Origin of the sequence: Caballeronia sp. INML3B (genome assembly GCF_023631305.1) — a bacterium.
Taxonomy (GTDB): Bacteria; Pseudomonadota; Gammaproteobacteria; order Burkholderiales; family Burkholderiaceae; genus Caballeronia; species Caballeronia turbans.
Window position 1 is genome coordinate 285,912 of sequence record NZ_JALQDI010000015.1, and the last position, 42,299, is coordinate 328,210.

Annotated in this window: 45 protein-coding genes; 21 read left to right on the forward strand and 24 right to left on the reverse strand. The window is 63.5% G+C overall.

Going from position 1 to position 42,299, the window contains the following annotated elements; genetic code table 11:
• The first annotated feature begins 198 nt into the window (after window positions 1-198).
• From NCS58_RS10470 to NCS58_RS10490, 5 genes are all read left to right on the forward strand, one after another.
• Window positions 199-675 carry a CreA family protein gene (locus tag NCS58_RS10470; protein WP_250476901.1) on the forward strand — a complete coding sequence of 159 codons (477 nt, stop codon included), beginning with the start codon at window positions 199-201 and terminating at the stop codon, window positions 673-675.
• Window positions 676-749: 74 nt separating this feature from the next.
• Complete coding sequence (locus tag NCS58_RS10475) at window positions 750-1,571, forward strand: AraC family transcriptional regulator (RefSeq protein WP_250538381.1); 822 nt, start codon at window positions 750-752, stop codon at window positions 1,569-1,571.
• A 171-nt stretch (window positions 1,572-1,742) separates the two neighbouring features.
• Window positions 1,743-2,432 carry an AzlC family ABC transporter permease gene (locus NCS58_RS10480; protein ID WP_250476925.1) on the forward strand — a complete coding sequence of 230 codons (690 nt, stop codon included), beginning with the start codon at window positions 1,743-1,745 and terminating at the stop codon, window positions 2,430-2,432.
• Window positions 2,429-2,752 (forward strand): AzlD domain-containing protein, encoded by a 324-nt coding sequence (locus NCS58_RS10485; RefSeq protein WP_250476903.1) that lies wholly within the window; start codon window positions 2,429-2,431, stop codon window positions 2,750-2,752. The genes NCS58_RS10480 and NCS58_RS10485 overlap by 4 nt, the downstream gene beginning before the upstream one ends.
• 177 nt (window positions 2,753-2,929) lie before the next feature.
• Window positions 2,930-3,694: a DUF4088 family protein gene (locus tag NCS58_RS10490; RefSeq protein WP_061120515.1), complete on the forward strand. Its 765-nt coding sequence runs from the start codon at window positions 2,930-2,932 to the stop codon at window positions 3,692-3,694.
• Between the two features lie 12 nt (window positions 3,695-3,706).
• On the opposite strand, the gene NCS58_RS10495 is transcribed toward NCS58_RS10490, so the two are convergent.
• From NCS58_RS10495 to NCS58_RS10505, 3 genes are all read right to left on the reverse strand, one after another.
• Window positions 3,707-5,830 carry an ATP-dependent helicase gene (locus NCS58_RS10495; RefSeq protein WP_409241819.1) on the reverse strand — a complete coding sequence of 708 codons (2,124 nt, stop codon included), beginning with the start codon at window positions 5,828-5,830 and terminating at the stop codon, window positions 3,707-3,709.
• Between the two features lie 150 nt (window positions 5,831-5,980).
• Complete coding sequence (locus NCS58_RS10500) at window positions 5,981-6,238, reverse strand: hypothetical protein (protein ID WP_061120513.1); 258 nt, start codon at window positions 6,236-6,238, stop codon at window positions 5,981-5,983.
• 60 nt (window positions 6,239-6,298) lie between these two features.
• On the reverse strand, window positions 6,299-6,757 hold the full coding sequence (locus NCS58_RS10505; protein WP_250476905.1) for a hypothetical protein: 459 nt from the start codon (window positions 6,755-6,757) through the stop codon (window positions 6,299-6,301).
• A 294-nt stretch (window positions 6,758-7,051) separates the two neighbouring features.
• Between NCS58_RS10505 and NCS58_RS10510 the strand changes: the two genes are divergently transcribed.
• The 4 genes from NCS58_RS10510 (at window position 7,052) to fumC (ending at window position 12,420) form a co-directional block, all read left to right on the forward strand.
• On the forward strand, window positions 7,052-7,273 hold the full coding sequence (locus NCS58_RS10510) for an RNA-binding S4 domain-containing protein (RefSeq protein WP_061120511.1): 222 nt from the start codon (window positions 7,052-7,054) through the stop codon (window positions 7,271-7,273).
• 251 nt (window positions 7,274-7,524) lie between these two features.
• Complete coding sequence (locus tag NCS58_RS10515) at window positions 7,525-8,973, forward strand: MATE family efflux transporter (RefSeq protein WP_250476906.1); 1,449 nt, start codon at window positions 7,525-7,527, stop codon at window positions 8,971-8,973.
• A 416-nt stretch (window positions 8,974-9,389) separates the two neighbouring features.
• Window positions 9,390-10,988 carry a phospholipase D family protein gene (locus NCS58_RS10520; protein ID WP_250538383.1) on the forward strand — a complete coding sequence of 533 codons (1,599 nt, stop codon included), beginning with the start codon at window positions 9,390-9,392 and terminating at the stop codon, window positions 10,986-10,988.
• A 25-nt stretch (window positions 10,989-11,013) separates the two neighbouring features.
• On the forward strand, window positions 11,014-12,420 hold the full coding sequence (gene fumC, locus NCS58_RS10525; protein WP_250476908.1) for a class II fumarate hydratase: 1,407 nt from the start codon (window positions 11,014-11,016) through the stop codon (window positions 12,418-12,420).
• Window positions 12,421-12,450: 30 nt separating this feature from the next.
• Here fumC and NCS58_RS10530 read toward each other — a convergent pair whose 3' ends face one another.
• Window positions 12,451-12,972 (reverse strand): acyl-CoA thioesterase, encoded by a 522-nt coding sequence (locus NCS58_RS10530; protein WP_061120508.1) that lies wholly within the window; start codon window positions 12,970-12,972, stop codon window positions 12,451-12,453.
• Between the two features lie 51 nt (window positions 12,973-13,023).
• Window positions 13,024-13,164, reverse strand: coding sequence for a hypothetical protein (locus NCS58_RS10535; RefSeq protein WP_250476909.1), 141 nt, complete (start codon window positions 13,162-13,164; stop codon window positions 13,024-13,026).
• A gap of 144 nt (window positions 13,165-13,308) precedes the next feature.
• Here NCS58_RS10535 and NCS58_RS10540 point away from each other — a divergent pair, with 144 nt between their 5' ends.
• The gene (locus NCS58_RS10540) at window positions 13,309-14,058 is read left to right on the forward strand and encodes a helix-turn-helix transcriptional regulator (RefSeq protein WP_250476910.1); all 750 of its coding nucleotides are present in this window, start codon (window positions 13,309-13,311) and stop codon (window positions 14,056-14,058) included.
• A 177-nt stretch (window positions 14,059-14,235) separates the two neighbouring features.
• Here the strand turns inward: NCS58_RS10540 and NCS58_RS10545 are convergent, their stop codons facing one another.
• Window positions 14,236-15,207, reverse strand: coding sequence for a thymidylate synthase (locus NCS58_RS10545; protein WP_061120505.1), 972 nt, complete (start codon window positions 15,205-15,207; stop codon window positions 14,236-14,238).
• 152 nt (window positions 15,208-15,359) lie between these two features.
• Window positions 15,360-16,739 (reverse strand): sigma-54 dependent transcriptional regulator, encoded by a 1,380-nt coding sequence (locus NCS58_RS10550; RefSeq protein ID WP_250476911.1) that lies wholly within the window; start codon window positions 16,737-16,739, stop codon window positions 15,360-15,362.
• A 638-nt stretch (window positions 16,740-17,377) separates the two neighbouring features.
• On the opposite strand from NCS58_RS10550, the gene NCS58_RS10555 reads away from it, so the two are divergent.
• Window positions 17,378-17,593: a hypothetical protein gene (locus NCS58_RS10555; RefSeq protein WP_250538384.1), complete on the forward strand. Its 216-nt coding sequence runs from the start codon at window positions 17,378-17,380 to the stop codon at window positions 17,591-17,593.
• A 99-nt stretch (window positions 17,594-17,692) separates the two neighbouring features.
• Window positions 17,693-18,190, forward strand: coding sequence for a dihydrofolate reductase (locus NCS58_RS10560; protein ID WP_061120504.1), 498 nt, complete (start codon window positions 17,693-17,695; stop codon window positions 18,188-18,190).
• A 50-nt stretch (window positions 18,191-18,240) separates the two neighbouring features.
• Here the strand turns inward: NCS58_RS10560 and pmbA are convergent, their stop codons facing one another.
• On the reverse strand, window positions 18,241-19,611 hold the full coding sequence (gene pmbA / locus NCS58_RS10565) for a metalloprotease PmbA (RefSeq protein ID WP_061120503.1): 1,371 nt from the start codon (window positions 19,609-19,611) through the stop codon (window positions 18,241-18,243).
• Between the two features lie 214 nt (window positions 19,612-19,825).
• Here pmbA and yjgA point away from each other — a divergent pair, with 214 nt between their 5' ends.
• Complete coding sequence (gene yjgA, locus NCS58_RS10570) at window positions 19,826-20,437, forward strand: ribosome biogenesis factor YjgA (protein ID WP_061120502.1); 612 nt, start codon at window positions 19,826-19,828, stop codon at window positions 20,435-20,437.
• Window positions 20,406-21,041 (forward strand): molybdopterin adenylyltransferase, encoded by a 636-nt coding sequence (gene mog, locus NCS58_RS10575; protein WP_250538385.1) that lies wholly within the window; start codon window positions 20,406-20,408, stop codon window positions 21,039-21,041. Before yjgA ends, mog begins: the two co-directional genes overlap by 32 nt.
• On the opposite strand, the gene orn is transcribed toward mog, so the two are convergent.
• Window positions 21,038-21,646, reverse strand: coding sequence for an oligoribonuclease (orn, locus tag NCS58_RS10580; RefSeq protein WP_250538386.1), 609 nt, complete (start codon window positions 21,644-21,646; stop codon window positions 21,038-21,040). The genes mog and orn overlap by 4 nt on opposite strands.
• Before the next feature lie 132 nt (window positions 21,647-21,778).
• Between orn and NCS58_RS10585 the strand changes: the two genes are divergently transcribed.
• From NCS58_RS10585 to NCS58_RS10595, 3 genes are read left to right on the forward strand one after another with little or no spacing between them, the layout of a single operon-like run.
• Entirely contained in the window at window positions 21,779-23,047 is a 1,269-nt protein-coding gene (locus NCS58_RS10585; RefSeq protein ID WP_250538387.1) for a M48 family metallopeptidase, read from the forward strand.
• Window positions 23,044-23,970 carry a ribosome small subunit-dependent GTPase A gene (gene rsgA / locus NCS58_RS10590; protein WP_250476913.1) on the forward strand — a complete coding sequence of 309 codons (927 nt, stop codon included), beginning with the start codon at window positions 23,044-23,046 and terminating at the stop codon, window positions 23,968-23,970. The genes NCS58_RS10585 and rsgA overlap by 4 nt, the downstream gene beginning before the upstream one ends.
• On the forward strand, window positions 23,967-24,290 hold the full coding sequence (locus NCS58_RS10595) for a DUF2007 domain-containing protein (protein WP_061120498.1): 324 nt from the start codon (window positions 23,967-23,969) through the stop codon (window positions 24,288-24,290). The genes rsgA and NCS58_RS10595 overlap by 4 nt, the downstream gene beginning before the upstream one ends.
• A 6-nt stretch (window positions 24,291-24,296) precedes the next feature.
• Here the strand turns inward: NCS58_RS10595 and NCS58_RS10600 are convergent, their stop codons facing one another.
• The 6 genes from NCS58_RS10600 to rpsP all read right to left on the reverse strand — a co-directional run bounded on the left by NCS58_RS10600 (window position 24,297) and on the right by rpsP (window position 28,509).
• The gene (locus tag NCS58_RS10600) at window positions 24,297-25,235 is read right to left on the reverse strand and encodes a CobD/CbiB family protein (RefSeq protein WP_061120497.1); all 939 of its coding nucleotides are present in this window, start codon (window positions 25,233-25,235) and stop codon (window positions 24,297-24,299) included.
• Window positions 25,236-25,355: 120 nt separating this feature from the next.
• On the reverse strand, window positions 25,356-26,015 hold the full coding sequence (locus tag NCS58_RS10605) for a CoA pyrophosphatase (protein ID WP_250476915.1): 660 nt from the start codon (window positions 26,013-26,015) through the stop codon (window positions 25,356-25,358).
• A gap of 145 nt (window positions 26,016-26,160) precedes the next feature.
• Complete coding sequence (gene rplS / locus NCS58_RS10610; RefSeq protein ID WP_061120495.1) at window positions 26,161-26,550, reverse strand: 50S ribosomal protein L19; 390 nt, start codon at window positions 26,548-26,550, stop codon at window positions 26,161-26,163.
• A gap of 131 nt (window positions 26,551-26,681) precedes the next feature.
• The gene (gene trmD, locus NCS58_RS10615; RefSeq protein WP_250490126.1) at window positions 26,682-27,452 is read right to left on the reverse strand and encodes a tRNA (guanosine(37)-N1)-methyltransferase TrmD; all 771 of its coding nucleotides are present in this window, start codon (window positions 27,450-27,452) and stop codon (window positions 26,682-26,684) included.
• 25 nt (window positions 27,453-27,477) lie between these two features.
• Complete coding sequence (rimM, locus tag NCS58_RS10620; protein WP_250538388.1) at window positions 27,478-28,200, reverse strand: ribosome maturation factor RimM; 723 nt, start codon at window positions 28,198-28,200, stop codon at window positions 27,478-27,480.
• 54 nt (window positions 28,201-28,254) lie between these two features.
• Window positions 28,255-28,509, reverse strand: a complete 255-nt coding sequence (gene rpsP, locus NCS58_RS10625) for a 30S ribosomal protein S16 (protein ID WP_008342343.1) — start codon at window positions 28,507-28,509, stop codon at window positions 28,255-28,257.
• 239 nt (window positions 28,510-28,748) lie between these two features.
• Here rpsP and NCS58_RS10630 point away from each other — a divergent pair, with 239 nt between their 5' ends.
• Complete coding sequence (locus NCS58_RS10630; RefSeq protein ID WP_250538389.1) at window positions 28,749-29,252, forward strand: hypothetical protein; 504 nt, start codon at window positions 28,749-28,751, stop codon at window positions 29,250-29,252.
• A gap of 4 nt (window positions 29,253-29,256) precedes the next feature.
• Here the strand turns inward: NCS58_RS10630 and NCS58_RS10635 are convergent, their stop codons facing one another.
• A complete protein-coding gene (locus tag NCS58_RS10635) occupies window positions 29,257-30,384 on the reverse strand; it encodes a PA0069 family radical SAM protein (RefSeq protein ID WP_061120556.1) in 1,128 nt (375 codons plus the stop codon).
• Between the two features lie 68 nt (window positions 30,385-30,452).
• Window positions 30,453-30,941, reverse strand: a complete 489-nt coding sequence (locus tag NCS58_RS10640; protein ID WP_061120555.1) for an Lrp/AsnC ligand binding domain-containing protein — start codon at window positions 30,939-30,941, stop codon at window positions 30,453-30,455.
• A gap of 151 nt (window positions 30,942-31,092) precedes the next feature.
• Between NCS58_RS10640 and NCS58_RS10645 the strand changes: the two genes are divergently transcribed.
• The gene (locus NCS58_RS10645) at window positions 31,093-32,385 is read left to right on the forward strand and encodes a D-amino acid dehydrogenase (protein WP_250476919.1); all 1,293 of its coding nucleotides are present in this window, start codon (window positions 31,093-31,095) and stop codon (window positions 32,383-32,385) included.
• A 60-nt stretch (window positions 32,386-32,445) separates the two neighbouring features.
• On the opposite strand, the gene NCS58_RS10650 is transcribed toward NCS58_RS10645, so the two are convergent.
• The 6 genes from NCS58_RS10650 to NCS58_RS10675 all read right to left on the reverse strand — a co-directional run bounded on the left by NCS58_RS10650 (window position 32,446) and on the right by NCS58_RS10675 (window position 38,719).
• Window positions 32,446-34,239: an acyl-CoA dehydrogenase gene (locus NCS58_RS10650; RefSeq protein ID WP_250538390.1), complete on the reverse strand. Its 1,794-nt coding sequence runs from the start codon at window positions 34,237-34,239 to the stop codon at window positions 32,446-32,448.
• A gap of 109 nt (window positions 34,240-34,348) precedes the next feature.
• The gene (locus NCS58_RS10655; RefSeq protein ID WP_061120489.1) at window positions 34,349-35,284 is read right to left on the reverse strand and encodes an electron transfer flavoprotein subunit alpha/FixB family protein; all 936 of its coding nucleotides are present in this window, start codon (window positions 35,282-35,284) and stop codon (window positions 34,349-34,351) included.
• A 22-nt stretch (window positions 35,285-35,306) separates the two neighbouring features.
• Entirely contained in the window at window positions 35,307-36,056 is a 750-nt protein-coding gene (locus NCS58_RS10660; RefSeq protein WP_061120488.1) for an electron transfer flavoprotein subunit beta/FixA family protein, read from the reverse strand.
• 175 nt (window positions 36,057-36,231) lie between these two features.
• The gene (locus NCS58_RS10665) at window positions 36,232-37,026 is read right to left on the reverse strand and encodes a MetQ/NlpA family ABC transporter substrate-binding protein (protein ID WP_250538391.1); all 795 of its coding nucleotides are present in this window, start codon (window positions 37,024-37,026) and stop codon (window positions 36,232-36,234) included.
• 15 nt (window positions 37,027-37,041) lie between these two features.
• A complete protein-coding gene (locus NCS58_RS10670) occupies window positions 37,042-37,695 on the reverse strand; it encodes a methionine ABC transporter permease (protein WP_061120486.1) in 654 nt (217 codons plus the stop codon).
• Complete coding sequence (locus tag NCS58_RS10675) at window positions 37,685-38,719, reverse strand: methionine ABC transporter ATP-binding protein (RefSeq protein WP_061120485.1); 1,035 nt, start codon at window positions 38,717-38,719, stop codon at window positions 37,685-37,687. The genes NCS58_RS10670 and NCS58_RS10675 overlap by 11 nt, the downstream gene beginning before the upstream one ends.
• A gap of 167 nt (window positions 38,720-38,886) precedes the next feature.
• Here NCS58_RS10675 and NCS58_RS10680 point away from each other — a divergent pair, with 167 nt between their 5' ends.
• Complete coding sequence (locus tag NCS58_RS10680; RefSeq protein ID WP_250538392.1) at window positions 38,887-39,771, forward strand: alpha/beta hydrolase; 885 nt, start codon at window positions 38,887-38,889, stop codon at window positions 39,769-39,771.
• On the opposite strand, the gene NCS58_RS10685 is transcribed toward NCS58_RS10680, so the two are convergent.
• Entirely contained in the window at window positions 39,768-40,691 is a 924-nt protein-coding gene (locus NCS58_RS10685; protein WP_250476923.1) for a histone deacetylase family protein, read from the reverse strand. The genes NCS58_RS10680 and NCS58_RS10685 overlap by 4 nt on opposite strands.
• A 318-nt stretch (window positions 40,692-41,009) precedes the next feature.
• On the opposite strand from NCS58_RS10685, the gene mltB reads away from it, so the two are divergent.
• On the forward strand, window positions 41,010-42,182 hold the full coding sequence (gene mltB, locus NCS58_RS10690) for a lytic murein transglycosylase B (protein WP_086961420.1): 1,173 nt from the start codon (window positions 41,010-41,012) through the stop codon (window positions 42,180-42,182).
• The last annotated feature ends 117 nt before the right edge of the window (window positions 42,183-42,299 follow it).

Below are 42,299 nucleotides of genomic sequence, written 5' to 3' on the forward strand. Positions count from 1 at the left end.
CGATACTGGAATCGTCATTAACGACATGCGAAGGAGAACGACATGCCTTACCTACTCGGATGGTTGCTCGGCGTACCGGTCGTGGTGCTGGTGATCCTGTATCTGATCTTTCATTGACCGCATGCAAGCGCGAGATGCATTGAAGAGCCAAGGGCGTCGATACAATACGACGCCCTTTCTCTTTTCCGAAGGATGACGATGAAACGCTCCGTCGTTGCGCTCGCCGCATCGCTCGCCACTCTCTGCGGCGCGGGCCTCGCGCACGCGGAGGAAATCGCGAGCGTCAACACCAATTTCCGTTTCACCGGCTCGGACCGCGTGAGCGTCGAGGCTTATGACGATCCGCTCGTTCAGGGCGTGACCTGTTATGTGTCCCGCGCCCGCACGGGCGGCGTTAAGGGCACGCTCGGCATCGCGGAAGATCCGACCGAAGCATCGATCGCCTGCCGCCAGGTCGGGCCGATCAGGTTCGCCCAGCCGCTCAAGCAGAAAACCGATGTCTTCTCGGCCGGCATGTCCTTCATCTTCAAGACGCTGCACGTGGTGCGCATCGTCGACGCGAAGCGCAACACGCTCGTCTATCTGACATATAGCGACCGCATCGCGACCGGCAGCCCGAAGAACAGCGTGACGGCCGTACCGGTGCCCGAGGGCACGACCATACCGGTGAAGTGATGCGCAACTGTCCGGCCGGGCGGAAAGCAAGGTTGTAAACTGAGCGATTCCGCCTGCCCCAGCAATCCCGAACGATGAACGCCGACCATTTCCGCAATGCCGCACGCTACTGGCGATCTCCGCTCGTGCCGGACGCGGACATGGTGACCGCCGAATACTACGATCACGAATTCTCGCCGCACTGGCACGACGCCTACACGGTGCCCGTCATCGAAGCCGGCGCGGAATGCTACGACTATCGCGGCACGCATCACGTCGCCGAAGCCGGCTCGGTGCCGGTGATCAATCCCGGCGAAGTGCATACCGGCGCGCGGGCCGTCGATGCCGGCTGGCGCTATCGGGTGTTCTATCTGCCGGTGCCGTTCGTCGAAGGCCTCGCGCGGGCTATGTCCGGGCGGCATGAATCGGCGCCCTGGTTCTCCGACGACATCATCCGCGATCCCGATCTCGCGCGGCGCCTGGTCGTCGCGCATCGCCTGCTGGAAACCGGCGCGGATCCGCTCGCCGCGGAACTCGCGCTCGTCGATGCCGTGACGACGCTGCTCGGCCGCCACGCCCGCGAGCGCCCGGCCATCGCGCCGCCCGCCGCCGACGCGCATCGCGTCACGACGATGAAATCCCGCCTCGCCGACGATCTGCTCGAACCGGTCACGCTCGCCGAACTCGCGCAGACGGTCGGCCTCTCGACCTTTCACGCGGCGCGTCTCTTCACGCGCGAAACCGGTCTTGCGCCGCACGCATGGCGCAACCAGTTGCGTATCGTGCGGGCGTTGCCGGCGTTGCGCGCGGGCGCCTCCGTGACCGACGTCGCAGCGGCGAGCGGCTTCACCGACCAGAGTCATTTCACGCGCCATTTCAAGCGCACCTTCGGCGTGCCGCCCGGCCGCTGGCGCTGAGCTTCCGGCCAGCCAGGAAAGCGCAAGAACGTACAAGCATGTCGAGCGGCGTCTTGCGTATCCTCGCTTCCATAGGAGGAAATCTTGAAAGCAACACCCGCTCAACGTTCCACACAAACGTCCGGCCATGCGCTGCGCGAATTCGCGGCCGGCGCGCGCGACACCATTCCGATGATGATCGGCGCCGCGCCCTTCGGCGTGATCTTCGGCACGCTCGTCACCGCAAGTCCGCTCACGCTCTGGCATGGCCAGTTGATGTCGCTCGCGGTGTTCGCGGGGTCCGCGCAGTTCATCGCGGTCGGCCTGATCGCGTCTCACGCGAGCTTCGCCGTCGTCTGGGCGACGACGCTCGTCGTCAATCTGCGTCACGTCCTCTATTCGGCGACACTCGCGCCGTATGTCGCGCATCTTCCGCGGCGCTGGCGCTGGGCGCTCGCGGGCTTCCTGACCGACGAAGTCTTCGCCGTCGCCTACGCGCACTATCAGAAGCGCGCGCCGGGCGAAACCGGCCCGCATTACTTCTTCGGCTCCGGCGTCTCGATGTATCTGAACTGGCAGTTGTGGACACTCGTCGGCCTGGTGTTCGGCGCGGCGTTTCCCGGTCTGAAATCGCTCGGCCTCGACTTCGCGATGGTCGCGACGTTCATCGCGATCATCGTGCCGCAACTGGTCGCCGTGCGTTTCGTCGCGGCGGCGCTCGCATCGGGCGTGTTGTCGTTCGCGTGGCAGGGCTGGCCATACAAGCTCGGGCTGCTCGCGGCGGTGTTCGTGGGCGTCGCGGTCGGCATGGTGCTCACGCTGATGGAAAACCGGCCGCACGCGAAGCATCGCCTGAAGAACGCCAAGGAGCGCACGCAATGAACTACATCACGTTGATCCTCGGCATGGCGCTGGTTACGTATGCGATCCGCGGCGCCGTGTTTGTGCTGGGCGAGCGCCTGCCGTTTCCGCCGATCGTGCGCACCGCGCTTTCGTTCGTGCCGGTGACGGTGCTCACGGCGATCATCGTGCCGATGACCGTCTCGCCGCACGGCAACGAGGCCGAGATCACTTGGCGTAATCCGCAGCTCGTGGCGGCGATCGTGGCGGTCATCGTCTGCGCGCTCACCAAACGGCCGCTTTTAACGATTGCCGTGTCGCTGGCGGTGTTCTTCGTCTGGCAGTTCGCCGTGCTGCGCTAAACGTTTTCCGCCGCTCAACCGTCAATCAGCCGCTAAACGGCTTTCAAAAAGCCTCGAAAAATCCTCAAGTTCCGGGAAAGCGCGCCGATATCAGAAACGAATGGACTCCGCCCCGAGAGGCGGAGCCGAAGGCACTGCCCGCCTCCGAATCAATCGGAAGCGGAACCGGGAACCAACATGCGTCAAATCACCCTTTCGTTTCGCGACGAGACGATCGCTTCGCTGCATCGCGATTTCGAAGCGTTCACGCGTCTGTCGCTGAAGCTGGATCCGCAATTCGTCACGCCGACGTTCGAGGACTTCCTGCGCGCAAAGCTGCTCGACAACGACACCCCGCTCACCGAACAGGCGGTGCAGCGCATGCTCACGCACGGCCAGTACGCGTGGGCCAAGCGCGCGCTCGACAAGGAGTTTCCCGATGTCGTCGAAATCCTGATCCGTCAGGCGGCCGAGCACGGCTTCGCGTTCGCGATCCGCGCCGACTGGACCGCCGAGGATCTCATCAAGGCGTCGCGTGAATGGGCGACGGCGATCGTCACCGAGGCGAAGGGCGACGTGTCGCAGGTGGACATGCTCGCGGCACAGATCAAATCGGCGGCGGCGGACATTCGCGAAGTCGAGGAAAAGATGCAGACGCCCGCCTTCCGTCTTGCCGATTCGCTGCGCCAGCGCGTGTACGAAACGAAAATTGCCGTGGAGACGAGCATCGGCTCGACCGCGCGCGAGAAGCTCGGCGAACTGCGCTGCCTGCTGCGGCTCGGCATTTTCTATGGGTCGATTCAGAAGCAGGAAGCGCAGCAGGTGCTGGAGTACCTGCGCTCGCTGCGGCCCGAGCTGTTCATCGAAGAGCCTTACGACGGCTTCACGCGCTTCGCCGCTTGGCTGCGCAGCATCTTCGCGCCATCGCCACGCGCGCCGCGAACCTCGCGCGCGCCGCGCTGAACGCGCTTCGCCCTACTCCCACATTCCCTTCAGGCGCGCCGCGATATCGATTTTCGCCTTCGCGGCGGCCGCCAGCCCCGCCGCCGTCGGCGCGGCGGGTGCGATCACCGGCGGCCACGCGGCCGCTTCGAAGTTCTGCATCAGATGCGGCGGGATGAAGCGCGTGCGCTGCGCCCAGACGTGCCTGTCGCCCAGATGCGTCTGGTTGTGCACGTAGAACCGCTGCGGCGTGATGATGTGCAAATCTTCCTTCGCACGTGTCATCGCCACGTAGAGCAGGCGCCGCTCCTCGTCGATTTCCTCTTCGCTGCCCGTGCCCAGATCGGATGGAATGCAGCCGTCCACGCCGTTCAGCACGAACACGTTGCGCCATTCCTGGCCCTTCGCCGAGTGGATGGTCGAGAGAATCAGATAGTCTTCGTCGAGCATCGGCACGCCGGATTCGTCGCTCGTCGCGTCGGGCGGATCGAGCGTGAGCTCGGTGAGAAAGCGCTCGCGCGTGGGATACGTCGACGCGATGCTTTCCATCTGCAGCACGTCGCCGATGCGGATCGCCGCGTCCTCGTGATTGCGCTCCAGATGCGGCTCATACCAGCGGCGGATCATTTCGAACTCCGCCGGCCAGCCGGATTCGCGGCCGCAGAGCTTTGCCATCAGCCCGACGAAGCGCGGCCAGTCTTCGCTGGCGCGTGCGGGCGCCTGAAACCTGGCAATCGCACCCGGCGCCTCGTCTTGCGCAACGCTGTCGAGCAAGCGCCCCGCGATCGCCGGACCGATGCCCGGCAGCAACTGCGCGACCCGAAAGCCCGCGACGCGGTCGCGCGGATTCTCCGCCCAGCGCAGCACCGCCAGCACATCCTTCACGTGGACCGAATCGAGAAACTTGAGTCCGCCGAACTTCACGAAGGGAATGTTCCGCCGCGTGAGTTCGATTTCGAGCGTCGCACTGTGATGCGCGGCGCGGAACAGCACGGCTTGCGCCTTGAGCTTCATGCCCGCCTCGCGCGCCTCGAGCACTTTCTCGACGACATAGCGCGCCTGGGCGGCTTCATCGGCGACGGAGACGACGCGCGGCTTCTGCGCCGAGGCCTTGTCGGTCCACAGGTTCTTCGTATAGCGCTCCGACGCGAGCCCGATCACCGCATTCGATGCCTCGAGAATCGGCAGCGTCGAGCGATAGTTGCGATCGAGCGCGACGGTCGCCGCGGGCGGATCGAAATGGCCCGGAAAATCGAGGATGTTGCGCACGGTCGCGCCGCGAAACGAATAGATGGATTGCGCGTCGTCGCCGACGACGGTCAGGCCGCGCCCGTCCGGCTTCATCGCGAGCAGGATGGACGCCTGCAGGCGGTTGGTGTCCTGATATTCGTCGACGAGCACGTGATCGAAACGGCTCGCGAGATCCGCCGCCACCGATGGCTCGGCCGCGAGATGCGACCAGTACAGCAGGAGGTCGTCGTAATCGAGCACGCTTTGCGCCTGTTTCGCGCTGACGTAGGCCGCGAACAGACGCTTCAGATCGGCTTCCCACTCACGGCACCATGGATACGACTGATCGAGCACGTGGCTGAGCGACGCGCCCGTGTTCACGACGCGCGAGTAGATCGCGAAGCAGGTCGATTTCGCGGGAAAGCGCTTCTCCTTCGACGACAAGCCAAGCTCGTGCCGCACCAGATTCATGAGATCGGCGGAGTCTTCGCGATCGTTGATCGTAAAAGACGGCGCGAGTCCGACGAGATCGGCGTAATCGCGCAACAGCCGCGCGCCGACGCTGTGAAACGTGCCCGACCACGTCAGCCCCTGCGCGATGGCGCTTTTCTTGCCGAGCGCGTTTATCGCGATGCGCGAGACGCGCCGCGTCATTTCGAGCGCCGCGCGGCGCGAAAATGTGAGCAGCAGAATGCGATGCGGATCGGCGCCCTTCACCAGCAGATGCGCGACGCGATGCGCGAGCGTGTTGGTCTTGCCCGAGCCCGCGCCGGCGATCACGAGCAGCGGCCCGCCCGCGCGCCCCGGTTCGTCGACGCCGAATTCGACAGCTTCACGCTGCGCCTCGTTGAGCTTCGCGAGATAGTCGGCGACCTGTTTCGCGGTGGAATCGGACGCGGCGTCGGCGGTGTCGGGAAGCGTGAGCACGTGGAAGAAGGGGGCGGAAATGAGTGACGCACACTGTATATCCATACAACCCGCGCACGCAAGCCTTTGGCTCGACTGGAGTTTTGGCCCCAAAAAGCAGCGAGCCCGGTTCGCGGGGAACCGGGCTCGCATTGGTACGGAAAGCGCGTACTACTCCGCCTTCTTCGCGTTCTTCAGCTTCGCGTCGGCGGCGGCTTCGTTGGCGTCGGACTGCGCCTCCGTCTTCTTCTTGTCGGCCTTGGCTTGTGCGACGGCCGCCTTCTTGTCGGCCTTCGTCTGTTCCTTCGCGGCCTTTTGATCGGCGGCGGTCGGTGCGTCGGACGTCGTCTGCGCGAACGATGCCGCACTCACGCTCGCGAACGTTCCGGCAATCAGCGCCGCCAGTAGCGCATTGATTTTTCGATTCATGATGTCCTCCCTTTTGTAGATGCCGCGAGCCGCACCGCGCGGACTCGCGGCGCGTCACGCTCAGTGCTGCAGGCCCGTGTCCTTCGGCGTGCCCGGCTCCGTCGCGTTCAGTTCCGCCTTCGCGGCGTCCTTGTCCGCCTTGCGATTGATCTTCGCGTTCTGCACTTCTTCCTTGTACTGCGCCTTCGCCTGCTGGTTCTGCGCCTTCAACTCGGCCTTCGACGCCTTCTTCGACGCGCGATACTCGGCGTTCGCCTGCGCGTTCGCGTTGCGGCGCTGGACCAGCGGATCGGTCGGCGCCGGCGCGACGACGTTCTGCTGCGGCGGCGTCATCGGCTGCTGGGCCTGTGCGGGCATCGCATTACCGATCTGGCCGGGCGCCTGCGTGGGCGCAGCCTGCATCGGCTGCACGGTCTGAGGCTGCATCGGGGCGGCTTGGGGCGCGGTCTGAGCATAAGCGCCCGAAGCGGCGAGCGTGGCGATGGCGGAGCCGATCAAAAGGATTCGTGCGCGAGTCATGAGCTAGTCCTCTCTTTAGTTGGCGTCGGCGGCTCTGATCATGGCGAGCGAACCGCGCGACTTTTGTCGATTGGAAAGATGACCGAAGCTGCATCGATCAAACGGTCGGACCGGGCGACGATCGGGCAAGTTCGCGAAAACCAGTCATTGTTACCGAAGGTTTCATCTGGCTACATTTGCCAACCCGTTCACTTGCGTTCCGATTACCGGTCCCGCGATGGCACAGCACGGCGCATGCCCGGCGCACGCATGTTCGTGGTTTATCATGGAGGCCTTTCCCGCTTCACCCGTCCCATGCCGCCACTCCAATTCACCCTCACGAGCGAGTACGTCGAACTCCACAATCTGCTCAAGCTGATGGGCCTCGCGGATAGCGGCGGCTCGGCGAAGGCGCGCGTCGCGATGGGCGATGTCACCGTCGACGGCAAAGTGGAGCTGCGCAAGACCTGCAAGATCCGCGCGGGCCAGAAGGTGAAGCTCGACGGCCAGACGATCCACGTGCGCGCGCCCGAGTAGCACCGCGCCGCTTGCGTGCACGCGCCACGCGCTTGAGAAATCCGGCTCATAAGCGATCACGTCATCGACAGGCCGCACGCGAGGCAATAAGCTAGTCGTCTTTCGTTCTGGTTTCAGCGCCGGGTCTGTAGCGTCGGTTTTCCCGTCAGCGCACGTTTCGCAGTGCGCTCCGCTTGTTGCCCTTCCGCATTCCAGTCCGCGACGCTCAGTGCATTGACTGATGCGCCGCCTTTGTTTCCATCCGATCAGCCATGCAACCGCAAGTCACGCCCGCCGCGCGCGCGCATCAAGGACCGCCGAGCCTCTCGCGGCACGCCGTCGACACGGCGCGTCTCGCCGCGCCGCTCGCCATCGCCCAGCTCTCGCAGATGGCGATGGGCGTCACCGACACCATCCTGCTCGGCTCGCTTGGCCCCGACGCGCTCGCCGCCGGCGGTCTCGGTGCGAATCTCTTTTTCGTCGTCGTGACGCTGCTGCAGGGCGTGCTGACGTCGGTTTCCGTATCGGTCGCGCATGCGCGCGGCGCGAATGCCGACGATCGGGTGCCCGGCATCTACTGGACGGGGCTCATGCTTTCCGTCCTGCTCGCCGTGCCAGCGTTCGTGCTGCTGAGCTACGCCGAGCCGATCCTGCTTGCATTCCACGAACCGGCGACGCTCGCGAAGAACGTCGGTGAATATTGCGCGGTGCTGCGCTGGGGGACGCCTGGCAGTCTCATCGGCGTCGGGATGATGCGCGCGTTTCTGCCCGCGATCGGCGCGGCGCGCCGGCTCCTGTGGATTTCCATCGGCGGAGTTTTCGTCAACGGCTTTCTCAACTACGGGCTGATTCACGGCGCGTACGGCCTGCCGCGCGAAGGCTTTCTCGGTTCGGCCGCAGCGACCGCGATCACCGTCTGGGGCATCGCGATCGCGCTCGTCGCGGTGCTGCATCTGCGGCCGCGCTACAGACACTTCGTCGTGCGCGCGCGCCCGCGCCTGCCGCTGATGGGCGAACTCTTCGGCCTCGGCTGGCCCGTCGCGATCACCTACGGCGTCGAATCGACGCTCTTTCTCGCCACCGGCATGATGGTCGGCCTCCTTGGCGAGGCGCCGCTCGCCGCGCATCAGATCGCGCTCAACGTCGCGTCGGTGGCGTTCATGGTGCCGCTCGCGATCGGCCAGGCGGCGAACGTGCGCGTCGGTTACTGGGTCGGCGCGGGCGTGCCGGTGGCGGCGCGGCACGCGGGCTTCGTCGCGCTCGCGCTCGGCGTCGGCTTCATGATGTGCTCGGGACTCGTGCTCATCACCGTGCCGCGCGCGATCGTCGGCCTGTATCTGCATCTCGACGATCCCGCCAACGCGCATACCGTCGCGCTCGCGGCGTCGCTGCTCGGCGTCGCGGCCGTGTTTCAGATCGTCGACGGCATGCAGACGGTCGGCTCCGGCTGCCTGCGCGGATTGAAGGACACGCGCATCCCGATGCTCGCTGCCGCGTTCGGCTACTGGGGCGTCGGTTTCCCGACCGGCTATGTGCTCGCCTTCCACTTCGAACTGGGCGCAAAGGGCCTGTGGTGGGGACTCGCCGCCGGGCTCGCGAGCGTCGCCGCATTGATGACGCTGCGGTTTCATCGCATCAGCCGGCGCTTCATCGAGACGGGCATCGCGCCCGGGCCGGACGACACCGATGCCGCGAGCGCCGCGCCGCACGGGCACGTCTGATAAGCACACGACGCGCGCGCCGATTTGCATAGCACGAATGCTTGGTTGGGCCGCGCGGCGTGCATTGCTACGATGAACCCGTCTCCTCCTTGAGACATCTGTGACAGGGGTTGTCGGCCCGCTTTCAGCCAGCGGGCTTTTTTTTGTCTTCAGCGTCCTCTATCCCTCACTCGCGGGCATTCCGTCCGACCTTTTTCCGGTTTCCCATAAAATAATTTCGAGACGCGCGGCGCAAGAACGCGCCTTGCTTCATCGTGCCGTCCGCCGAATGTGTCGAGTCGTGCGGAGTCGCGACAAACCAAAAACGAGGAATCGAAGTGTCGGAAAGCCGGGGGAAGTGGGAAGTTGCGGGGCGTGACGGACATCACGAAAACATCGGTCGGGGCGTCACGCGGAAACGAAGATCCAGCGCCGCAGTGCGCACTGTAGCCATCGTCCTCTTGACGACGGCGCTCGCCGCCTGCGCGACGCGCCCGCCCGCGACGGCGTTCGATCGGCCGGTGAGCCACGCGCTGGCGTCGAGCGAAGCGACGCCGCTCGCAAGCGCGCTCGCGCCGCTGGAACGGCAGCATCCGGATCAGTCCGCGGTGCGCCTTCTGCCGACCGGCACCGACGCGCTGCAGGCCCGCATCGCGCTCGCGCGCGCGGCGACGAAGACGCTCGACATGCAGTACTACATCGCCGAGGAAGACAACACGGGCAAGCTGCTGCTGGGCGCGGCGCTGCATGCGGCGGATCGCGGCGTGCGGGTGCGCATGCTCGTCGACGACCTGAACTTCAAGGACATCGACCGGATCATGGCGGCGCTCAATTCGCACGACAAGATCGAGATCCGCGTGTTCAACCCGTTTGGAAGCGCGCAGCGCAGCTTTTCCGAGCGCACGCAGAATTTCTTCACGAATCTCGGCCAATTCACGCGCCGCATGCATAACAAGGCGATGATCGCGGACAATCAGATCGCGATCGTCGGCGGACGCAATCTCGGCGACGAATACTTCAACGCGAGCCCGACGCTGCAATTCCGCGATCTCGACGTTTTCGCGGCCGGTCCGGTGACGCAGGAAATCTCCGCGAGCTTCGACGACTACTGGAACAGCTCGCTCGCCTACCCGCTGCGCGTGCTGAACAAGCAAAAGTTCGATCCCGCCGAACTCGACAAGACCCGCGACGACCTGCGCGCCCACTGGCGTCAGCAGGCCGATCCGCTGAACGCGAAACCCCTCAACGCGACGCCGCTCGCGCAGCAGATCGCGCGCGAGGAAATGGGCCTCGTGTGGGCGCCGACGGAATTCCGGGTCGATTCGCCATCGAAGATCGAGCATCCGAGCGACGACTACAAGAGCCCGCCGATGCAGCGCCTCATCGAACTGTTGAAGGATGCGCAGAGCGAATTTCTCATTCTCTCGCCCTACTTCGTGCCGCACGACGCGGGCGTGAAGGCGCTCGGCGATCTGACGAAGCGCCATGTGCGCGTCGCGGTGCTGACCAATTCGCTCGCCGCAACCGACGCCGTCGCCGTGCAGGCGGGCTACGCGCCGTATCGCATTCCGCTGTTGGAAAACGGCGTCGAGCTGTACGAATTCAAGCCGATTCAGGCCGAGGGCGAAAGCAGCCCGCGCGCCGGTCTGTTCGGCTCGCAGTCGCGCGCGAGCCTGCACGCGAAGGCCTATGCGATCGATCGGAGTATCCTCGTGATCGGCTCCATGAATCTCGACCCGCGCTCGGCCAAACTGAATACCGAGCTCGCGCTGGTGATTCACAGCAAGCCGGTCGCGGAGGAAGCCGCGAGACTGTTCGCGAACAGCGTCTCGCCGAAGACGAGCTGGCAGGTGCAACTGGCGAGCGCGGCGGTCACCGAGGAACTGCGGCGCACGGGCGCGCCGCAGTCGGGCCTCGTCTGGACCACCGAGGCGAACGGCGGTCTCGTCACCTACAATTTCGATCCCGAGGCAGGGTTTTATCGCAATGCGATGACGGGCCTCTTCATGCTTCTGCCCGTCGACAAGCAGCTTTGATCCAACTTCGTAAGGAACTCAGGCCATGTCACAGAATGCGAAGGGCGACGTACGGATGGAGAAGGACACGTTCGGCGAAATCGCGGTGCCGAACGACAAGCTCTGGGGGGCGCAGACGCAGCGCTCGCTGCAGAACTTCAAGATTTCGACGGAAAAGCAGTCGCCCGAGCTGATCACGGCGCTCGCGATCATCAAGCACGCGGCCGCCGAGGTGAACGAAGGGCTGAAGGTGCTCGATTCGAAAAAGGCGAAGGCGATCATTCAGGCCGCCGAGGAAATCATCGACGGCAAGCATCCCGACGAATTTCCGCTCGCCGTGTGGCAGACCGGCTCGGGCACGCAGACCAACATGAACCTCAACGAGGTGATCGCCAATCGCGCGAGCGAGATCATGGGCGGCTCGCGCGGCGAAGAACGCCTCGTGCATCCGAACGACGACGTGAATCGCGGCCAGTCGTCGAACGACGTGTTTCCGACGGCGATGCACGTCGCCGCCGCGATGGCGATCAACAAGCATCTCATTCCGTCGCTGAAGACGCTGCGCGATACGCTCGACAAGAAGGCGAAGGCCTTCGACAAGATCGTGAAGATCGGCCGCACGCATCTGCAGGACGCGACGCCGCTCACGCTCGGACAGGAGTTTTCAGGATACGTCGCGCAACTCGATCAGGGCATCCGGCATGTCGAGGCGACGTTGCCGCATCTGTATCAGCTCGCGCAAGGCGGCACGGCGGTCGGCACGGGACTGAACGCGCATCCGGAGTTCGCGGTGAAGGTCGCGGCGGCGATCGGCAAGCTCACTGGCCTGCCCTTCGAGACCGCCCCGAACAAGTTCGAGGTGATGGCCGCCGCCGATGCGCTCGTCGCCGCGCACGGCGCGCTGAAGACGGTCGCCGCGGGCATGATGAAGATCGCGAACGATATCCGCTGGCTCGCGAGCGGGCCGCGCTGCGGGCTTGGCGAACTGTCGATTCCGGAGAACGAGCCGGGCAGCTCGATCATGCCGGGCAAGGTGAATCCCACGCAATCCGAAGCCGTGACCATGTTGTGCTGCCAGGTGTTCGGCAACGACGTCGCGGTGAACTTCGGCGGCGCGAGCGGCAACTTCGAGCTGAACGTGTTCCGGCCGATGATCGCGCATAACGTGCTGCAGTCCGTGCGCCTGCTCGCGGACGGCGCGCAGAGCTTCAACGACAACTGCGCCGTCGGCATCGAGCCGAACGAGAAGCGCATCGACAGTTTGCTCAACGAATCGCTGATGCTCGTGACGGCGCTCAATCCGCATATCGGCTACGACAAGGCCGCGCAGATCGCGAAGAAGGCGCACAAGGAAGGCACGACGCTCAAAGCCGCCGCGCTCGCGCTCGGTCACGTCACCGAGCAGCAGTTCGACGAATGGGTCAAGCCGGGCGACATGGTCGGCAACAAGTAGGCGCGTTCTTCTTCAGAAAAAGCGGCGGGATCAGACCTTGCCCGCCGCAACCTCTTCCGGCTTCAGTTCGACGATCGCGTCGAGCGCATCCTTTACGTCCATCGAGTATTTCGCGAGGCGCTTTTCCTCTTCCGTTTCCGGCACGAAGGAAGGCACGGGCGTCGGCTGGCCTTTTTCATCGACGGCGACGAAGACCATCAGGCAATCGGTCGTCTGCTCGAGCTCGCCGACTTTCGGATCGCCCGCATGCACGGAAATGTGGATGTGCATGCTGGTGCGTCCGGTCGTCACGACGCGCGCGCGCAACTCCACCAGGTTGCCGACGAGAATCGGCCGCCGAAAGCGGATATTGCCGACGCTCACCGTCACCGCGTAGCGCCCGGACCACATCGCGGCGCAGGCATACGCGGTTTCGTCGATCCATTTCATCAGCGCGCCGCCGTGCACCTTGCCGCCAAAGTTCACCGAGGTCGGCTCGGCGAGAAAGCGAAAGGTGGTTTCGGCGCGGCTTTTGGGGACTGCGGGAATGGGAGTTGAGGTCGGCGTATTCATGGGGTGCCCGTCTGATGCGGAAATGAATGCCGATTATAGGGTCGGCAATATTCAGTCGTGGACGGTGATGCCCTGATCGATGGTGCCGTACATCGTGATGCTGCCTCCACCGCCCGCCGACGACGGTGCGCCCGCGCAGCCCGCACAGAGCATGAGAACGCCCATCACGCTCGCGAGAAAGAATCTGGACATGGAAGTTTTCCTGCTGTCTGAGATGCCAGCGGTCATTCTAGCGCCGCGCTTCGTGCATCGACATTTCGGCGCGCGGTGAAACATCGGATGCGGAGCCGCTATAGAGTGGATAGGTCGATTACCACGCCCGACAGGGACATCGCCATGAACTCCGCTTTCGATGAAGCCGAATCCCGCGTGCGCCATTTCCCCGGACTGTCGCGCATCGGTGCGCTGATCGCCGATCCCGGCCGCGCCGCGATGCTCTGGTCGCTGATGGACGGCACCGCGCGCCCCGCCGGCGAACTGACGATGATCGCGGGGCTGTCGCCGTCGGCTGCGAGCGGGCATCTCGCGCGTCTGACCGAAGGCGGGCTGCTCGCGCTCGAAGTGAGCGGGCGGCATCGCTATTACCGCATCGCGACGCCGGACATCGCCGCGGCCATCGAGGCGCTCGCCAATCTCGCGCGGGCGAGCGCGCCGCAGCGCGCGCCTGAACGCCCGCCTTCCGCCGTGCCGGTCGAGATGCGTTTCGCGCGCACTTGCTACGACCATCTCGCGGGCGAACTGGCCGTGCAAATCTTCGACCGGATGCTCGCGCGCAACTGGCTCACCGCCTCCGACGATCACGAACAGGCGCATGGCCCCGCCGCGCTCGACGCGACGCCGGAAGGCGCGCAGGCGTTTGCCGAACTCGGCATCGACCTGAAGGCGCAACGCGCGCGGCGGCGGCGGTTCGCGTGCACGTGCATCGACTGGAGCGAGCGCCGGCCGCATCTGGGCGGCGCGCTCGGCGCGGCATTTCTCGAAGCGTGCGAGTCGCACGGCTGGATCGAGCACACGGCGAGGCGCCGTGTCTTGCGCGTGACGCCAGCGGGACATCGGCATTTCGAAGGTTTTCTATCCACGCGGTAGAGCTTTGTTACGCGCACCAGCCGCATCAGGAGCCTCGCCAGCAGCCTCAACAAGCCCAGCAGCCGCAACACGGCGGCGGCAACAAGCATCATCGAAGTTGAGGCGATGAGCAGCCGGTAAACGAAAAACGCGCGGACGGAAGCCGCGCGTTCTCGCATGCAGCGCTGAAGCGCCCGCTCAGACCGCCATCGGGGCCGTGAGCGGATCGTGATGCTTGTACCCTTCGAGCGCGAAATCCTTCGGCTCGATCTTCTCCAGCCATTCCGGCTCGTAGCGCTTCGTGACCGCGTAATCCGGCACGCGATCGGAGATGATCAACTGCGGCGACGGCAATGGCTCGCGCTTCAGTTGCTCATGCAGCATATCGAGCTGGTTCTCGTAGATGTGCGCATCGCCGATGAAATACGTGAACCAGCGCGGCTTGAATCCGGTCAGCCGGCCCACGAGATGCAGCAGCGCCGCGCCTTCCGCCAGATTGAACGGCGTGCCGAGTCCGACGTCGTTACTGCGGATGTAAAGACACAGCGAAATCTCGCGCGTCACCGCGTTCGGGATGAACTGATACAGCAGATGGCACGCGGGCAGCGCGATCTCGTCGAGCTTCGCCGGATTCCATGCGTGAAACAGAATGCGCCGGTCGGTCGGGCGCTCGATGATCGTATCGAGACACTGGCGCAATTGATCGATCGCCTTGTACAACAGCACCTGTTCGCGCCCGTTTTCGACGAAGCTCGTCACGACCTGGAATCCGCGATTGGTGGCGTCGGCGATCTGGTCGCCCGCGCAGGCATCGACGAGCTTGTACGCGGGCCATTTGCGCCATTGCACGCCGTAGACGTCGCCGAGATCGTCCGGGCCCTGCCGGTACGGGTTCTCGAGCCATTGCGGATTGTCGTTCGCGTTGGCGTCCCAGACCTTGCAGCCGAGCGCGCGAAAGTCCGCCGCGCTCTTCGACGCCCGCAGAAAGCCCACCAGCTCGCCGATCGCCGATTTGAACGCGAGCTTCTTCGTCGTCACGGCGGGAAAGCCTTGCTGCAAGTCGAACCGCAGCATCGCGCCGGGAATGCTGATCGTGCGGATGCCCGTGCGGTTTTCCTGCCAAGTGCCGGTATCGAGGATCGTCTGGACGAGCTCGAGATACTGTTTCATTCGATGTTCCCTGGGGTATGCTGCGCGCCCTCGCGAACGGAAGGCGTAAAGACGGATTTTACCAAGCGACGGGGGCCGGCGCTCAATGCAGCGGCACGAAAAAACGGGCGCCTGGAAGCGCCCGTCCGGGGGTGGATCGCGGCTACTTGCCGTCAGCCGCGCGTAGCGTGCTCTGACGGCGCATCGACCTCGATGTGACGCATCCCATGCGCGCTCAGCAGGCGATACAACGTCACGCGCGAGATCCCCAGTTCGTGCGCCGCGTCGCCGAGGCGTCCGCGATGGCGCAGGAGCGCGAGTTCGATCGCCTGCCGCTCGGCCGCTTCACGCGCCTGCGCGAGCGAAACCGGCGCCACTTCGACGTACTCGCCGAGTTCGAGATCGCGGGCGGTGATCTGCCGCCCTTCCGACATCACGATCGCACGCCGCACGCGGTTGATCAGTTCGCGCACGTTGCCCGGCCAGCCGTAGTTGTGAATCGCGGCGATCGCATCGGGCGAAAATCCGCGCAGGCGCCGGCTCGCGTCCTTCTTGAATCGGTCGAGCATATGCTTCGCGAGCAGTTCGATGTCCTTGCCGCGCGCGCGCAGCGGCGGCTCGTCGATCTGCAGCACGCACAGGCGGTGATACAAGTCCGCGCGGAAACGCCCTTCGATCATCGCGGTCTGCATGTCGACGTGCGTCGCCGAGATGATGCGCACATCCACCGGCGTCGAGCCGTGCCCCCCCAGGCGCTCCACCTTGCGTTCCTGCAGGAAGCGCAACAGGCTCGCCTGACTTTCGAGCGGCAGATCGCCGATTTCATCGAGGAACAGCGTGCCGCCGTTGGCCGCTTCGACACGGCCGATCTTGCGCTGATTCGCGCCCGTGAACGCGCCGCGTTCGTAGCCGAAGAGCTCCGATTGCAGCAGATGCGCCGGAATCGCGCCGCAGTTGATGGCGACGAACGGCTGATCGCGACGCGCGGAACGCTCGTGAATGGCGACGGCCGTCAACTCCTTGCCGGTGCCGGATTCGCCCGAAATGAAGACGGGCGCGTCGGTCATCGCGACTTTTCGGATCGAACGGAAGAGCGCGAGCATCGCGTCGCACGAACCGACCATTTCGCCCTCGGCGCGGCCCTCGCTGCGCGCATCGTGCGACGCGGCGTCGTGCAGCGAAACCATGCCATACGCGTGACCGACGGAATCGACGATGCGGTCGTTCGACGTCGGCAGCGTCACGTAATCGAAGCAATAGTCGCGAATCAGGCGCCGCACGGCGGCGTCTTCGAGTTGTCCGGCAACGGTGGCCGCGACCCAGCCCACGTTGGTCATCGTCAGCGACGATTCGAACGCCGCCAGTTCATGCGATTCGAAATGACTCGACAAATCCAGCAGCCCGCCGGTCGCCAGATCGCTACGCAGTGCCTTGCGCGTGTCTCGCGCGCTCGCGACGATTTCGATATGCCAGCCGCGCTCCTCGAATCGCGCACACAGCGTCTCGCTTGGATTGCGAGTCACATAGATGAGTTGCCGCCGAGCGACGTCCATTATTCAGATCCTTTGTTCAACATTCGTTGAAAAGGTCACGTAGTTCAGGCTCGCACTACATCGCAGACTTCGCTGCCCTCGCACGTTTCTCGCAAACGTCTGGGGAGGGACTTGCCATTCGTTACGACGCCCCCGGGCCATAGCGCGACACACCACGCACTCTTCCACGAAACCCTTTATGTCTGATTCTGTGCCGTTTTTGAGAGACTACTATAACCCAGAAACCCCGAAAACAAATATCGCGAGAGCCGCCGGATTAGCCACAAAAGCTTGACAGGACGGGCCTCACAAGAATTTCTCACACGATTATTAAAAACTTTGCGCACAATTTAATACGACAAAATCTTATACCGATTTCGCGAGAACTTCATGTTTTTCTGCCTTCATGTTTCAGCCGTGAAACGTTTTCACCCAAGTTTCCTCAATGTGTCTGCGTCTCATTATCGCCGTTCGTTGCGTGGCAAAGCTTTCTGACCGATGGCACGCAATTCGCTCCTCTTCCCCACTGCCGGAAGGTAAGAAATACTGTCTACAGAACGAGCGTTCCATATTTCTCCTGCATTCACTTCAGGTTAATCGTTTATACCGGCCAGACGATTACTTTATTTCCGGATGATTCAATACCGGAAATAGTTACCTTGGGTTATGTCGTTACGATGGCACTCGAAAGTTCATTCCGGCGCGAGGAAACAAGCGACGCGCAACAAAACCGTGAAGACGCGGACGAATCGGACGGCATGCGCCAGTGCGCCATTCGCCCGCCGGGCTCAGGCGTCAGCGTGACGCTCTGGGACGAGATCGCGCCGGCTCCTGCTTACGTGCCATCGCTCGCCGACGATTCGCCCGAGACGTGAGTCCGCGCGACGCTTCGATCCCGAATATGGCCGGACGTGTCGGTTAGAATCGAGGCCCCGACGGCGCGGCCCGCGCCGCTTTGCCTCGACCTCCTTCACATGACGACGCTGACCCTGATCGTCGCCCGCGCGCGCAATGGCGTGATCGGACGCGACAACCAACTGCCTTGGCGCCTGCCCGAGGACCTCGCATTCTTCAAGCGCACGACGATGGGCGCGCCCATCATCATGGGCCGCAAGACGCATGAATCGATCGGCCGGCCGTTGCCGGGGCGGCGCAATATCGTCATATCGCGCGATGCCACGCGCCACTACGAGGGTTGCGACGTCGTGACGAGCCTCGAAGCGGCGCTCGCGCTCGAGCCGGCGAAGGAAGCGTTTCTGATCGGCGGCGCGCAGTTGTATCGCGATGCCATCGGGCGCGCGGACAAGATGATCGTCACCGAGATCGACGCCGATTTCGACGGCGACACGCGCTTTCCCGCGCCCGATCCGGAACTGTGGCGCGAAGTGTCCCGTGAGCCGCATCGCGCGGCGGCGCCGAACGATTTCGCGTTTGCGTTCGTGACCTACGAGCGCATCGCCGCTTCCGAATGAAAAAAGGCTCCGGACGCTCTCCGGAGCCTTCGTCTTTTGCCGAATGCGGTTCACTGTCCCGCGATCGTCATCCGTTCGATCAGCACCGAGCCGATTTCCTTCGTGCCGCGCACCACGGTGTCCGCTCCGATCGCTTCGATGTGACGGAACATCTCCTGCAACGTGCTCGCGACGGTGATTTCCTCCACGGCGTGCACGATCTTGCCGTTCTCGACCCAGAAGCCCGACGCGCCGCGCGAGTAATCGCCCGTCACGTAGTTCACGCCCTGGCCCATCAGCTCAGTCAGCAGCAGACCGGTGCCGAGCTTCTTCAGCATCGCTTCGAAGTCGTCTTCGGGTTTCGTGTGCGTGCTCTTCATCGTCAGATTGTGCGAGCCGCCGGCATTGCCGGTCGTCTGCATGCCGAGCTTGCGCGCCGAGTACGTCGACAGGAAATAGCCCTGCACGACGCCATCTTCGACCACACTGCGACGCTGCGTGCGCACGCCTTCCTCGTCGAACGGCGCGCTGCCCATGCCGCCCTTCAGGTGCGGATCCTCGACGATCTGGATATGCGGCGCGAACACCGGCTTGCCGAGGCTGTCGACGAGGAACGTAGTCTTGCGATACAGCGCGCCGCCGCTCACCGCCTGCACGAACGCGCCGAGGATGCCCGCCGCGAGCGGCGCCTCGAAGAGCACGCGGCACTTGCGTGTGTCGAGACTCTTCGCGCCGAGGCGCGCGAGCGCGCGCTCGGCGGCGTAACGTCCGACTGCTTCGGGGTCGGCGAGACCGGCCGCGTCGCGCCTCGACGTGTACCAGTCGTCGCGCTGCATGTCGCGGCCCGCTGCCGCGATCGGCGCGCACGCGATGTAATGCCGCGAGTACGGATAGCCCGCCATGAAGCCGCGCGAGGTCGCGAGCACGAACTGCGAATGCTGCGCGGAGACGCTCGCGCCTTCCGAGTTGGTCACGCGCTTGTCGACGGCGAACGCGGCGGCTTCCGCGCGGCGCGCGATCTCGGCGGCTTCTTCCGCATCGATGTCCCACGGGTGATAGAGATCGAGGTCCTGCGGCGCCTTCTCGAGCAGTTCGGCTTCGGCGAGCCCCGCCGCGCTGTCCTCGGCCGTGAAGCGCGCGATGTTGTATGCAGCGGCGACCGTGTCGCGCAGTGCGTCGCGCGTGAAGTCGGCGGTGCTCGCGTTGCCGCGCTTCTTGCCGATGAAGACGGTCACACCGACCATCTTGTCGCGATTGTGCTCGATCGTCTCGACTTCGCCGCGCCGCACGCTCACTGACAGGCCGTCGCCTTCGGAGATCTCGGTGGCGGCATCGCTCGCGCCGAGTTCCTTCGCGTAACGCAGGATGTCGGAGGCGATCTCCTTCAGTTCGTCCTGCGTATGCGGGAAGTAGCGTTGCTTGACGTCCATGTCTGCTGCCATTTTTGGTTGCCTTTGGAAGTCGGGCGGCGTGCGCCCGCGCATGTCGTGGTTGCTTCGGAATTCCCGGCCGGATGCGCACGCAATCGGGCATCGGGCGACGGAAATGGCCTATCACGCGATCATAGCAAGGACGGCGTGCATTCACCCGCCGAGCTTTGTCGCAGAGCCGTACGCGAGGTTCAGGCATGGTGCGCACGCAAGCTACAATGTCGGGATGAACCGTAAAACCCGCATTCAACCGATCGATTCCGGCCGCGACGACGAGCGCGAGATCGACGAAAACGGCTACGACCGGCCGAGCAAATCCCAGCTCAAGCGCGAAATGCACGCGCTGCAGGAGCTGGGCGAGGCGCTTATCGCACTGCCCAAAGACGCGCTCAAACGCATGCCGATGCCCGAGCATCTCGACGACGCCGTGCGCGAGGCGCGCCGCATCACCGACCACGAAGGCAAGCGCCGCCAGTTGCAGTACGTCGGCAAGGTCATGCGCTCGCTGACCGAAGACGAGGTCGCCGCGCTGCGCACGGCGCTCGATACGCACCGCGGCGTGAACAAGTCCGAAACCGCGCGGCTGCACTGGATCGAGCGCACGCGCGAACAGCTACTCGCCGACGACGCCGCGCTCACCGAATTCATCCGCAATCATCCGGGCGTCGATCCGCAGGAAGGCCGTACGCTGATCCGCAACGCGCGTAAGGAGCGCGAGCAGCAAAAGCCGCCGCGCTATTACCGCGAGCTCTTCCAGTGGATCAAGAACGCGTCGGGGGCGGAAGACGACGAAGACATCGAAGGCGATGAGGACGATCGTGACGAAACCGAAGCGTAATCACCCGGACGAGTTGATCGTCGGGCTCGTGTCGATCAGCGATCGCGCGTCGCAAGGCGTCTACGAGGACAAGGGCTTGCCGTCGTTGCAGGCGTGGCTCGCGGAGGCGCTCACGACGCCCTTTCGCGCCGAAACGCGCCTGATCCAGGACGATGCCGCGACCATTTCCGCGACGCTCGTCGAACTCGTCGATACACACGGCTGCGACCTGGTGCTCACGACGGGCGGCACCGGCCCCTCGCGCCGCGATGTGACGCCCGAGGCGACGCTCGCCGTCGCCACGAAGCCGATGCCCGGCTTCGGCGAGCAAATGCGCCAGATCAGCCTGAATTTCGTGCCGACGGCCATTCTTTCGCGGCAAGTCGCGGTGATCCGCGAGACTGAAGATCACGCCGCGCTGATCATCAATCTGCCGGGACAGCCGAAGTCGATCCGCGAAACGCTCGAAGGATTGAAAAACGCGGACGGCAAGCAGAAAGTGCCGGGCATTTTCGCGGCCGTGCCGTACTGCATCGACCTGATCGGCGGACCCTACGTGGAAACGCGGCCCGACGTGGTTGCCGCGTTCCGCCCGAAAAACGCGATCCGCCCGCCGAAAAATTAAGACGCGTCGGCAGGCGCCGACGGAATCAGGAAATGCTCGCGGTAGTACTTGAGTTCGTCGATGGACTCGTGGATATCGGCGAGCGCGGTATGCATCGCGCGCTTCTGGAAGCCCTTGTAGATCGCCGGCTGCCAGCGGCGGCACAGTTCCTTCAAGGTGCTGACATCGAGATTGCGGTAGTGGAAGAACGTCTCGAGCTCGGGCATCCAACGCGCCATGAAGCGGCGGTCCTGGCAAATCGAGTTGCCGCACATCGGCGACTTGCCGGGCGGCACGTACTGGCCGAGAAAATCGCGGATCTGGCGCGTGGCTTCTGCTTCATCGACGGTCGACACCTTGACTCGTTCGGTCAGCCCCGAGCGGCCGTGCGTGTTGCGATTCCATTCGTCCATGCGGCCGAGCGCCTCGTCCGTCTGATGAATCGCGAGCACTGGTCCTTCCACCAGCCTGTCGAGCGTCGAATTCGTGACGACCACCGCGATCTCGATAATGCGATCGTTGTCCGGATCGAGACCGGTCATCTCCATGTCGAGCCACACGAGGTTCATGTCGCTGCGCACGAGAGCGTTGTTGTCTGATTCGGGGGTGGCGGAGATGTCGGTCATGAAAGCGGCCTGAGAGATGAAAACGCCGTGCCCGCGCGCTATCTGATCCATTGCGGGATGTCGAGTTCGAACACTGCGCGTCGGCACGGCCTAGAACCTATAATTCTCGCATAGTTCAATCGGAAGTCCCGGATGACCAACCTCACTCTCGCTTTCTCGACGATCTTCATCGTCGCCCTGGTCGCGATGGTCTCGACCAAGCTCTGGCTCGCGTCGCGTCAGATTCGCCACGTCGCCGCGCACCGCAACGGCGTCCCGTCGCAATTCTCCGGCACGATCCCGCTCGCCGCGCATCAGCGCGCCGCGGATTACACCGTCGAGCGCACGCGCCTCACGATGATCGAGGTCGTCACGAGCGCGGTCGTGCTCGTCGCGCTTACGCTGCTCGGCGGGGTTCAGGCGCTCGATCTCGCGATCTCGGACTGGCTCGGCCGCGGCTATCTCGGGCAGATCGCGCTGGTGGCGTCGGTGGTGGCGATCACGAGCATCATCGACTTGCCGTTCGATTACATCCGCCATTTCGTGATCGAAGAAAAGTTCGGCTTCAACCGCATGTCGAAGAAACTCTTTTTCGTCGATCTCGTGAAGGGCACGGTGCTCGCGGTCGTGATCGGCGCGCCGCTTCTGCTGCTCACGCTCTGGCTGATGGACCGCGCCGGCACGTTCTGGTGGCTGTGGACGTGGATGGTATGGGTCGCGTTTCAGTTGCTCGCGATGATCATCTATCCGACCTTCATCGCCCCGCTTTTCAACAAGTTCGAGCCGCTGAAGGACGAGGCGCTCGTCGCGCGCATCACGAATCTGATGTCGCGCACGGGCTTCGCTGCGAAGGGTCTGTTCGTGATGGACGGCAGCCGCCGTTCCGCGCACGGCAACGCGTACTTCACCGGCTTCGGCGCGGCGAAGCGCATCGTTTTCTTCGATACCCTGCTCGCGCGCCTTTCCGGCAGCGAGATCGAAGCGGTGCTCGCGCACGAGCTCGGCCATTTCAAGCGCCGTCACGTGCTGAAGCTGATGATCGTCATGTTCGGCATCAGCCTCGCGATGCTCGCGCTGCTCGGCTGGCTCATTCAGACGACGTGGTTCTACGAGGGCCTGGGTGTGCGGCCATCGCTCGTCGGCAGCAACAACGGCCTCGCGCTCGTGCTCTTCATGCTCGTGCTGCCGGTGTTCATGTTCTTCATCACGCCGCTCGGCAGCCTGACTTCGCGCAAGAACGAGTTCGAAGCCGATGCCTTCGCCGCCAGCCAGACCGATCCGAAGGATCTCGTGAACGCGCTCGTGAAGCTCTACGAGGACAACGCGTCGACACTCACGCCCGACCCCATCTACACCGCGTTCTACTACTCGCATCCGCCCGCCTCGCAGCGCATCGACCGCCTGATGCAGCACGCCGCATGACGCGCGGGTTCAAGCGTCCGAGCGTGGGCGCGCGCCTCGAAGGCACGGTGATCGCGGCGCACGGACGCCATTATCTGGTGACGCCGGAAGACGGCGGCGCGATGCTTCAGTGCTTTCCGCGCGGCAAGAAAAGCGAAGTGGCGGTCGGCGATCGCGTGATCTACGAGCAATCGTCGGCGGATCAGGGCGTGATCGTCGAGATCGGCGAGCGGCGCAATCTGCTCTACCGGTCGGATCAGTTCAAGTCGAAGCTCTTCGCAGCGAATCTCGATCAACTGCTGATCGTGCTCGCGACAGAGCCGCATTTCAGCGAGGACCTGCTCGGACGCGCGTTGATCGCGGCTGAGGCGCACGGACTCGAGTCGCTCATCGTGCTCAACAAGATCGACGTCGAACACGCGGTCCCGCTCGCGCGCGAACGGCTCGCGCCGTATCGCGAACTCGGTTATGCCGTCATCGAGCTGTCGGCGAAGATGGCGCCCGGCGACGTCCATCCGCAACTCGACGCCCGTCTGAAAGACCGCTCGACGATCCTGCTCGGCCAGTCAGGCATGGGCAAATCGACGCTCGTGAACCTGCTCGTTCCCGACGCCGACGCCGCCACGCGCGAGATTTCATCGGCGCTCAACAGCGGCCGCCACACGACCACGTTCACGCGTCTGTACGAGTTGCCCGGCGGCGGCTCGCTCATCGATTCGCCGGGCTTTCAGGAGTTCGGCCTGCACCATCTGTCCGAAGGCCAGCTCGAGCGCGCCTTCGCGGATTTCCGGCCCTATCTCGGGCATTGCCGCTTCTACAACTGCCACCATCTGCACGAGCCGGGCTGCGCGGTGCTCGAAGCTGTCGACGCCGGCAAGATCCGCCCCGAGCGTCACGCGCTCTACGCACAACTCGTCCACGAAGCCAGCCAGATCGTTCGATGAAGCGACTCACGCGCGCCCCCAACCTGATCACGGCGCAGCATTGGGTGAACGTGCTGACGACCGCGGGCGTGCCGTGCGAGTTGCACAACCGCTATCTCAACGGCGCGATGGGAGAGATTCCGGCAGATCAGTGCGCGCCGGAAATATGGATCGTCGACGATCGCGACGAAGCATTGGCCTTGCGCCTTCTGGAGCGCGCAAGAAAAGGGCCGGACGCGAACGCCCGGCCCTGGAGATGCAAGCAGTGCGGCGAATGGCTGGAGCCGCAATTCACCGTGTGCTGGAATTGCCAGATGGCGCGCGATCCTCTCGACGACTGAATAGGGTTACGCCAGCCACACGGCGATGGTCAGCATCAGCAGCAAGAGCATCCACAGAATCACCGCGCGCCACACCAGGCCGACGGCCGATTGCAGCGTGCGCGGGGTGCAGTCGTCGCCGACGGGCAGCGGGCTCGCATCGCCCACGGCAAGCGCTTCGACTGAAAGCGGCTCCGCCAGCGGACCCGCGAGACGCGCGCCCAGGGCGCCGCTGCCCGCCGCAAGCAACACACCTTCGTTCGCGTCCGGCCACTGCCGCGCGTGATTGCGCCAGGCGTAGATCGCATCCTCGAAATTTCCGACGATCGCAAAGCCGAGCGCGGTCAGACGAGCGGGCACCCAATCGATAAAAAAGAACGCGCGCTGCGCGAACGACGAAAACTCGGCGGTGCGCTCCGGATTCGGCTTCGACCACGCGCGCGCCAGATATTCGGCGATGCGATACAGCACCGCGCCCGCCGGGCCGATCGGAATCAGAAACCAGAAGAACACGCCGAACACATGCCGATGCGACGCCACCACCGCGTGAACCAGCGTATGCCGCACGATTTCGCTGACGGGCATGTCGATCGTGTCGAGGCCGGTCCATTCCTTCAGTACTTCGCGCGCGCGCGGCACGTCGTCGTTGTTGAGCGCGAGGTGGATATCGGTGAAATAGTGGCTGAACTGCCGGAAGCCGAGCGTGAAGTACACGATGACCACGTTCCACAGAAACGCCAGAACGAAGTTGATCCGGTACAGCACGTAATAAACGAGCCCGACGACGAGCGTCCACGGCAACACGACGACCAGCCACGCGACGATGCCGTGCTTCTCCTTGCCGGCATCGAAGCCGTGCGCGGTGGATTCCGCATGATATTGGAGCAACGCCGAAATCGGATTGTGCGGCGATAAAGCGCGCACTTGCTCAATGATGAGGGCCAGCAATACGGAGAAAAAAGTCATGCGCAGCGCCGAAACAGTCGGATTAGTTCGAGTTTCGCGTAACGATAGCACAGCGTCTGACCGCTTTAGCGCGCCGAGTAATTGCGCGAGGCACGGCCGGCGCGCGGACTTCGTGCGCCATCACGCGCGAGCCGCGAGGAAGCGATAAAAATTGCGCAACATGCCGGCCGTTGCGCCCCAGATGAAATGAGGAGCCTTTCTTTCACCCGGTGTATACGGCATGGCAAAAAAACGACGCTCGCCGCCTTCCCATCGAAAGACACGCACTTCGTGATTCGCCGGATTCATGAGCCACGCGAGCGGCACTTCGAAGATGTCGGCGACTTCGCGCGTATCGGCCTTCAGCGAGAACGGCGGATACACCAGCGCAACGACGGGCGTCACCTTGAAACCCGTGCCCGTCAGATACTCGGGCATCGCCCCGATGATCTCGCAATGTTCCGCGCTCAAGCCGACTTCTTCGTGGGCTTCGCGCAGCGCCGTGGCGGCGGCATCGGCGTCTTCGGGCTCACGGCGCCCGCCCGGAAAGCTGATCTGCCCGGCGTGATCCGACAGATGATCGGCCCGCTGCGTCAGGAGCACGGTCAAGCCGCCGTCGCGCACGACGAGCGGCACCAGCACGGAAGCCACACGCGGATCGCCGCCGATTGCCTTGATGCGCTGCTCGCGCTCTTCCTGCGTCCAGTCGAGATCCATCGTGAAACGCGCGCGCAAGCCTTCCGGCGTGAGGCGCTCTGGCGGGATGGGCGGGAGTGTCTCACCCGTCGAGACGACGGGCATCTTTTCGGGTTCGAGGATGCGGGGAGTCGAAGTCTTTCCGGTGGACACGGGTCGAGAACTGGGCTGTCGAAGCCTCAATTTGAACACACCAAAGAAAAAAGCACCCACATGGGGTGCTTTTTCCGTACTACGCTTCGCCGGCGACTTACTCTGCGGAAGCAGCAGTCTTGTCTTTGAAGACCAGCTTTTCCTTGATTCGAGCCGACTTGCCCGAACGCTCACGCAGGTAGTAAAGCTTCGCGCGGCGAACATCACCACGGCGCTTCACGACGATGCTCGCGAGCAGCGGCGAGTAGGTCTGGAACGTACGCTCGACGCCTTCGCCCGACGAAATCTTGCGAACGATGAAGTTCGAGTTCAGGCCACGGTTACGCTTGGCGATGACGACGCCTTCGTAAGCCTGGACACGCTTCCGCGTGCCTTCGACCACGTTCACGTTGACGACGACGGTATCGCCCGGCGCGAAGTCGGGGATGCTCTTCTCGCCCAGAACGCGTGCGATCTCTTCTTTCTCGAGTTGTTCAATCAGATTCATTACTGACTCCTTGTGCCATCTTGCCGAAGTTGCGTGCCTTGTATTTGCGTCAGGCCCCGGTAGAGGATGGGTTTGCTTCAGGCGCCGATTATTAGCCAGCGCCCCCATTTTCCCGCTCGTCCGCCCGAAATCTATGCAGATTTCGACGCTTCCTTTGCGAGTTCTGCGAGCCATGCCTCGTCGGCACGGCTCAACATCTTGCTTTCACGCGCGCGCCCGATCAGATCGGGACGCTTGTTGAATGTGTTGCGTAGTGCTTCGCGCCTGCGCCAGGCGTCGATTTCCTTGTGATGACCGCCGAGCAGCACATCGGGAACACGCACGCCTTCGTACTCTTCGGGACGCGTGTAGTGTGGACAGTCGAGCAATACGTCTACGAAACTGTCCTGCACCGCCGACTGCGCGTCGTTCAGCACCCCGGGCAACTGGCGCACCACGGCGTCCATCAGCGCCATCGCGGGGAGCTCTCCGCCGGACAGCACGAAGTCGCCGAGGCTCACTTCTTCGTCCACTTCACGATCGATCAAACGCTGGTCGATCGCTTCATAACGGCCGCACAGCAACACGAGACCCGGCTCCTGCGCAAACCGCATTACGCGTTCGTGGTCCAGCTTCGCACCTTGCGGCGACATCATCACGACGCGCGTCGACACAATGCCCTGCTCGCGCTGCGCAGCCTTGGCCGCATGGATCGCTTCTTCCAGCGGGCGCGCCAGCATCACCATGCCAGGGCCGCCGCCGTAAGGGCGATCGTCGACGGTGCGGTAGTTGTCCGTGGTGAAATCGCGAGGATTCCACGTCCGCAAACCGAACCGCTCCTGCTTCACCGCGCGGCTGGTGATGCCCCAGTCGGTCAGTGCGCGAAACATCTCGGGAAAGAGCGTCACGACATCGAACTGCATCGCTCTCTCCGTAACGTGACGATGTTCAATAGTCGGCGTCCCAGTCGACGACGATGCGCTTCGCCGCCCGGTCCACCGTCTTCACATACACGCCGACGAACGGAATCAGCCGCTCGCCGGTGACGGGCTGGCCATCCTTGTCGATGCCCGGATACTCGATCCGCAGGATGGAATGCGCGCCGTTGTCGATCAGATCGGCAACGCGGCCCAAAGCCACGCCCGCTTCATTTTCGACATCCAGGCCGATCAGATCGACCCAGTAAAATTCGTCTTCGCTGTCGAGCTTCGGGAAATCACTGCGCGCGATATTCACCGTGTGACCTTTCAGCGCAAGTGCCGTATCGCGGTCATCACAGCCGGCGAAGCGCGCGACGATCGTATCGGCGTGCACTTTCGACTGCAGACAACGGGCGGACTTGTAATCGCGGCCTTTTGCGAGCCACCAGCGCCTGGCGCTCAGCAGCGCGTCGCCGCCCTGCTTGCCGTTCGCGTGCGGCACGATCTTGACCCAGCCTTTGAGACCGTATGCATCGGCGATGAAACCGAGTTCGACGGCGTCCTCAGGCAAAGCTTCGACCGGCTCGATTCCGCCTTCCGGCACCTTCGTGCTCGAAAGATCGACCGCCACGCGGCGCGCGCCCGGCTTGCGGACGAACGCGCCAAACGTGGCGGAACCTTCATCTTGCCCCGGCTTGGCTCGACCGATACCTTCCGACGCGCGGCCGGATTCAGAATCGCGCATGGGCATCGACGAATCCTTGGGCAGGTTTCGAGCGGCTGTTACAGCGTCGACCAAGCGAGCTTAAGCAGCCGGCTGGGCTTGCTGAGCTTGCTTGACGAGACGCTCGACGGTCGGCGACAGTTGTGCGCCAACGCCTTGCCAGTACGTCAGGCGATCCTGAGCGATGCGCAGCGATTCGCCCTTGGTCGCGACCGGGTTGTAGAAACCAACGCGCTCGATGAAGCGGCCGTCACGGCGGCTACGCGAGTCAGTTGCAACGATGTTGTAGAACGGGCGCTTCTTCGAGCCGCCACGAGCCAAGCGGATGATGACCATGCTGAAATCCTTGAAAACCGGGGTTCGGAACAACGAGAACAGGCGATTATAGCTGTAATCCGGAGCGCCAACAAACACTTAACGCATTTTTTGGATGCACGGCGGATTGGGGACCGTTCCAGCGAGTCTTACATTGACGCGGCGACGTGCGATTGGTGGCGCGGACACGCGTCGGCGTAAAATGGCTGACCGCGTCCGCTTGAAGCGACGTCCGATTCTTTCTATCACCGCTTTCGCTGATGACTTCCTCGTCCGTCGCCACGCAAGCCGGCTCGCAGCCGGCCAGCAAGCAGATTCCATCGTATTTTCGTTCGAAGACGCTGACCGCCGCGCTCGCGTTTCTGTTCGGTTCCATCGGCCTGCACCGCTTCTATCTGTATGGAATGCGCGACAAGTACGGCTGGGCGCATATCGCCGGCATCATTCTGGGTGCGTTCGGCTACCTGCTGCTCGCGCAGACGGAGCTCACTTCGCTTCTCGGCTGGGTGCTGGCGTTCCCGGGCGCGATATCGCTGCTCGCCGCCTTTCTCTCCGCGATCGTCTACGGCCTGCGCCCCGACGCCAAATGGGATGCGCAGTTCAACGCGCACACCGGCCGCAGTAGCCGCTCCGGCTGGACGGTCATCTTCGTCGTGATTTTTTCGCTCCTGATCGGCGCGTTCCTGCTGATGACCGGTCTCGCGCTCACGTTCCAGACGTACTTCGAAAGTCAGGTCGAGGCGGCGAAAACGCTGTCGCAATAAAACGTCAGAACAAGTCGAGTTGCGGGCTGGACGGCGCCGCTGCTTTCTTCGCGGGCCGCTGGAACTCGGACATGTCGAGAATGCCGCGCTGCCGCGCGTTCAGGCCGAGTCGCTTCGTCGCCTTTTGAAAACGCTGCTTGAGCATGTCGGCCCACAGGCCCTCGCCTTTCATTCGCGTCGAGAAGTTCGAGTCGTAGTCCTTGCCGCCGCGCATATCGCGCACGCGGCTCATCACGCGATCCGCGCGATCGGGGAAATGCGCGGCGAGCCAGTCCTTGAAAAGCGGCGCAACTTCCCACGGCAGACGCAGCACGATGTAACTCGCGCTCGTCGCCCCCGCCTCGGCGCACGCCTCCAAAACACGCTCCATGTCCGGCTCAGTCACGAACGGGATGACCGGTGCGATGCTCACGCCTACCGGAATGCCCGCCTCGGCGAGCGTCCGGATCGTGCGAAGACGCCGTGCTGGCGTCGCGGCGCGTGGTTCGAGCGTTCGCGCGATATCGGCGTCGAGGGTCGTAATGGTGATCGCCGCCATCACCTGACCGCGCACGGCCATGGGCGCGAGCAGGTCGATGTCGCGTTCGATCAGCGAATTCTTCGTGATCGCCGCGAAAGGATGCCCGCAATCGTGCAGCACCTGGATGACCCGCCGCGTGAGCTGCAGATCGCGCTCGACGGGTTGATACGCGTCCGTGTTGACGCCCAGCGCTATTGGCTCGGCTTCGTAGGTCGGCTTCGCCAGTTCGCGCTCGAGCAATTCGGGCGCGTTGACCTTCGCGTAGATCCTGCTTTCGAAATCGAGCCCTGGCGATAAACCAAGATAGCTGTGCGTAGGGCGCGCAAAACAATAGATACAGCCGTGCTCGCAGCCGCGATAGGGATTGAGCGAAACGGAGAACGGGATGTCCGGCGAGCTGTTGCGCGTGAGAATGCTTTTCGCGCGCTCTTCAAAAATCTGGGTGCGCAGCGGTGGTGCGCCTTGGTCCTCTGGATCGGCGGTGTGCGCCCAGCCGTCGTCTACGCGTTCGCGCTCGTCCTTCTCGAAACGCCCCTGAACGTTCGTGACCGCCCCGCGCCCCTTGAGCGGAGCGGGCGGCGCGACGGGATACTCACGATCGGGCGATGACATTGCGACGAAGTCCATCCATTGATACTGTATAAATATACAGTATCGAGTCATCGTCGCAAGCAAAAAAATCACGTTTCGACCAGGATCTTCAGCGTCTCCTTGATTTCCTCCATCACCACGTAACTTTTTGACTGCACCGCGCCCGGCAACTGCAGCAGGATGTCGCCGAGCAGCTTGCGATAGTCGGCCATCTCGCCGATGCGCGCCTTGATCAGATAGTCGAAATCGCCTGACACGAGGTGGCACTCGAGCACTTCGGGAATCTTCTGAACTTCGCGGCGGAATTGCTCGAACATGTTGCCGCTCTTGTGATCGAGCGTGATCTCGACGAATACGAGCAGCGCCGCGCCCAACTCGGTCGGATTCACGCGCGCGTAGTAGCCCATGATCACGCCATCACGCTCCATGCGCTTCACACGCTCGATGCAAGGCGTCACCGACAGCCCGACGCGCTCCGCCAGGTCCTTCATCGCAATGCGGCCGTCCTCCTGAAGGATGTTCAGAATCTTGTGATCGAGCTTGTCGAGGGCGCGGACGGGATTTCGCTGTGTGCGCATTGGTTTTTCCTGAAAATCGACCAAATACAATAACTAAAACTGCCTCGAAGTCCATACCATAGTCGATAACACTATACGAGCTTCGGTTTGTCGCGTCGATCGCCTTAAAGCACGCGCATGCGGAAGTTCATCGAATCTGGATGGAGATCACATGCGAATCGTTATTCTCGGAAGCGGCGTCGTCGGTGTCACGAGCGCCTACTACCTTGCTCGCGCCGGCCACGAAGTCACGGTCATCGACCGCGAAGCCGGACCCGCGCTCGAAACGAGTTTCGCGAACGCAGGTCAGATCTCCCCGGGGTACGCATCGCCGTGGGCCGCGCCGGGCGTCCCGCTCAAAGCCGTCAAGTGGATGTTCGAAAAGCACGCGCCGCTCGCGATTCGCCTCGACGGCACGATGAACCAGTTGCAGTGGATGTGGCAAATGCTGCGCAACTGCACGCAAGATCGCTACACGGTCAACAAGGGCCGGATGGTGCGTCTCGCCGAATACAGTCGCGACTGCCTCCAGGCGCTGCGCGCCGACACCGGCATTCACTACGAAGGCCGCACCGGCGGCACGTTGCAACTGTTCCGCACGCAACAGCAATTCGATGGTGCGGGCAAGGACATCTCTGTGCTGAAGGACGCGAACGTGCCGTTCGAACTGCTTACGGCAGATGAGCTCAAGAAGGCGGAACCCGCTCTCGCGGCGGTTTCGCACAAGTTGACAGGCGGCCTGCGCCTGCCGAACGACGAGACGGGCGACTGCCAGATGTTCACGACGCGCCTCGCCGCGATGGCCGAAGCGCTCGGCGTCAAGTTCCGCTACAACACGTCGATCGACGCGCTTACCGTCAGCAACGGCCGTATCGCCGGCGTGCAGTGCGGCAAGGAACTGGTGACGGCAGATTCATATGTCGTCGCGCTCGGCTCCTATTCGCCGAAGCTGCTCGGCGATCTCGTGAAGATCCCGGTCTATCCGTTGAAGGGTTACTCGATCACCGCGCCCATCGTCGATGCCGAACGCGCACCGGTCTCGACGGTGCTGGACGAAACGTACAAGATCGCGATCACGCGTTTCGACGACCGCATCCGCGTGGGCGGCATGGCGGAAATCGTCGGCTATGACAAGAAGCTGAAGCAGGCGCGTCGCGAAACGCTCGAAATGTGCGTGAACGACCTGTTCCCGGGCGGCGGCGACACCGCGAGCGCCACCTTCTGGACCGGCCTGCGCCCGATGACGCCGGACGGCACGCCGATCGTCGGCCGCACGCCGGTGCCGAACCTGTTCCTCAATACCGGTCACGGCACGCTCGGCTGGACGATGTCGTGCGGCTCGGGCCAGTTGCTGGCGGATCTGATGTCGGGCAAGCAGCCCGCCATCCGTGCCGACGATCTCTCCGTGCATCGTTATTTCGGCGATGTCGGCGTGAAAACGCGTCCGGGATACGCGAACGCGTAATTCTTCTATCGCAGGAAAGTCAAGGGCGCCTTCGTTTCGACGAAGGCGCCCTTCTCGTTTTCAGAACTGATCTTCGCTCAGCGCGAGCACGCCTTCACTGCCGTTCGCGCTGATGATCGACGCCTCGATCCCCGGCGCGAGCGACAGAATGTGCTCGGCGAAGAATTCCGCCGTCGCGATCTTCGCGCCATGGAAACGCTCGTCCTCCGCGCGCTTCGCATGAGCGACGAGCATCGCTCGCGCCATCTGCCATCCCGCCAGCACGATGCCCGCGAGCCGCAGATACGGCACGCTGCCCGCGAAGACGGCATTCGGATCGCTCTTGAACTTTGCGATGATGAACTCGATTGCGCGCGCGAGCGACAGACTTCCCGCGCTCAAATGCCGATGCATCGACCTGAACGGCTGTCCGTCTCGCTCGGCGAGCGCCGCGATGGTCTGATCGATCTGCGCGAGCAGCGCCTGCGCCGTCGCGCCGCCGTCGCGCACGGTCTTGCGGCCGACGAGATCGTTCGCCTGAATCGCCGTCGTGCCTTCATAGATCGGCAGGATGCGCGCATCGCGATAATGCTGCGCCGCGCCCGTCTCCTCGATGAAGCCCATGCCGCCGTGCACCTGCACGCCGAGGCTCGCGACCTCGACGGACATCTCCGTACTGAAGCCCTTCACAATCGGCACGAGATATTCGTAGATCGCCTGGTGGCTCTTCTTCGCGTCGTCGTCGGTGTAACCGTGCGCGAGATCGCTATGCGCCGCCGCGACATACGCGAGCGCCCGGGCGCCTTCGGTGTAGGCGCGCATGGTCGAGAGCATGCGGCGCACATCGGGATGATGGATGATCGTCACGGACTCCTTCGCGCTGCCATCGACGGGACGGCTCTGCACCCGCTCTTTCGCGTACGCGACCGCCTGCTGATACGCGCGCTCGGCGATCGCGACGCCTTGCATGCCGACGGCGAAACGCGCCGCGTTCATCATGATGAACATGTATTCGAGACCGCGATTCTCGTCGCCGATCAGATAGCCGGTCGCGCCGCCGTGATCGCCGTATTGCAGCACGGCGGTCGGGCTGGCCTTGATGCCGAGCTTGTGTTCGATCGACACGCAATGCACGTCGTTGCGCGCGCCGAGCGAGCCGTCGTCGTCGTTGACGAGAAATTTCGGCACGAGAAAGAGCGAAATGCCTTTCACGCCTTCGGGCGCGTCGGGCGTGCGCGCGAGCACGAGGTGCACGATGTTCTTCGCCATATCGTGCTCGCCGTAAGTAATGAAGATCTTCGTGCCGAAGACCTTGTACGTGCCGTCGCCCTGCGGCTCGGCGCGCGTGCGCACGAGCGCGAGATCGGAGCCCGCTTGCGGCTCCGTGAGGTTCATCGTGCCGGTCCATTCGCCGGAGATGAACTTCGGCAGGAAGCGCGCCTTCTGTTCGTCGCTGCCTGCCGTGAGGACCGCTTCGATCGCGCCGTCGGTGAGCAGCGGACAGAGCGCGAAGGAGAGATTGGCCGAGTTGAGCGCCTCGATGCACGGCGTCGCGATGAGCTTCGGCAAGCCCTGGCCCCCGAACTCCGCCGGATGGACGACACCTTGCCAGCCGCCTTCCGCGAACTGACGGAACGCGCCCTTGAAGCCGGGCGTCGTCGTGACTTCGCCGTTCGCCCATGCGCTCGGCGTGCGGTCACCGGCGACGTTCAGCGGCGCGAGGACTTCGCTGCAAAAACGCGCGGCTTCCTCGACGACGGCCTGTGCCGTGTCGAAGCCCGCGTCCTCGTGACCAGGCAGCGCGGCGATGCTGTCTATACCCGCCAGTTCCTTCATGACGAACAGCATGTCTTTGACCGGGGCGCTGTAGCTCATCGTCTTGTCTCCTTTTTTTACATATACTTCGGTGCGAAAAAAAGGGCGCAACGTTTTGTCGCGCCCTTTCTTTTTCTCTGTGGCGAGTGTTCGACTCACACGGCGCGGTTTAGCCGAGCTCTTTCACCAGTTCCGGCACGACCGAAAACAGATCGCCGACGAGACCGTAGTCGGCCACGCTGAAGATCGGCGCTTCGGGGTCTTTGTTGATCGCAACGATGACCTTCGAGTCCTTCATGCCCGCGAGATGCTGAATCGCGCCCGAGATGCCGACGGCCACATACAGTTGCGGCGCGACGATCTTGCCGGTCTGGCCCACTTGATAGTCGTTCGGCACATAGCCAGCATCGACGGCCGCGCGCGATGCGCCCAGCGCCGCGTTGAGCTTGTCGGCGAGCGGCTCCAGCGTCTTCGTGTAGTTCTCGCCGCTGCCCAGACCACGTCCGCCCGACACGATGATGTGCGCGCTCGTCAGTTCCGGACGGTCGAGCTTCGTCACTTCGCGGCTCACGAACTGCGAGATGCCCGCATCGGCTGCGGCTTCGATCTTTTCAACCGCAGCATTGCCGCCTTCTGCCGCGACCGGATCGAAACCCGTCGCGCGCACCGTGATCACCTTGATCGGATCGCCCGATTGCACCGTTGCAATCGCATTGCCCGCATAGATCGGACGCTCGAACGTGTCGGCGCTATCGACCGCGGTGATATCGCTGATTTGCGCGACATCCAGATGCGCAGCGATGCGCGGCGCAATGTTCTTACCGTAAGCCGTCGCGGGCGCCAGAATGTGCGAATAGTCCTTCGCGATATTCAGCACCGTCGCTTCGACGTTTTCTGCCAGGCCTTCGGCGAGTTGAGGCGCATCGGCGAGCAGCACTTTGCTGACGCCCGCGATCTTTGCCGCTGCATCCGCCGCGCCTTGCGCATTCGAGCCTGCAACCAGCACATGCACATCGCCGCCAATCTTCGCCGCCGCCGCAACGGTGTTCAGCGTCGCTGCCTTGATCGACGCGTTATCGTGTTCCGCAATTACCAGAATCGTCATGTTTTCTCCGCGTGTGTGTCGATCAAAGCACCTTGGCTTCGGTCTTGAGCTTCTCGACCAGCGTCTTCACGTCGGGCACCGTGATGCCTGCGCTGCGCTTGGGCGGCTCGACGACCTTCAGCGTCTTCAGACGCGGCGCGACATCGACGCCCAGATCAGCGGGCTTCACCGTCGTCAGCGGCTTCTTCTTCGCCTTCATGATGTTCGGCAGCGTCACATAGCGCGGCTCGTTCAGGCGCAGATCGGTCGTGACTACAGCGGGCAGCTTCAGCGAAAGCGTCTCAGCACCGCCATCGACTTCACGCGACACCGTTGCCTTGCCATCCGCGACTACGACTTTCGATGCGAACGTCGCCTGCGGCAGACCCGCGAGCGCGGCCAGCATCTGACCGGTCTGGTTTGAATCGTCATCGATTGCCTGCTTGCCGAGAATGACGAGCTCGGGCTTCTCCTGATCGACCAGCGCCTTCAGGATCTTCGCCACCGCCAGCGGCTGCAGTTCATCAGCGGATTCGACGAGAATCGCGCGATCCGCGCCGATGGCCAGCGCCGTACGCAGCGTCTCCTGACACTGCGTCACGCCGCACGATACGGCGATCACTTCCGTCGCGACACCCGCTTCCTTCAGACGCACCGCTTCCTCAACGGCGATCTCGTCGAAGGGGTTCATCGACATCTTCACGTTGGCGATATCGACGCCCGTGTTATCCGACTTCACCCGGACCTTCACGTTGTAGTCGACCACGCGCTTGACTGGCACCAGAATTTTCATGCACACGCTCCAAAGTTACGATTACGTCAACCCAGCGTCATTATACGAGCGACGCGCTGGCTAGCCCCCGCGGAATCGGGTGGGTTGAGTCGTCATGCAATAGGTATGGGCTGAATTTTATCGAACGATCGTTCTATTTCTATCCACAAAAACCCGAAGATCGCCATGAAAACGATTACCAGGCCGTGATTACCGCCCCTGCGTACTTGCCTTCAACGAACTGCTTCACCTCCGGCGAATGATAAGCGGCGATCAGCTTGGCGACCCACGGCTTGTCCTTGTCGGCCGCGCGGATCGCGATGATGTTCACGTACGGCCCATGCGGATCTTCGATGGCGATCGCGTCCGACTTCGGCTTCAGCCCGGCTTCCATCGCGAAATTCGTGTTGATGGCGGCGGCGTCGACGTCGTCGAGCGAGCGCGGAATCTGAGCCGCGTCGAGTTCGACGATCTTCAGCTTCTTCGGATTCTCGACGATATCAAGCGGCGTCGCCTTCAGGCCTGCGTCCGCGCGCAGCTTGATCAGGCCTTGCTTTTGCAGCAGCAACAATGCACGCCCGCCGTTGGTCGGATCGTTCGGCACCGCGATGCGCGCGCCATTGCCGAGCGCCGGCAGCGATTTCAGCTTCTTCGAGTAGATGCCCATCGGGAACGTCACGGTATCGGCGACCCTGATGAGCTTGTAGCCGCGATCCTTCACCTGCGCGTCGAGATACGGCAGATGCTGATAGCTGTTCGCATCGAGGTCGCCGGCGGCGAGCGCGGCGTTCGGCTGCACGTAGTCGGAGAATTCGACGACGGTGATCTTGAGCCCGTTCTTCGCGGCGACCTGCTTCACCACGTCCATGATCTGCGCGTGCGGGCCGCCGGTCACGCCCATCTTGATGGCGTCCTCGGCGTGCGCGACACCGTTGAACAGCGTTGCGCCCAGAAGCGCGGCGGCGAACTTCAAAACGAATCGACGTTGCATGATTTTCTTGAGTGATTATTTATGGCTGAGACGGCGAACGAGCCAGTCGCCGAACGATTGCACGAGTTGCACGAACACGATGAGGATAACGACGACGGTGATCATCACTTCGGGCAGGAAGCGCTGATAGCCGTAGCGGATGCCGAGATCGCCGAGACCCCCGCCGCCGATCGCGCCCGCCATCGCCGAATAGCCGACGAGCGACACGAACGTGATGGTGAGCCCCGCGACGACACCCGGCAGCGACTCCGGCAACAGCACCTTGAAGACGATCTGGCGCGTGGTCGCGCCCATCGCCTGGGCGGCTTCGATGAGACCGCGATCCACTTCGCGCAGCGCGGTCTCGACGAGCCGTGCGATGAATGGCGCAGCGGCGATGGTCAACGGCACGACAGCGGCCGCGGTGCCGATCGACGAGCCGACGACGAGGCGCGTGAACGGAATCACCGCAACGAGCAGAATGATGAAGGGCGTCGAGCGCACCGCATTGACGACGCCGCCGAGCACGCGATTCACGCCGATGTTCTGCAACACGCCATCGCGATCGGTCAGATAGAGCAGCACGCCGAGCGGCAGGCCAACGGCCGCGCCCACGAGTCCCGAGATGCCGACCATGATCAGCGTTTCCCAGAACGACTGCACGAACATGTCGAACATTTCACTCAACATGGGACAACTCCTCCACGACGACACCTTGAGAACGCAAATACTCGATCGCCTCCGCGATCTTCACCGGCTGGCCGCCCGCGAGCACCGCGAGCGAGCCGAACGCCTGCCCCTGAATTTCATCGATCTGGCCGTGCAGGATGTTGAAATCGAGCTCGTAGCGGCGGATCGTCTCCGAGAGAATCGGCTGATCGACGCCCGAGCCGGTGAACGCGAGCCGCAGCAAATGGCCGCTACCCGTCTTAAGACGTTCGATGACGCGCGCCTTCAACGCGGGCGGCAACTCGTGCGCGATTACATCGCCGATCAGCGCGCGCGTGACTTCGTGGTGCGGCTGCATGAAGACATCGACGACCTTGCCCTCTTCCACCACGCGGCCCGCGTCGAGCACCGCGACGCGATCGCACACCTGCTTGATCACTTCCATCTGATGCGTGATGAGCACGATCGTGAGACCCAGCTCGCGATTGATCTTGCGCAGCAGATCGAGAATCGCGCGCGTGGTTTCCGGATCGAGCGCGGACGTGGCTTCGTCCGACAGCAGCACTTGCGGCTTGCTCGCGAGCGCCCGCGCGATGCCCACGCGCTGCTTCTGCCCGCCGCTGATCTGCGCGGGGTATTTGTCCTTGTGCGTCGTGAGGCCGACGAGATCGAGCAGCGGCAAAACGGCCGCCTCGATCTCCGCGCGCTTCTTGCCGGCAAGCTCGAGCGGCAACGCGACGTTGTCGTACACCGTGCGCGAGCTCAGCAAATTGAAGTGCTGAAAAATCATGCCGATATCGCGGCGCGCCGCACGCAGATCGTCCTTGCCGAGCGTCGTGAGATCGCGTCCGTCGACGATCACGTTGCCTTCGCTCGGCCGCGTCAGCAGATTGATGGTGCGCACCAGCGTGCTCTTGCCCGCGCCGCTGCGCCCGATGATGCCGAACACTTCGCCGGCGGGAATCGTCAGATTGACGTTGTGCAGCGCTTCGACCCAGCCCCGGGGCCCCGCGAAGCGTTGCGAGAGATTGCGTATTTCGATCATGAAAAATGCAAACGGCGGAAGGCTCGCCGGGTGAAACGCACCCGGGCCGCCGGCCGCCGCCTGTTCGTACTCGTAGCTGTGTAGTCGCCCGAGATTTTACCGGACGCGTTACATTCTGTTTAATAATGATTTCAGATCGGCTAATAACGCGGAGATATTTACAGCCCATGTCCCGGAACGTTTATTCGACGAGCGCCGTCACGACGCGCAACGGCGCGGAACTGTTCCTGCATCGCTGGCAGCCCGCGCCGGAGGTCGAACTCAGGGCGCGCGTCGCGCTCGTTCACGGCCTCGGCGAGCACGCGGGACGCTACGACGCGCTCGCGATCGCGTTGAACGCGGCGGGCATCGAACTGATCGCAATCGATCTGCGTGGGCATGGGAAGTCGTCAGGCGATCGGGCGTGGGTGCGCGTGTTCACTGATTATCTGCGCGATGCCGACGTGTTGCTCGAAGCGTGCGCCGCGACGCCGCCCGTCGCCACGCCCCTTTTTCTGATGGGCCACAGCATGGGCGGCACGGTCGCGGCGCTCTATGCCGCAGAACGCGCGCGGGAGAGAAAACTGGCCGGATTGATTCTGTCGAGTCCGGCATTGAAGATTGGCGCAGGCACGCCTCGCTGGAGGGCGAAATTGTCCCGCATCGTCGGGACCGTGGCGCCGCGCCTTGCCGCGTTCAGCATTGACCCGGCGCTGCTTTCGCGTGCGCCGGGCGTCGTCGAAGCGTACAAGCGCGATCCGCTCGTGCTTCACGGCGCGGTCCCGGCGCGCACCGCCGCGCAGATTCTCGCCGCGATGGAGCGCCTGGCGACGAAACGCCGCGACATCACACTGCCGCTTCTCGTCTTCCACGGCAGCGCCGACGCGATCTGCGATCCTGCCGGCAGCCGCGAATTCGAAGCGAACGCGGGATCGACGGACAGCACGCTCGCGATCCACCAAGGCAGCGCCCACGAAACGCTCAACGATCTCGACCGCGAGCGCGTGATCCGCGAGCTCATCGACTGGATTCTGGTGCGCGCCGACTACGCGCGCACGCACGCACCCGGCTAGATTTCCGCGAGTACTCGCAGATGCGCGACGACGCTGCGTCCGAGCGCCGACAGGTTGTAGCCGCCTTCGAGACAGCTCACGATGCGCCCCTGCGCGTGACGCTTCGCCACCGCGCGAATCTGCTCGGTGATCCACGCGTAATCGTCCTCGACAAGACCCATGTTGCCCATGTCGTCTTCGCGATGCGCGTCGAAGCCGGCGGAGAAGAAGATCATCTGCGGCTTGAAATCCTCGAGCCGCGGCAGCCACAACAGGTCGACGACTTCACGCACCTCCATGCCCTTCGTGCGCGCGGGCAGCGGCACGTTGACCATGTTCGGCGCGTGATTATCGGCGCCGCTGAACGGATAGAACGGGTGCTGGAAGAAGCTGCACATGAGCACGCGCGAGTCGCCGCTGAACGCGGCCTCGGTGCCGTTGCCGTGATGCACGTCGAAATCGACGATCGCGACCCGCTGCAGTCCGTGCACTTCGAGCGCATGACGCGCGGCGACCGCGACGTTGTTGAAGAGGCAGAAGCCCATCGCGCGCGCGGGCTCCGCGTGATGGCCCGGCGGGCGCACGCTGCAGAAAGCGTTGTCGTAACGTCCTTCGATTACGGCATCGGTGGCCGCGATCGCCGCGCCCGCAGCGCGCAACGCGGCACGATAGGACTCGGGGCACATCGACGTATCCGGATCGAGTTCGCTTCTCCCCGACTCCGGCGTGCGGCTCTTGATGTAGTCGATGTGCGCCTGCGTGTGCACGCGTGCGAGTTCGGTTTCCTCGGCGAGCGGCGCTTCCTCGCGCTCGATGAGCGAATCGATCCGGCTCGCGATCAGTTGATCCTCGATCGCCTGCAACCGCGCCGGACATTCGGGATGCCATTGGCCGTTGTCGTGCCGGAGGCAGTCGGGGTGGGAGTAGAAGCCGGTGGCCATGATGTCTCGCAATGCCGCTTTCGTCGGCTCTTGTCTCGTGTTTTTTCGTCATACGCGACCACGTGCCGCGCATTTGACGTTAAGTTACCACACCGTTTGGCGCGTCCGCCGTCGCCCGGGCATACGGGCAGTCCGGGCGCGAAGCGTCGGTTATACTGCCCCGACGCCTTGCCGGGCGAGCGCTTGCGCGCAGCATGTTGCAGGCCGTTGCGTTCCGTTAAGAATCGTTGCAGAGCGTTTCGCATGGATTCACCCTCACAGACGTTCTGGCCGCTCGCGCATCAGGCATCGCCCCTACCGCCCCCAACCACGCACACTATGACTTTCCAGTTTGCTCCGTTCGACTTCACGGCTTCGTTCACGCCGGCAAAGCGCGCACTCATTGCTTCCCTCGTCTGCGCGCTCGGCTTTCTCTCCGGCAACAGTGCCTTTGCGCAGTCGCAGCAGCCGCAGGCCGCGACGCCGCAAGGGCAGGTGTTCGAAGAAGAGATCGTGCCGCAGCGTTACGCGAACAATCCGAATGTCGATGCGTTCATCAACGACATGGTCGCGCGCTACGACTTCGATTCGTCGGCGCTGCATGACCTGTTCTCCCGCGTGAGTTATTCGGCGACGGCGGCGAAGCTGGTCCTGCCGTCCCCGACGCCGCAAGCCAAAAACTGGCGCGCGTATCAGGGGCGTTTCATCGAGCCGGTGCGCATCAATGCGGGTGTGAAATTCTGGCGTGCGAATCAGGCGACGTTGCAGCGCGCCGCGGAGCAATTCGGCGTGCCGCCTGAGGTGATCGTCGGGATCATCGGCGTGGAGACGATCTATGGGAAATACATGGGCAACTTCCGCGCGCTCGACGCGCTGACCACGCTCACTTTCGATTATCCGAACACGCCGAACCGCACCGAGCGCATGGCGACCTTCCGCAAGAATCTGGAAGACCTGCTCGTATGGACGCGCGATTCGCAGATCGATCCGACGACCGTGCTCGGTTCGTACACCGGCGCGATCGGCATTCCGCAGTTCCTGCCGAGCAGCATCGTGCAATACGCGGTCGATTACGACGGCAACCGCCGTATCGATCTGCGCACGAGTCCGGCGGATGCCATCGGCAGCGTGGCGAATTATCTGAAGCAAAACGGCTGGGAGCCGGGGCGGCCGGTCGTGTGGCGTATCGCCGGCGACGTCGGCAGTCAGGGCATCGCGCAGGCCGCCGCCGATGGTTCGCCGGAGCCGAAGTGGTCGCTCGCGCAACTGACGAAGGCCGGCATGCTGCTCGACGAGCCGCGACTCAACATCGAGGCTGAAGCGCCGACGCCGCTCACCGTGGTCGATCTGCCCACGCCCGGCCGCGCGACCGAATACACGCTCGGACTGAAAAACTTCTACGTGCTCACGCGTTACAACCGCAGCTTCTTCTACGCGCTCGCGGTGTATCAACTGGGCGAGGCGGTAAAGGCGCGCATGATGGCGGGCGATACGGGTACGAACCCGCAGTGACGTCCTGTCCGCGCTGAAAAACAAAACCCCGGCAAGCCGGTAATGCCGTTCAGTTAAGGTCTTTTCTTAGATAACGAACGGTGTACCGTTTAGGGCGGGATTTGACGACCCGGTCGC

Excerpts from the sequence above, each read along its gene's own strand:
- NCS58_RS10470 (WP_250476901.1), top strand. The coding sequence starts at position 199 with ATGAAACGCTCCGTCGTTGCGCTCGCCGCATCGCTCGCCACTCTCTGC.
- NCS58_RS10475 (WP_250538381.1), top strand. The coding sequence starts at position 750 with ATGAACGCCGACCATTTCCGCAATGCCGCACGCTACTGGCGATCTCCG.
- NCS58_RS10480 (WP_250476925.1), top strand. The coding sequence starts at position 1,743 with ATGATGATCGGCGCCGCGCCCTTCGGCGTGATCTTCGGCACGCTCGTC.
- NCS58_RS10485 (WP_250476903.1), top strand. The coding sequence starts at position 2,429 with ATGAACTACATCACGTTGATCCTCGGCATGGCGCTGGTTACGTATGCG.
- NCS58_RS10490 (WP_061120515.1), top strand. The coding sequence starts at position 2,930 with ATGCGTCAAATCACCCTTTCGTTTCGCGACGAGACGATCGCTTCGCTG.
- NCS58_RS10500 (WP_061120513.1), bottom strand. The coding sequence starts at position 6,238 with ATGAATCGAAAAATCAATGCGCTACTGGCGGCGCTGATTGCCGGAACG.
- NCS58_RS10505 (WP_250476905.1), bottom strand. The coding sequence starts at position 6,757 with ATGACTCGCGCACGAATCCTTTTGATCGGCTCCGCCATCGCCACGCTC.
- NCS58_RS10510 (WP_061120511.1), top strand. The coding sequence starts at position 7,052 with ATGCCGCCACTCCAATTCACCCTCACGAGCGAGTACGTCGAACTCCAC.
- NCS58_RS10515 (WP_250476906.1), top strand. The coding sequence starts at position 7,525 with ATGCAACCGCAAGTCACGCCCGCCGCGCGCGCGCATCAAGGACCGCCG.
- fumC (WP_250476908.1), top strand. The coding sequence starts at position 11,014 with ATGTCACAGAATGCGAAGGGCGACGTACGGATGGAGAAGGACACGTTC.
- NCS58_RS10530 (WP_061120508.1), bottom strand. The coding sequence starts at position 12,972 with ATGAATACGCCGACCTCAACTCCCATTCCCGCAGTCCCCAAAAGCCGC.
- NCS58_RS10535 (WP_250476909.1), bottom strand. The coding sequence starts at position 13,164 with ATGTCCAGATTCTTTCTCGCGAGCGTGATGGGCGTTCTCATGCTCTGT.
- NCS58_RS10540 (WP_250476910.1), top strand. The coding sequence starts at position 13,309 with ATGAACTCCGCTTTCGATGAAGCCGAATCCCGCGTGCGCCATTTCCCC.
- NCS58_RS10545 (WP_061120505.1), bottom strand. The coding sequence starts at position 15,207 with ATGAAACAGTATCTCGAGCTCGTCCAGACGATCCTCGATACCGGCACT.
- NCS58_RS10550 (WP_250476911.1), bottom strand. The coding sequence starts at position 16,739 with ATGGACGTCGCTCGGCGGCAACTCATCTATGTGACTCGCAATCCAAGC.
- NCS58_RS10560 (WP_061120504.1), top strand. The coding sequence starts at position 17,693 with ATGACGACGCTGACCCTGATCGTCGCCCGCGCGCGCAATGGCGTGATC.
- pmbA (WP_061120503.1), bottom strand. The coding sequence starts at position 19,611 with ATGGCAGCAGACATGGACGTCAAGCAACGCTACTTCCCGCATACGCAG.
- yjgA (WP_061120502.1), top strand. The coding sequence starts at position 19,826 with ATGAACCGTAAAACCCGCATTCAACCGATCGATTCCGGCCGCGACGAC.
- mog (WP_250538385.1), top strand. The coding sequence starts at position 20,406 with ATGAGGACGATCGTGACGAAACCGAAGCGTAATCACCCGGACGAGTTG.
- orn (WP_250538386.1), bottom strand. The coding sequence starts at position 21,646 with ATGACCGACATCTCCGCCACCCCCGAATCAGACAACAACGCTCTCGTG.
- NCS58_RS10585 (WP_250538387.1), top strand. The coding sequence starts at position 21,779 with ATGACCAACCTCACTCTCGCTTTCTCGACGATCTTCATCGTCGCCCTG.
- rsgA (WP_250476913.1), top strand. The coding sequence starts at position 23,044 with ATGACGCGCGGGTTCAAGCGTCCGAGCGTGGGCGCGCGCCTCGAAGGC.
- NCS58_RS10595 (WP_061120498.1), top strand. The coding sequence starts at position 23,967 with ATGAAGCGACTCACGCGCGCCCCCAACCTGATCACGGCGCAGCATTGG.
- NCS58_RS10600 (WP_061120497.1), bottom strand. The coding sequence starts at position 25,235 with ATGACTTTTTTCTCCGTATTGCTGGCCCTCATCATTGAGCAAGTGCGC.
- NCS58_RS10605 (WP_250476915.1), bottom strand. The coding sequence starts at position 26,015 with ATGCCCGTCGTCTCGACGGGTGAGACACTCCCGCCCATCCCGCCAGAG.
- rplS (WP_061120495.1), bottom strand. The coding sequence starts at position 26,550 with ATGAATCTGATTGAACAACTCGAGAAAGAAGAGATCGCACGCGTTCTG.
- trmD (WP_250490126.1), bottom strand. The coding sequence starts at position 27,452 with ATGCAGTTCGATGTCGTGACGCTCTTTCCCGAGATGTTTCGCGCACTG.
- rimM (WP_250538388.1), bottom strand. The coding sequence starts at position 28,200 with ATGCCCATGCGCGATTCTGAATCCGGCCGCGCGTCGGAAGGTATCGGT.
- rpsP (WP_008342343.1), bottom strand. The coding sequence starts at position 28,509 with ATGGTCATCATCCGCTTGGCTCGTGGCGGCTCGAAGAAGCGCCCGTTC.
- NCS58_RS10630 (WP_250538389.1), top strand. The coding sequence starts at position 28,749 with ATGACTTCCTCGTCCGTCGCCACGCAAGCCGGCTCGCAGCCGGCCAGC.
- NCS58_RS10635 (WP_061120556.1), bottom strand. The coding sequence starts at position 30,384 with ATGTCATCGCCCGATCGTGAGTATCCCGTCGCGCCGCCCGCTCCGCTC.
- NCS58_RS10640 (WP_061120555.1), bottom strand. The coding sequence starts at position 30,941 with ATGCGCACACAGCGAAATCCCGTCCGCGCCCTCGACAAGCTCGATCAC.
- NCS58_RS10645 (WP_250476919.1), top strand. The coding sequence starts at position 31,093 with ATGCGAATCGTTATTCTCGGAAGCGGCGTCGTCGGTGTCACGAGCGCC.
- NCS58_RS10650 (WP_250538390.1), bottom strand. The coding sequence starts at position 34,239 with ATGAGCTACAGCGCCCCGGTCAAAGACATGCTGTTCGTCATGAAGGAA.
- NCS58_RS10655 (WP_061120489.1), bottom strand. The coding sequence starts at position 35,284 with ATGACGATTCTGGTAATTGCGGAACACGATAACGCGTCGATCAAGGCA.
- NCS58_RS10660 (WP_061120488.1), bottom strand. The coding sequence starts at position 36,056 with ATGAAAATTCTGGTGCCAGTCAAGCGCGTGGTCGACTACAACGTGAAG.
- NCS58_RS10665 (WP_250538391.1), bottom strand. The coding sequence starts at position 37,026 with ATGCAACGTCGATTCGTTTTGAAGTTCGCCGCCGCGCTTCTGGGCGCA.
- NCS58_RS10670 (WP_061120486.1), bottom strand. The coding sequence starts at position 37,695 with ATGTTGAGTGAAATGTTCGACATGTTCGTGCAGTCGTTCTGGGAAACG.
- NCS58_RS10675 (WP_061120485.1), bottom strand. The coding sequence starts at position 38,719 with ATGATCGAAATACGCAATCTCTCGCAACGCTTCGCGGGGCCCCGGGGC.
- NCS58_RS10680 (WP_250538392.1), top strand. The coding sequence starts at position 38,887 with ATGTCCCGGAACGTTTATTCGACGAGCGCCGTCACGACGCGCAACGGC.
- NCS58_RS10685 (WP_250476923.1), bottom strand. The coding sequence starts at position 40,691 with ATGGCCACCGGCTTCTACTCCCACCCCGACTGCCTCCGGCACGACAAC.
- mltB (WP_086961420.1), top strand. The coding sequence starts at position 41,010 with ATGACTTTCCAGTTTGCTCCGTTCGACTTCACGGCTTCGTTCACGCCG.